Source organism: Rhizobium mesoamericanum STM3625 (genome assembly GCF_000312665.1).
GTDB classification, from domain to species: domain Bacteria; phylum Pseudomonadota; class Alphaproteobacteria; order Rhizobiales; family Rhizobiaceae; genus Rhizobium; species Rhizobium mesoamericanum.
The window spans coordinates 3,604,688-3,662,358 of record NZ_HF536772.1 but is presented as its reverse complement, the minus strand read 5'-3'; the positions used below and the strand labels follow the sequence as shown (position 1 = coordinate 3,662,358).

49 protein-coding genes (1 of these 49 cut by a window edge) are annotated in these 57,671 nt (G+C 61.7%); 27 read left to right on the top strand and 22 right to left on the bottom strand.

The annotated features are described in order from the left end of the window. Positions 1–401: the end of an acyl-CoA dehydrogenase family protein gene (locus BN77_RS17865; protein ID WP_007534448.1), read on the top strand. 817 nt of this gene lie to the left of the window's left edge; the window shows 401 of its 1,218 coding nt (coding positions 818–1,218); the start codon falls outside the window, past its left edge; its stop codon occupies positions 399–401. Positions 402–477: 76 nt separating this feature from the next. On the opposite strand, the gene BN77_RS17860 is transcribed toward BN77_RS17865, so the two are convergent. After that, the gene (locus BN77_RS17860) at positions 478–1,488 is read right to left on the bottom strand and encodes a LysR substrate-binding domain-containing protein (protein ID WP_007534446.1); all 1,011 of its coding nucleotides are present in this window, start codon (positions 1,486–1,488) and stop codon (positions 478–480) included. A gap of 300 nt (positions 1,489–1,788) precedes the next feature. On the opposite strand from BN77_RS17860, the gene BN77_RS17855 reads away from it, so the two are divergent. Next, entirely contained in the window at positions 1,789–3,405 is a 1,617-nt protein-coding gene (locus tag BN77_RS17855; protein ID WP_007534444.1) for an ABC transporter substrate-binding protein, read from the top strand. A gap of 69 nt (positions 3,406–3,474) precedes the next feature. Here the strand turns inward: BN77_RS17855 and BN77_RS17850 are convergent, their stop codons facing one another. The 8 genes from BN77_RS17850 to BN77_RS17815 form a co-directional block, all read right to left on the bottom strand. Further along, complete coding sequence (locus BN77_RS17850) at positions 3,475–4,890, bottom strand: FAD/NAD(P)-binding protein (RefSeq protein WP_007534442.1); 1,416 nt, start codon at positions 4,888–4,890, stop codon at positions 3,475–3,477. A 66-nt stretch (positions 4,891–4,956) separates the two neighbouring features. Then, positions 4,957–5,919 (bottom strand): amidohydrolase family protein, encoded by a 963-nt coding sequence (locus tag BN77_RS17845; protein ID WP_007534438.1) that lies wholly within the window; start codon positions 5,917–5,919, stop codon positions 4,957–4,959. A 35-nt stretch (positions 5,920–5,954) separates the two neighbouring features. Further along, positions 5,955–7,202: an acyl-CoA dehydrogenase family protein gene (locus tag BN77_RS17840; protein ID WP_007534435.1), complete on the bottom strand. Its 1,248-nt coding sequence runs from the start codon at positions 7,200–7,202 to the stop codon at positions 5,955–5,957. Positions 7,203–7,271: 69 nt separating this feature from the next. Next, a complete protein-coding gene (locus BN77_RS17835) occupies positions 7,272–8,330 on the bottom strand; it encodes an aldo/keto reductase (RefSeq protein WP_007534432.1) in 1,059 nt (352 codons plus the stop codon). A 14-nt stretch (positions 8,331–8,344) separates the two neighbouring features. Then, positions 8,345–9,280, bottom strand: coding sequence for an ABC transporter ATP-binding protein (locus BN77_RS17830; protein WP_007534430.1), 936 nt, complete (start codon positions 9,278–9,280; stop codon positions 8,345–8,347). Continuing rightward, positions 9,261–10,253 (bottom strand): ABC transporter ATP-binding protein, encoded by a 993-nt coding sequence (locus BN77_RS17825; RefSeq protein ID WP_007534428.1) that lies wholly within the window; start codon positions 10,251–10,253, stop codon positions 9,261–9,263. Before BN77_RS17825 ends, BN77_RS17830 begins: the two co-directional genes overlap by 20 nt. Next, positions 10,253–11,257: an ABC transporter permease gene (locus BN77_RS17820; RefSeq protein ID WP_007534426.1), complete on the bottom strand. Its 1,005-nt coding sequence runs from the start codon at positions 11,255–11,257 to the stop codon at positions 10,253–10,255. Before BN77_RS17820 ends, BN77_RS17825 begins: the two co-directional genes overlap by 1 nt. Then, entirely contained in the window at positions 11,254–12,243 is a 990-nt protein-coding gene (locus BN77_RS17815; RefSeq protein ID WP_007534423.1) for an ABC transporter permease, read from the bottom strand. Before BN77_RS17815 ends, BN77_RS17820 begins: the two co-directional genes overlap by 4 nt. 274 nt (positions 12,244–12,517) lie before the next feature. Between BN77_RS17815 and BN77_RS17810 the strand changes: the two genes are divergently transcribed. The 5 genes from BN77_RS17810 to BN77_RS17790 are packed head-to-tail and all read left to right on the top strand — an operon-like array spanning position 12,518 to position 18,664. Beyond that, on the top strand, positions 12,518–14,125 hold the full coding sequence (locus BN77_RS17810) for an ABC transporter substrate-binding protein (protein ID WP_007534419.1): 1,608 nt from the start codon (positions 12,518–12,520) through the stop codon (positions 14,123–14,125). 23 nt (positions 14,126–14,148) lie between these two features. Next, on the top strand, positions 14,149–15,327 hold the full coding sequence (locus tag BN77_RS17805) for an LLM class flavin-dependent oxidoreductase (RefSeq protein WP_007534417.1): 1,179 nt from the start codon (positions 14,149–14,151) through the stop codon (positions 15,325–15,327). Between the two features lie 10 nt (positions 15,328–15,337). Beyond that, positions 15,338–16,375, top strand: a complete 1,038-nt coding sequence (locus BN77_RS17800) for an ABC transporter substrate-binding protein (protein ID WP_007534415.1) — start codon at positions 15,338–15,340, stop codon at positions 16,373–16,375. A 14-nt stretch (positions 16,376–16,389) separates the two neighbouring features. Further along, complete coding sequence (locus BN77_RS17795) at positions 16,390–17,544, top strand: acyl-CoA dehydrogenase family protein (protein WP_040677362.1); 1,155 nt, start codon at positions 16,390–16,392, stop codon at positions 17,542–17,544. A 49-nt stretch (positions 17,545–17,593) separates the two neighbouring features. Then, positions 17,594–18,664: an LLM class flavin-dependent oxidoreductase gene (locus BN77_RS17790; RefSeq protein ID WP_007534411.1), complete on the top strand. Its 1,071-nt coding sequence runs from the start codon at positions 17,594–17,596 to the stop codon at positions 18,662–18,664. 134 nt (positions 18,665–18,798) lie between these two features. Here BN77_RS17790 and BN77_RS17785 read toward each other — a convergent pair whose 3' ends face one another. Then, positions 18,799–19,680 (bottom strand): aldo/keto reductase family oxidoreductase, encoded by an 882-nt coding sequence (locus tag BN77_RS17785; protein WP_007534409.1) that lies wholly within the window; start codon positions 19,678–19,680, stop codon positions 18,799–18,801. A 143-nt stretch (positions 19,681–19,823) separates the two neighbouring features. Here BN77_RS17785 and BN77_RS17780 point away from each other — a divergent pair, with 143 nt between their 5' ends. Beyond that, positions 19,824–20,180, top strand: coding sequence for a hypothetical protein (locus BN77_RS17780; protein WP_007534407.1), 357 nt, complete (start codon positions 19,824–19,826; stop codon positions 20,178–20,180). Between the two features lie 167 nt (positions 20,181–20,347). On the opposite strand, the gene BN77_RS17775 is transcribed toward BN77_RS17780, so the two are convergent. The 5 genes from BN77_RS17775 to BN77_RS34855 all read right to left on the bottom strand — a co-directional run bounded on the left by BN77_RS17775 (position 20,348) and on the right by BN77_RS34855 (position 27,393). Beyond that, a complete protein-coding gene (locus BN77_RS17775; RefSeq protein WP_007534403.1) occupies positions 20,348–21,607 on the bottom strand; it encodes an alpha/beta hydrolase in 1,260 nt (419 codons plus the stop codon). 1 nt (position 21,608) lies between these two features. Further along, on the bottom strand, positions 21,609–24,662 hold the full coding sequence (locus BN77_RS17770) for an efflux RND transporter permease subunit (RefSeq protein ID WP_007534401.1): 3,054 nt from the start codon (positions 24,660–24,662) through the stop codon (positions 21,609–21,611). Next, positions 24,659–25,753, bottom strand: coding sequence for an efflux RND transporter periplasmic adaptor subunit (locus BN77_RS17765; protein ID WP_040677361.1), 1,095 nt, complete (start codon positions 25,751–25,753; stop codon positions 24,659–24,661). The genes BN77_RS17770 and BN77_RS17765 overlap by 4 nt, the downstream gene beginning before the upstream one ends. Position 25,754: 1 nt before the next feature. Continuing rightward, positions 25,755–26,819 (bottom strand): efflux RND transporter periplasmic adaptor subunit, encoded by a 1,065-nt coding sequence (locus tag BN77_RS17760; RefSeq protein WP_040677897.1) that lies wholly within the window; start codon positions 26,817–26,819, stop codon positions 25,755–25,757. 373 nt (positions 26,820–27,192) lie between these two features. Beyond that, positions 27,193–27,393, bottom strand: a complete 201-nt coding sequence (locus BN77_RS34855; RefSeq protein ID WP_244426192.1) for a hypothetical protein — start codon at positions 27,391–27,393, stop codon at positions 27,193–27,195. Between the two features lie 13 nt (positions 27,394–27,406). Here BN77_RS34855 and BN77_RS17755 point away from each other — a divergent pair, with 13 nt between their 5' ends. From BN77_RS17755 to BN77_RS17745, 3 genes are all read left to right on the top strand, one after another. Beyond that, a complete protein-coding gene (locus BN77_RS17755; protein WP_244426191.1) occupies positions 27,407–28,054 on the top strand; it encodes a DUF2092 domain-containing protein in 648 nt (215 codons plus the stop codon). Further along, entirely contained in the window at positions 28,054–29,106 is a 1,053-nt protein-coding gene (locus tag BN77_RS17750; protein WP_040677359.1) for a hypothetical protein, read from the top strand. Before BN77_RS17755 ends, BN77_RS17750 begins: the two co-directional genes overlap by 1 nt. A 107-nt stretch (positions 29,107–29,213) precedes the next feature. Further along, positions 29,214–29,876 (top strand): TetR/AcrR family transcriptional regulator, encoded by a 663-nt coding sequence (locus tag BN77_RS17745; RefSeq protein ID WP_007534391.1) that lies wholly within the window; start codon positions 29,214–29,216, stop codon positions 29,874–29,876. A 1,497-nt stretch (positions 29,877–31,373) separates the two neighbouring features. Here the strand turns inward: BN77_RS17745 and BN77_RS17735 are convergent. From BN77_RS17735 to BN77_RS17715, 5 genes are all read right to left on the bottom strand, one after another. Beyond that, positions 31,374–31,811 carry a potassium channel family protein gene (locus tag BN77_RS17735; protein ID WP_007534389.1) on the bottom strand — a complete coding sequence of 146 codons (438 nt, stop codon included), beginning with the start codon at positions 31,809–31,811 and terminating at the stop codon, positions 31,374–31,376. 187 nt (positions 31,812–31,998) lie between these two features. After that, a complete protein-coding gene (locus tag BN77_RS17730; protein ID WP_007534387.1) occupies positions 31,999–32,445 on the bottom strand; it encodes a hypothetical protein in 447 nt (148 codons plus the stop codon). Between the two features lie 157 nt (positions 32,446–32,602). Next, positions 32,603–33,385, bottom strand: coding sequence for a 3-hydroxybutyrate dehydrogenase (locus BN77_RS17725; protein WP_007534384.1), 783 nt, complete (start codon positions 33,383–33,385; stop codon positions 32,603–32,605). Positions 33,386–33,413: 28 nt separating this feature from the next. After that, entirely contained in the window at positions 33,414–34,172 is a 759-nt protein-coding gene (locus BN77_RS17720) for an acetoacetate decarboxylase (RefSeq protein ID WP_007534381.1), read from the bottom strand. A 27-nt stretch (positions 34,173–34,199) separates the two neighbouring features. Next, positions 34,200–35,378, bottom strand: coding sequence for a DUF3734 domain-containing protein (locus BN77_RS17715; RefSeq protein ID WP_007534379.1), 1,179 nt, complete (start codon positions 35,376–35,378; stop codon positions 34,200–34,202). Positions 35,379–35,531: 153 nt separating this feature from the next. Between BN77_RS17715 and BN77_RS17710 the strand changes: the two genes are divergently transcribed. Beyond that, on the top strand, positions 35,532–36,206 hold the full coding sequence (locus tag BN77_RS17710; RefSeq protein WP_007534377.1) for a TetR/AcrR family transcriptional regulator: 675 nt from the start codon (positions 35,532–35,534) through the stop codon (positions 36,204–36,206). A gap of 242 nt (positions 36,207–36,448) precedes the next feature. Here the strand turns inward: BN77_RS17710 and BN77_RS17700 are convergent, their stop codons facing one another. Further along, on the bottom strand, positions 36,449–37,126 hold the full coding sequence (locus BN77_RS17700; RefSeq protein ID WP_007534375.1) for a TetR/AcrR family transcriptional regulator: 678 nt from the start codon (positions 37,124–37,126) through the stop codon (positions 36,449–36,451). 399 nt (positions 37,127–37,525) lie between these two features. Then, complete coding sequence (locus BN77_RS17695; protein WP_007534373.1) at positions 37,526–39,358, bottom strand: FAD-dependent monooxygenase; 1,833 nt, start codon at positions 39,356–39,358, stop codon at positions 37,526–37,528. A 336-nt stretch (positions 39,359–39,694) separates the two neighbouring features. Between BN77_RS17695 and BN77_RS17690 the strand changes: the two genes are divergently transcribed. From BN77_RS17690 to BN77_RS17620, 15 genes are all read left to right on the top strand, one after another. Then, the gene (locus BN77_RS17690) at positions 39,695–42,673 is read left to right on the top strand and encodes a molybdopterin-dependent oxidoreductase (RefSeq protein WP_007534371.1); all 2,979 of its coding nucleotides are present in this window, start codon (positions 39,695–39,697) and stop codon (positions 42,671–42,673) included. A gap of 11 nt (positions 42,674–42,684) precedes the next feature. Next, entirely contained in the window at positions 42,685–43,560 is an 876-nt protein-coding gene (locus tag BN77_RS17685) for a 4Fe-4S dicluster domain-containing protein (RefSeq protein ID WP_007534369.1), read from the top strand. Next, the gene (locus BN77_RS17680) at positions 43,553–44,200 is read left to right on the top strand and encodes a TetR/AcrR family transcriptional regulator (RefSeq protein WP_244426190.1); all 648 of its coding nucleotides are present in this window, start codon (positions 43,553–43,555) and stop codon (positions 44,198–44,200) included. Before BN77_RS17685 ends, BN77_RS17680 begins: the two co-directional genes overlap by 8 nt. Then, entirely contained in the window at positions 44,194–44,376 is a 183-nt protein-coding gene (locus BN77_RS17675; protein ID WP_007534366.1) for a hypothetical protein, read from the top strand. Before BN77_RS17680 ends, BN77_RS17675 begins: the two co-directional genes overlap by 7 nt. Before the next feature lie 14 nt (positions 44,377–44,390). After that, positions 44,391–46,319, top strand: coding sequence for an acyl-CoA synthetase (locus BN77_RS17670; RefSeq protein WP_007534365.1), 1,929 nt, complete (start codon positions 44,391–44,393; stop codon positions 46,317–46,319). 105 nt (positions 46,320–46,424) lie between these two features. After that, positions 46,425–46,859: a VOC family protein gene (locus BN77_RS17665; RefSeq protein WP_007534364.1), complete on the top strand. Its 435-nt coding sequence runs from the start codon at positions 46,425–46,427 to the stop codon at positions 46,857–46,859. Continuing rightward, positions 46,856–47,533 (top strand): VOC family protein, encoded by a 678-nt coding sequence (locus BN77_RS17660; RefSeq protein WP_007534363.1) that lies wholly within the window; start codon positions 46,856–46,858, stop codon positions 47,531–47,533. The genes BN77_RS17665 and BN77_RS17660 overlap by 4 nt, the downstream gene beginning before the upstream one ends. 77 nt (positions 47,534–47,610) lie before the next feature. Further along, positions 47,611–48,567, top strand: a complete 957-nt coding sequence (locus BN77_RS17655) for a fumarylacetoacetate hydrolase family protein (protein WP_007534360.1) — start codon at positions 47,611–47,613, stop codon at positions 48,565–48,567. Between the two features lie 197 nt (positions 48,568–48,764). Beyond that, positions 48,765–49,829 (top strand): OmpP1/FadL family transporter, encoded by a 1,065-nt coding sequence (locus BN77_RS17650; protein WP_007534357.1) that lies wholly within the window; start codon positions 48,765–48,767, stop codon positions 49,827–49,829. Between the two features lie 136 nt (positions 49,830–49,965). Beyond that, positions 49,966–50,865 (top strand): VOC family protein, encoded by a 900-nt coding sequence (locus BN77_RS17645; RefSeq protein ID WP_007534355.1) that lies wholly within the window; start codon positions 49,966–49,968, stop codon positions 50,863–50,865. 41 nt (positions 50,866–50,906) lie between these two features. Then, on the top strand, positions 50,907–51,524 hold the full coding sequence (locus tag BN77_RS17640) for a glutathione S-transferase family protein (RefSeq protein ID WP_007534353.1): 618 nt from the start codon (positions 50,907–50,909) through the stop codon (positions 51,522–51,524). A 209-nt stretch (positions 51,525–51,733) separates the two neighbouring features. Beyond that, positions 51,734–52,855, top strand: coding sequence for a thiolase family protein (locus BN77_RS17635; RefSeq protein ID WP_007534351.1), 1,122 nt, complete (start codon positions 51,734–51,736; stop codon positions 52,853–52,855). Between the two features lie 2 nt (positions 52,856–52,857). Continuing rightward, complete coding sequence (locus BN77_RS17630; protein ID WP_007534349.1) at positions 52,858–55,155, top strand: 3-hydroxyacyl-CoA dehydrogenase/enoyl-CoA hydratase family protein; 2,298 nt, start codon at positions 52,858–52,860, stop codon at positions 55,153–55,155. A 19-nt stretch (positions 55,156–55,174) separates the two neighbouring features. Next, positions 55,175–56,944, top strand: coding sequence for an acyl-CoA dehydrogenase C-terminal domain-containing protein (locus tag BN77_RS17625; protein WP_007534348.1), 1,770 nt, complete (start codon positions 55,175–55,177; stop codon positions 56,942–56,944). A 216-nt stretch (positions 56,945–57,160) separates the two neighbouring features. Further along, a partial coding sequence (locus BN77_RS17620) for an electron transfer flavoprotein subunit beta/FixA family protein (protein WP_040677353.1) occupies positions 57,161–57,671 on the top strand: 511 nt, incomplete at its 3' end.

Genomic DNA, 57,671 nt, shown 5'->3' with positions numbered 1-57,671 from the left:
TCTATTCAGGCGTCGAGCGCCATGCCGATGATCCGTGGATCAAGCGGCAATACGGCGAGCTCTGGACGAAGGTGCAAGCCGCCACGACCCTCGCAGACCGTGCCGCCAACGCCATAGACGGCGCCTTTGCCAAGGGCCAGGCGCTGACGGCAGACGAGCGCGGCGCCGCCGCAATCGCGGTTGCCTCAGCCAATGTGTTGGCCGGCAAGGTCGCGCTCGAGGTCACGAGCGAGATATTCGAGGTGATGGGAGCGCGCTCGGCGGTTCGCCCCTATGGCTTCGACCGCTTCTGGCGCAACGTCCGCATCCACACCCTCCACAATCCTGCCGAGTACAAGACTCGCAATGTCGGTTCATGGTTCCTGACCGGCAACTATCCGGAGCCGGGTGTCTTCCAATGAGCCGGGGACGGCTTCATCTCAACGTCAACGCCAGGCTTCCCGCTCAAATAGAGCGGCAACGATTTTAAGAAATGAGTTATTCGGCCGCCATCATGTCAGCGGCCGGCCGGATACGCCGCGCGACGATCTCCTCCATCGTCTGCAAGGCCCGCGCTTCGGCGAGCAGCCATTCACGAAACAGATCGACGCGCATCAGCTTCGCCGTGTGCGCCGTGGTGGCGAAGAAGTAGGACGAGCTGACCGGTTGCGGCACGCCGAAGGGGCTGACCAGCCGGCCGGAACGAATGTCGGCCTCCGCCAGCCTCATCTTGCCGAGCCCCAATCCCTGTCCTGCCAGCGCGGCATCGAGAACAAGAGACGACTGGTTGAGCCGGAACCCGCCGTGCGACGGAGGACAGGAAAGTCCGGCAGCACGCAGCCAGCCACTCCAGTCCGGGCAGGATTGATCATGCTCGGCTCCCTCCTCATGCAGGAGAGGCACACCTTCGATTGCCTCAGGCTTGCCCCACAGCCCATGAATGTCAGCAAACTCCGGACTGCAGACCGGCAACACGGCTTCGGAAAAAAGATGATCCACCACGAGCCCGGGATACTGCCCGCTTCCATAGCGGATCACGCAATCGGCGTCGCCGGCATCAAGGTTCGTCAACTGGGTCGATGCGTCGACCAGAACCTGAAGTCCCGGAGCAGCTCGCCGCAGCGCATCGAGACGCGGGATCAGCCATTTGCTGGCGAATGAGGGTGCGACCGAAACACGAATGGGCTGTTCATGATCGCTCTGAACGAACTGGGCCATGGCGGCCAGAACGGCATCGAAGGCGCCGGTCAATCCCGGCACTAGAGCCAGCCCGGCCGGGGTCAGATGCAACTGGCCGCGCACCCGGTTGAAGAGCGGCTGACCGAGGTAATCCTCCAGTAATCGAATCTGTTGGCCGACTGCCGCCGAGGTCACATGCAGCTCTTCTGCGGCGCGGACGAAATTTAAGTGTCGCGCCGTCGCGACGAAGGCCCGAAGCGATGTCAGTGGCGGCAACCGCGCAAGCGTCGGCCGAATTGCTTTTCTGCGGGAGTCGGCAAAAGTGCTCATGGGTTGATTGCACCACAAACCTGCCTATGAAGACGAGAATTGCCTTTCCTTCCTACCCTGGCCGTGGAACATTTTCTTGCGCCGCGAGCATTCGATCGGAGATACAAAAACTCATTTTTGAGAATTGTCTATATTTTTAGTAGATTAAAGTGTCAGCGCGCTTGCCACCGAGACCCGCAACGCGAAGTTTTCCTTTCCCAAACAGGGAGAAAAACATTCTTCCGGTTTTAGGTCAGGCTGCCCGATGATGCCGGCGACGACGCTTCGACCGAGGCGTCAATCGCGCTTCAGGGGGCATTCATGGATATCAGCAGACGCCAACTCAACAAACTTCTCGCCGCCACGGGCCTTACAGCATTCCTGCCGCTCAGAGCCTTCGCTGAGACTGCGGCACAGGCAAAGGGCGGCACCTTGAACTTCATCGTCGAGCCGGAACCGCCCACGATCCTGACGCTCGCCCACACGGCCGGCGGCACCCAGAAGGTGAGCCCGAAGATCACCGAGGGCCTCCTCACCTACGACTTCGACCTGACGCCGAAGCCACAGCTCGCGACCGAATGGTCGATCAGCGACGATGGGCTGAACTACACCTTCAAGCTCCGCCCGAACGTCAAGTGGCATGACGGCAAGCCTTTCACCTCGGATGACGTCGCCTACTCCATCGAGCTTCTGAAGCAGGTCCACCCGCGCGGTCGCGGTACCTTCGCCAATGTCACGAAGGTCGAAACTCCGGACCCGCTGACCGCCGTGATCCGGCTTTCCAAACCGGCGCCTTATCTTCTAAGCGCGCTGTATGCGGCCGAGTCGCCAATCGTGCCCAAGCACGTCTATGATGGCGTGAAGATTGCCGACGTGCCGACCAATCAAAATGGCGGCGCACCGATCGGCACCGGGCCCTTTGTCTTCAAGGAGTGGGTGCGCGGATCGCACATCATCCTGGAGCGCAACCCGGACTATTGGGACGCCGGAAAGCCCTATCTCGACCAGGTCATCGTGCGCTTCGTGCCCGATGGCGCAGCCCGAGCAGCCGGCTTCGAAACTGGCGAGTTCGATATCGGCGGCGACAATCCGATCCCGTTGAGCGATCTGGAGCGTGTGAAGGCCCTGCCGAACATCGGCGTCGACTCACGCGGCTACGAGACTAAGGGCGACCAGACGCAGCTGATCTTCAATCTCGACAACCAATATCTGAAGGACGTCCGCGTTCGCCGTGCCATTGCGCACGCGATCGATCTCAACGTCATCCTGAACACCGTCTGGTACGGCTACGGCCATGTGTCGCCAACCCCGATCAGCACCTTCCTGCCGCGCTATCTCGACACTTCGATCAAGCCCTATGCCTTCGACCTGAAGGCATCCGAGGAGTTGCTGGACGAAGCCGGCTACAAGCGGGGCGCGGACGGCGTGCGCTTCAACCTGCGGCTCACCCACAATTCCTACAATGAAGGCTTCAAGCGGGTCGCCGAATATCTGAAACAGAACCTGACGCGCATCGGCATCAACGCCACGATCGATTCCTACGATTTCTCGACCTACATCAAGAAGGTCTACAGCGAGCGCGCCTTCGACGTGACGGCGGAATATCTCGGCAATCAGTTCGACCCGACGCTCGGCGTGCAGCGCATCTACTGGTCGAAGAACTTCAAGATCGGCCTGCCCTTCTCAAACGCCAGCCACTATAACAACCCGGAAGTGGACAAGCTGCTTGAAACGGCGTCCGTCGAGATCGACGATGCGAAACGCAAGGAGCAATTCTTCGCCTTCCAGAAGATCATCGCCGACGAAGTGCCGGTGGTGAACCTGATTTCGCTTGAAAACGTCACGGTTTTCAACAAGCGGGTCAAGAACCACACGATCGGGGCCGAGGGCGTGCAGTCCAACTTCGCTGAAGTCTACATCAAGGACGGCGAAGGCTGAGGTGCGGCGGCCGTGCCTGCACGAGAAAGGGGCGCCGCAAAGCGCCCCTTTCTGTTTTTGAGGCTGAGATCAGGCGACGCGGATCGGCGTCAATTTCGCAAGGATGCGATCGGCAAGCGCAATCGCCTGGGCCCGTTGCTCGGTGATCGAGCTCGATTCCCATGCAACACCGCGCAGCGGATGCCCAATCGCGCTCAGATTACGGTGTACCAGACCGTCCTCGTTGATGAGGTCACCCGCAGGCGTCGCATCGATGCCGTAGCCGGTGCTGTGAGGACGAACCTCGCCACTTGCGAGCAGGCTCCTCACGAAAGGATCGGATACGCGGCGCCAGTCGTGCAGCTGATGCCCCCGGCAGTCGATCACGCCGTCGAACGATACTGTCTCGACGTCCGTCCCGGTCTTCAGTTCGGCGGTGATCTCACCATCCTCGGCGGCAAATCTAAGGATGCGAGCGCGGCCATGCTTCAGCCGACCTTTCGCAATGACACTCTCGACGATCTGGTGGCTCTCGGGCGCCGAGCGATGCGCGGTCACATCCCAGAAGGCCCTGAGATGCCTGGTGAACCTCAGCCGTTCGCGATCGCTGGCGCCCTGCCATAGCGAAAGAATATGCGGACGGATCGCCAGCGGCAGACCCTGCCAGTCCGCGCCATCAGCTGCGATCGCCCGCCGTTCCGCCTTGACCCGCGACAGCAGTTCGCGCGCGGTCGCCGGCAACGGCCCATCGGCCAGAAAGTCCCGCGCCGCCTCGACGGTTCTGCGCCCTTCCACGAACTGGCCACGGCGGGATATCACTCGGTAGCGCCCGTGATAGCCCCTCGCCTCCATGCTGGCGATGGCATCGACCATCGACAGGCTGGAACCGATCAGCAGGATTTTTTTGCAGTCGATCAGGCGATCGAGCGCGCGGGCGTCCCACGGATTGGCCGCAAAGCGCGGATGGCCGGCGAGATCGGCTTCGGTCGCCGGCAGCCGAGGCTGGAAGACACCGAGGGCGAGCACGGCCTCGTCAGCCTCAACTACGGTACCATCGGCGGTCGTGATTCGGATCCGGTTCGGTGCGGCCACAAGCGCTGCGGCCGACGACCTTATATGCCGCAGGGTCGAGCCGAGGCGCGCATTGGCGACCGCACGAGCGAGTTCGTCGCGGACATAGGTTCCGTAGAGATAGCGCGGCGGACTGCTCGAGCTCACCTCTGCCGGCGGCGTCCAGCCATTGGCCGGTCCGTTCCCGACAAGCCAGCGCGAGAGATGATCAGGGTCTTCAGGATAGAGGGAAAAGATCTCCGCCGGTCCATTGACGAGATGGACTGGCTCTGGCGTGCTGTAGGCAATACCACGGCCGAGCTCCTCGCGCCGTTCGATGATGGTGATCGCCAGAGGCACCTCGGTTCGGTCGAGCAGCTTGAGCGCGGTCACCGCGCCGGCAAAGCCGCCTCCAACGATGGCAACGGAGTGATGCGGAATACGATCGATGCGCAATGAGCCTCCTTCCCACCGGTTACGATGGGGCGTGATATGTCGGGCTATGAAAACGGTGCGGACGCCTTAGGCGATCAGGCGGTCGCGGTGGCCGCGGTGACCTTTCAGCAGTTCAAGGGCGTTTCGGCTGGCAATCAACTCCGCCTCATGGGCGCTTAGTCCGGCTGCATCGAAGGCTGCGGCCAGTCCGTCCTGGGTCGGGTTGTGTCCCAGGATCGGCCAATCACTGCCGGTCAGAACATGATCGGCGCCAACGAGGCTGGTCACGAAGCGAATGAACCGCGCCTCCGATGGCATGATGTCGATATAGAGATGGCGCCGCTTTCCGGTCGGCGCATCCATGAAAATGGAAGGCAGCTCGCCGAAGGGGCCGGTCAGCGCAAGAGCCGAGACCCCGAGCGCGGTAATGACGACCCGAAGGTCCGGCAGTTCCTCGAAAACGCCTGACGTGACCAGCGAGATCGCGGCGGCGGCGTTGATCGTACCGCGGCTGAGGCGAGTTCCAAGCCTTCCAAGACCGGACAATTGCGTCGAAAGCGGCTCGGGATTGATCGGGTGCAAGAAGACGGGAACGCCAAGCTCCGAGGCGACCCGCAACACAGGCCTCGCTTCCGGCGCATCGATCAGACTGTCTCCCTTTGCGCTGTCGAGAAACAGGCCAGACAGATTGAGTTCGACAATGGCGCGCCGTGCCTCGGCGGCGGCTGCCTCACCGCCGAATGCGTCAATGGTCGCCAAGGCGAAGAGGCGATCCGGATGGCGCGCCACCGTTCCCGCGAGATCGTCGTTCAGCCTGCGGCTGACCGCGCCGAAATCCGCATTAGGCCCGGCGACCATGGACAGGGCAACGCCAATAACCCGCTGCACGATACCGGCTGCATCGCTGTCGGCAAGCAGGGCATCGATATCGGAGATCTTCGTGCCGATCCGCGCCCATAGCGGATCGAGCGGGCGGCCGGGTGCACGGTAGACTTCCCAGCCCTGCGGGAGGAAGTGCGTATGGAAATCGACGATATCGAGCTTACTCATGGTGACTCCGTGATGATCGCTGCGCCGGGCAGGAATTAGAAAACCTTGCCTTCCTCCAGATGTGTCGTGGTTCCGTTGATGTAGAAGTCGCCGACCACGCGCGCCTTGTGCAGCAGCGGATTGTGGTTGAGCACCGTGCGGATGTTGCGCCAGTGCCGGTCGAGGTTGAGATGGCGCGACGTCGCGGAGCCGCCGCCGAGTTCGAAGACGTTCGTGGCGGCGGCGAGCGCGATCTGCGAGGCGACGATCTGAGTGCTCGCCGTCGTCAGCGCGCTCTCGATCAGCGCGGCTTCGAGCGCTTGCGGATCGTGTGCGCCGAAAAGTGCGGCTGTCTTGTCCAGGGCACGCGCGCTCTCGCGGATCAGTGTATCGACGGCAAAGGAGCCAGCGGCGATTTCGCCGAGAATCTTCTGCACGAAAGGATCGGCATTGGCGGTTTCGGCCGCGCTGTGGGCGGCCGAACGTGCCTGCCGGCGAACATAGTCTGTCCCCTCGGCCAGTGCACCGCGCACCGCACCCGCCATCGAGGCGGCGAGGTGAAGCTGCCGCAAGGTCGAGGTGTGGCGTCCGACCAATGTATTGAGGCCGCGCGTGGAAATTTCGTGCGGCAGCACCTCGACATTTTCGAGCAGGACCCCACCGCTTGCCGTCAACCGCTGGCCCATGCCGTCCCAGTCGTCGAGGATCGAGATGCCAGGTCGATCGACGGGAAGCAGGACACTCACGAACTCGCCGTCGTCGTTCTTCGCGCTGAAGGAAGCGAAGTCCGAAAAGGCTGTACCCGTCGCATACCATTTGCGGCCGTTGAGGCGATAGTGATCGCCTGACCTCGTCAGCCGCGTTGTCACTTCGCCCGGGCGCTTGGTGCCCTGCTCCGTGTGCGCGCCACCGAAGAGCTTGCCCGACAGAACCCGGCTAAGCTGCGTGCGATCAATCGCCGTATTGGGCGTGAGAATAAGCGTTTCGGTGAAGTTGAAATGGCTGCGCAGCGCATGCGCGACATTCGAATCCGCCGCTCCGATCGCCATGACCATCTCGATATAATGGGCAACCGATCCGCCCGGGCCGCCAAGCGCGACCGGAATGCGCAATGTGCCAAGCCCCGCTTCCTTGAACAGGCGAAAAGCCTCGAAGGGAAGTTCCCGTTCCAGGTCACGCTTGGCCGCCTCTTTCGCGATCTCAGCTGTCAGAACCGGGATGTTCGCGAGCAGTGTCGAGAGCTCGCCGCCTCCCTCCGCGGGCACAGGCGTGGCGGACAGTGTTGAGGGAGCGGTATTCGGCATGCAGGACCCTTCTCGGCCAGAAAAAGAGATGCAGGGACCCGCCGACACGGCGGATCCCTCATGTCGTGATCAGGCGACGGCGCGCGCCAGCGGCACGACGTTATCAGCACCACCGGCGGCGCTGCGCGGCACACGACCTTCGACCGGATGGCTCGGATCGTTGAAGCCAGGCGTCGAGGGGTGACCGGTCGTGACCAGGCGGTCGACCAGTGCCTCGTCCTCTGCATCGAGGGTGACGTCAAGCGCGCGGATATAGCGGTCCCAATGCTCCTCGGTGCGTGGGCCGGTGATCGCGGCCGAGATCAGCTTGTTGTTCAGCACCCAGGCAAGCGCGAACTCGGTCGGCGAAATCCTTTTGCGGGCAGCGTGCGCCGCAATCTCGCCAGCAATCGCGATCGATTCCGGACGCCATTCGGTCTCGAGGATGCGCTTGTCGCCGCGGCCGGCGCGTGTGTCGGCGGCGGGCTCCTTGCCCGCCTCATACTTGCCCGTCAGCACGCCACGGGCAAGCGGAGAGTAGGAGACGACGCCGAGACCATAGTGATGGGCAGCCGGCAACTGCTCGGCTTCGGCGGTGCGGTTGACGATGTTATAAAGCGGCTGGCTTGCGACCGGACGATCGATCCCGAGTTCATCGGCCAGATGCGCGATCTCGGCGATACGCCAGCCGCGGAAGTTGGAAACGCCGAAGTAGCGCAGCTTGCCGGCGCGGATCAGATCGGCGATCGCGCGCACCGGCTCTTCCAGCGGCGCATCAAACACGGCGCGGTGGAAATAGAGGATGTCGATATAGTCGGTGTTTAGGCGGCGGAGCGAGTTCTCCACGGTCTCGATCACCCACTTGCGCGAATGGCCGCCGAGGTTCGCGCCCTTCTTGTGGGAATTGACGAATTTGGTCGCCAGCACCCAGTGATCGCGATGCGCCTTGATGCCCTTGCCAACCACCTCTTCCGACTTGCCGTCGTGATAGACATCGGCCGTGTCGATGAAATTGATCCCCTGCTCGCGCGCCTTGTCGATGATGCGGAACGCGACGTCGTCGGGCGTCGGCCCACCGAACATCATCGTTCCCAGGCTGAGCGGTGACACCTTGAGCGCGCTGCGCCCGAGATAGCGATAATCGACCATTGCATTGTCCCTTCTTACTGAGCGTGATGGCAGGCGGCGGCATGGCCGCTGCCGAACTGGCGGAACGCCGGGTCTTCCGCCCGGCAGATATCGGTGGCGAGCGGACAGCGCGTATGGAAACGGCAGCCGGAGGGCGGATTGTGCGGGCTCGGCAAATCGCCGGTGATTGGCGCGGCCTTTTTGCGCCGCGACGGATCGGGCACGGCGGCAAGCAGCGCCCGCGTGTAGGGGTGCTTGGCGCCCGTCCAAAGCTCGCTCGTCGGGGCGCTCTCGACGATGCGGCCGAGATACATGACGAGCACACGATCAGCGAAATAGCGCACGACCGAGAGGTCATGCGAGATGAAGAGATAGGAGAGCGACCGCTCCGTCTTCATCTCGACCAGCAGGTTGAGAATCTGGGCCTGGATCGAGAGATCAAGCGCCGAGACAGGCTCGTCGCAGATGACCAGCTCCGGCTGCAGGATGAGCGCACGGGCGATGCCGATGCGCTGGCGCTGTCCACCGGAGAACTCATGCGGGTAGCGATCAAGCGAATCCGCCGGCAGGCCGACATGCGCCACCATCTTTGCCGCGATCGCATCGCGCTGCTTGCGCTCACCGATGCCGTGGACCGCAAGAGGTGCCGTCAGGATCGAGCGGATGGTGTGCCTCGGATTGAGCGAGGCGAAGGGATCCTGGAAGATCATCTGGATGCTGCGCCGGACCGATTGCAGTTCTCGCCCCGCCATGGCGGTGACGTCCCTGCCCTTGAAGGTGACGTTCCCCGACGACGGATCGACAAGCCTAACCAGCGATTTGCCGAGCGTGGACTTGCCGCAGCCCGATTCACCGACGAGCGCCACCGTCTCGCCTTCGGCGATCTCGAGCGAGACGCCATCGACGGCGCGCACGGTGCCGGCGGCTCCGACGTAATGGGTCGAGAGTCGATCAACCGACAGAAGCGACATGGGCCTTCTCCGCAATGGCTGGAACATAGGGGCACGCTACCTGCCGGCCGGCGGGTAGTGCGATGAGTTGCGGCACCGTGTAAGCGCAGGAAGGCCTCGCGACCGAACAGCGCGGGCGGAACGCGCAGCCCTTCTCACCGGCCGCCGAAACGATGGAGCCTGGGATCTCCGCGAGCGGCCCGTCGCGGTAGTGGTAATCGGCTTTCAGGCGCGGCGAGGCTGAAAGCAGCCCATTTGTGTAAGGATGGTACGGTTTATCGAACACCTCGCCCGGCAGCCCCTCCTCGATTTTGCGCCCGGCATACATGACGACGACGCGGTCGGCCCATTGCGCGACGATACCGAGATCATGGGTGATCAGGATGACGGCCATGTTCAGCTGCACCCGAAGATTATCAAGGAGCTGCAGCACCTGCGCCTGGATCGTCACGTCGAGCGCTGTCGTTGCTTCGTCGGCGATCAGCAGTTTCGGATTGCAGGCGACCGCAATCGCGATCATCACGCGCTGGCGCATGCCGCCGGACAGCTGGTGCGGATATTCGTCGATGCGGCGGCGCGCCTCCGGAATGCTGACGAGGTCCAAAAGCGCGATGGCGCGCTCGCGTGCCTCACGCCGGCTCAGGTCCTCGTGGATGCGGAGCACCTCGATGATCTGGGCGCCGATCGTCAGCACGGGATTGAGCGAGGTCATCGGCTCCTGAAAGATCATGGCGATGTCGCGGCCACGGATCCGGCGCAGCTCGCGTTCCGCAAGACCGACGAGATCGCGGCCATCGAAGCGGATCTGCCCACCGGCCCGCGCGTGCCGCGGCAACAGTCCCATCAAGCCGAGCGCCGTCAGCGACTTGCCGGAGCCGGATTCCCCGACGATGGCAAGCATCTCGCCCGGATTGGCCGAAAAGCTCACGCCCTTCACAGGTTCGGCGGACGCCAAGCGCACCGAGAAATCGGATACCTCGAGAAGCTTCGCCATCAGCGATCCTCCGAAAAGCGCGGGTTCAGCGCGTCGTTCAGGCCATCGCCGATCAGGTTGAGCGAAAGAACCGTCAAGACGATCGCCAGACCCGGTAGCGCCGTCAGATACCAGGCGGTGCGGATGACATCGCGGCCCGCGCCGATCATCGAGCCCCAGGAGACGCGATTGGGATCCCCAAGCCCCATGAAGGAGAGCGCCGATTCCATCAGGATCGCGCTTGCCACCATCACCGACGAGGTGACGATCAGCGGCGGCAGCGCATTTGGAAGGATCTCGCGGAAGATGATGCGGGCATGGCCGAAGCCGAGGCTGCGCGCGGCCTGGACATAATCCTTCTCGCGAATGGCGCGGAATTCGGCACGCGTCAGCCGCGCCACAGTGGGCCAGGAGACGATCGCGATGGCAATGGTCACGGTTGCCGTCGTCGGCTGGGCGATCGCCACCAGAACGACGAGCAGCACGAAGCTTGGAATGGTTTGGAATATCTCGATGAATTTGACGAGGATATCGTCGATCACGCCGCCGAAATATCCGGCAACTGCACCGATCGCGATCCCCGCCGTCAGCCCAAGCGCGGTGGCCGCAAGCCCGACCGTCAGCGATATGCGAGCGCCATGCACGATACCGGCCAGCACGTCGCGTCCCATCGAATCCGTGCCGAGCGGATAGGCCGGGTTCTGACCGGGCCAGAGGAAGGGCCGCGCCACCATCTCCAGCGGATCACCCGGGTAGAGAAGCGGCGCAGACAGCGCCGACAGGACAACCAGAAGCAGGATGCCTGTCCCGAAGAGTGCGTTGTAGTTGGCGAGAAAGACTTTCAGCTCCCGCCGCATGCCGCGCCAGGCTGTCCCGGAAACCGAGGCGCGCACATCAGGCGCATGGATATGCGTCCAGCGCGGCTGCTTCGGCGCTTCAGGGGTTGGAGGGACCGTCTCGGCCTTTGCCCGCGGCACAAAGTCGATTGATTCGCCGGCCAGTGTTGCGAGTTTCTGACTGTTCATCGGCTTTCTCCAATTCGGGGATCGATCCAAGCCTGCAGGAGGTCGACGGCCGCGTTGGCGACGATCACGAGGAAGGATGAAAGCAAAAGGATGCCGAGGAGCACGCTGAAATCGCGCGCCATGACGGCTTCGAAGGCAAGCCGCCCGAGCCCGGGCCAGCTGTAGACGGTCTCGACTACGACGGCGCCGCCGAGCATTCCGCCGAAGTGCATTCCCGCCATGGTCGTGATCGGGATGAGAGCGTTGCGAAGGACGTGCCGCGTGGTCAGCACGAAGGGCGAGACACCCTTGGCGCGCGCGGTTCGGACGAAATCCTGCGACTTGACCTCGAGCATCGAAGCGCGCGTCAGCCGGGCATAGATTGCGAGATAGAAAAGCGCGAGCGAGGTCGCCGGCAGCACCATATAGCGCGCCCTGTCGAGCAGCGCCGGAAGCCCGGTCAGCCGCGAACCGATCGTGCTATCGCCGCCGCTCGGCAGCCAGCCAAGTTTGACCGAGAAGAGAAGGATCAGCATCAGTCCGATCCAGAAGCCGGGGATCGAATAAAACAGCAGCGAAATCACCGAGATGATGCGATCCGGCAGACGTCCGGAGAAGGCCGCCATCAGCGAGCCGAGAAGCAATCCGAGCGCAATCGCAATCGTCAACGCCGCTAGCATGAGCAAAAGCGTACCTGGCAGGCGCTGGCCGATAAGATCGGCGACCGACATGCCGTAGCGCGGCGAGAAGCCGAGACTGAAATGCGCAAGGTTGTTCAGGTAGTTGATGAGCTGCACCAGGATCGGGCTATCGAGCCCGAACCGTTCACGCAGCGCCGCCATGGTTTCGACCGTTGCCGACCCGGATTCTGCTGCCATCACATCGGCCGCATCCCCGGGCGCCAGCTTCAGCAGGAAGAAATTCAAGATGACGATCCCGAGCATCGTAGGCACGGCCTGGATGATCGTCCTGCTGACCCTTCGACGGATCCGCCTGTAAGCCGGCATGTGCCCTACCCCGCGATCTGGAAAGATTTCACCTCGTCTTACCGCTTAGTAGTTGACTAATTCTGTGGGTTTTGTCAAATCCATATTGGTAAATAATTCCAACAACATCGCCACAACGCCGACCTATAGAAACAAATTACCAGAGATCCGGACATTTAGGAATTTCATGCCACTTCGCAGCGGTGATGAGGCAAGAATCTCTAAAGCAGGATCGATCTGCGGAATGGCACTGAAACGGGCCGCCACGGCCCCGAGATCATGAGGGTTGAACAAGATGTCACTTTATCCCGCACCCACACGGCGCAGGTTTCTCCTGGCCTCGGTCGCACTCGGCGTCACTGCAACAGCACGGCTTCCGGCCTTTTCGGCGGCCGCAACGCGCGGCGGCACGGCAACGCTCCTTCTGGCCGCGGAGCCACCTGTCCTGACAACGATTGCCCACACGGCCTTTAATGCGGTCTACGTATCGCCAAAGACGACGGAAGGGCTTCTCACCTACGACTTCGAGCTCAATCCGAGACCGCTGCTGGCAAAAGCGTGGACAGTCAGCCCCGATGGCCTGACCTATACCTTCAAACTGCGCGAGGGTGTGAAATGGCATGACGGACAGGCCTTCACCTCCGCCGACGTCGCCTTCTCGATCAAGACGCTGAAGGAAGTTCATCCGCGCGGGCGCAATACTTTCCTCAATCTCGTCGACATCGAAACGCCCGACGCGCAGACGGCCATCCTCAAACTGTCGAAGCCGGCGCCTTATCTGATCACGGCTCTTGCCGCCTCAGAAACGCCGATCGTCCCGCGCCATATCTACGAAGGCACCAAGGTCGCGGAAAACCCCGCCAATCTCGCTCCGATCGGAACTGGCCCCTTCAAGTTCAAGGAGTGGGTGCGCGGCAGCCATATCGTCTATGAGCGCAACCCGGATTATTGGGACCAGCCCCGCCCCTATCTCGACCAGCTGATCATCCGCTTCATTCCTGATGCCGCGGCTCGTTCAATCGCAATCGAGACCGGCGAAATCGACCTCGCGCCCTCGACGCCCGTGCCGCTCAGCGACCTCGAACGGCTGCGGGGCGCCGAAGGGCTCGCCTTCGAGACTAAGGGCTATCAATACCAGAACGGCGTCAGCCGCATCGAATTCAACCTCGAGCGTCCCTTCTTCAAGGATGTGCGGGTGCGTCGCGCCTTCGCCCATGTGATCGACCGCAACGTCATCCACAACACGATCAACTACGGCTATGGCGCCGCGATCCCAGGCCCCATCAATCCCAACCTTGCCAAATGGTACGTGCCGGATCTCAAGACCTATCCGATCGATCTCGCCGCGGCCGAGAAGCTTCTTGATGAGGCCGGCTACCCACGTGGTGGCGACGGCATCCGCGCCCGCATCAACCTCGACTACGTGCCGAGCGGCGAAACCTATCCGCGCGGCTCCGAGTATATTCGCCAGGCGCTGGCCAAGGTCGGCATCGACGCCACCGTTCGCAGCCAAGATTTCGCGACCTACACCAAGCGCATCTATACCGACCGCGATTTCGACTTCGCCTTCGAGGGCATGAGCAACCTTTTCGATCCAACGGTTGGCGTGCAGCGCCTCTATTGGAGCAAGAACTTCAAGCCTGGTGTCCCGTTCTCGAACGGCGCCGCCTACAGCAACCCAAAGGTCGATGAACTGCTCGAAGCAGCAGCCGTCGAGGTCGACGAGGCGAAGCGCGTCGAGCAGTGGAGTCAGATCCAGCGGATCCTCGTCGACGACGTTCCGGCGATCGACATCGTCAGCCAGCCGGAACTGACGATCTACAACAAACGGATTTCCGACCACACGATCGGCGGCGAAGGCATCGCCGGCAGCCTGGCCTATGCCTATGTCGCAGCGTCCTGAGCCAGATTAACGGGAGCACAATCATGTCCATTCAACATCGTCCCGGTTCGATCGTCGGCCTGCCAAAATTCGCAGCCCCGACCGATTTCCCAGAAAGTCCGCTCTCGCAGGCACTCAAGCAGCCCGTCCTTCTCGGCCTCTTCCTGCCAATCCAGGCCGGCGGCTGGACGCAATCCACGCTTGAGCGATCGACCGACTGGCGCTTCGACTACAACAAGGCCCTGACGCTCAAGGCCGAGGAACTCGGTTTCGATCTCGTCTTTGCGCTGTCGCAATGGCTGCCCAAGGGCGGCTACGGTGGCGTTTTCGACGGCCAGGCGCTGGACAGCTTCGTCTCAACGGCAGCGCTGGCAGGCCTTACCAAGAGGATTATGCTGATTTCGACCATGCATGTGCTCTACGGCCCATGGCATCCGCTGCATCTGGCGAAATTCGGGGCAACGCTTGACCATATCACCGGCGGGCGCTGGGGCATCAACGTGGTCACCGGCCACAGGGCGGTCGAGCACGAGATGTTCGGCTGGCCGCGTATCGAGCACGACAAGCGTTATGAGCTGGCAGCCGAATTCCTCGAGGTGGTCCAGCGCCTGTGGAGCGATAGCGAGAACTTCTCTTTCGAAGGCGAAAGCAGCTGGAAGCTCGGCGGCGGCTTCGTCACGCCGAAACCCAATTTTGGCCGCCCGATCCTCGTCAATGCCACCGGTTCGGATGCCGGCATCGCCTTTGCCGGCCGCTACTCGGACATTGTCTTTATCACCAGCCCGACAGGCGCCGACATCGACAGCGCGCTGGAATCGCTTCCCGCACACACCAAACGCGTCAAAGACTCTGCAATCGGCGTCGGTCGCACTGTGCGCACGCTACTCAACCCGATGGTGATCTGCCGGCCGACGGAGAAGGAGGCCTTTGAACTCGCCGACCGCATCGTCGCCCATGCCGACCAGCGCTCGCCGCAGGGCTTCCAGTCGCTGAACTCGGATGCCCACGCGTGGAAGGGCCGTGATCCACAGGATCCCTACCGAGCAATCGGCGGCAACATCCGCGTGATCGGCTCGCCCGAGCAGGTGGTCGATCAGTTCATGAAGCTGAAGGAAGCCGGCGTCGACGGCTTGCAGCTCAGCTTCTTCGACTTCCGCGACGACCTCGAATTCTTCGGTTCCGACGTCCTGCCCCTGATGAAGCAAGCCGGCCTGCGGCACTAGGAGAAACGCCATGACAAGCAATGCCATATCCGAAATCTGGTACACGCGTTGCCCCGTGCCGACACCCGTCGGCCTTGCCGCACAGCTTGGCTATCTCGAGGAGAACTTCCGCAAAGACGGCGTGACGCTGAAATCGATTATCGACTCCCCCGATCGCGACATCCGCCAGAGCCATTTCAACCACACGCTCGATTGGTCGTTCCGCCATGGCGGCAACGTACCGCCAATCCGGGCCCGCTCCGAAGGCCGCAAGACGCGGCTCATCGGCATCACCTGGACCGACGAATTCCAGGCGATCATCACCCTGCCTGAAACCGGCATCAAGACCACGAAGGATCTGAAAGGTCGCCGCTTCGGCATCGCCCGCCGGCCTGAGGGCATTGTCGATTTCATGCGCGCCACGGCTCTCAAGGGGCTCATTTCCGCCCTTTCGCTGGAAGGCCTGGCGCTCGACGATGTCGAGATCGTCGACATCGCGCTTTCGGACTCCGTGCTTTCCACCCAGGAGGGCCCCTCCCTCTTCGGGCTGAAGCGCCGACAGGCCTATGGCGAGGAGGTCGCGGCCCTCATTCGCGGTGACGTCGACGCCATCTATGTGAAGGGCACGGCGGGCATCAATGTCGCCAACCTGATCGGTGCCGTGCAGGTGGCGGAGTTCGGCTTTAACCCTGATCCAAAAATCCGCATCAATTCCGGCTCGCCGCGCGTGCTGACGGTGGACGAGTTGCTGGCTGACGAGCGGCCGGATCTCGTCGCGCGCCTGCTGGAATCGATTTTCAAGGCAAGCACCTGGGCCGAAGAGCATCCTGAAGAAACGAGGCGTTTCGTCGCGCGGGAGGCCGGTGCCACGGAAGAACAGGTTCTCGCCTCCAATGGCCCCGACATCCACAAGCACCTCGGCCTTGGCCTGCAGCCCGAGCTGGTGGAGGCGATCGGCCATTATAAGGATTTCCTGCGCGACTTCGGCTTCCTCGCGGCCGATTTCGACATCGCCGACTGGGTCGACCGCCGTCACATCGACGCCTTCGACCGACGCGCCGCGGCGTGAACCGGGAGAAGACCATGCTTCAGGAAAAGATCGATCCGGTCGACAAGGCCCGGCGGCTCGCCGTCGATTTCGCCGAGCGCGCCGCCCACTATGACGCGACGGGAGACTTCCCGTTCGAGAACTTCACGCGTCTTTTCGAAGCCGGCCTGCTTGGGCTGGTGACGGCGCCCGAGCATGGTGGCCACGGCGGCGGACTTGCGGAGGCGCAAGCCGTCATCAGTGAAATCGCGCGCGGCGAACCCTCGACCGCGCTCGTGCTCGCCATGCATTACAACAGTCACTACAGCCTGCGCCGATTTGCGAAATGGCCAGCTCACCTAGCCGAGCGCGTGCTGACGGCAAACCGACTGGGCCCTGCCCTGATCAACGCCGCCCAGGCCGAGCCTCGTATCGGCTCGCCCGCCCACGGCGCACTGCCCGAGACCGTCGCGCGCCGCGACGGCAACGTCTGGCGCATAACCGGCCACAAGAGCTATGTAACCGGCATTCCCGTGCTCAAATGGGTGTCGCTGCTCGCGCTGACCGATGAAGAGGAACCGCGGCTGGCTTCCTTCCTCGTTCCCACCGATAGCCCCGGCCTGCGCATCGAAAAGGCATGGAAAGCTGCCGGAATGCATGCGACGGCGAGCGACGACATCATCCTCGACAATGTCGTTATTCCATTAGAAGACATCATAGAATTCCAGTCGGCTTCCGAGCCGCTTCGTCGTGAGGAGCACGCAACCGCCTTCTTCTTCTCGCTGATCGCAGCGGTTTACCACGGCGTGGCGCTTTCCGCCCGCGATCGCGTGCTTGCCTTCTGCGCTCACCACACGCCGGCAAGCCTTGGTGCGCCACTGTCGACGGTTCCCCGCATTCAGGATGGCCTGGGAGAGATCGAGGTGCGGCTGGCAACTAATTCCCGATTGCTGCGCTCGCTCGGCGAAGACGTGGATGCCGGCAGGATCGTCGGCATGGATGGCATGACCGTCCGCCATGTCGTCATCGACAATGCGGTCGCGATCACGAGCCTCGCCCTCGAGCTTGCCGGAAACCCGGGCCTCAACCGCGACTTCCAGCTGGAACGCCATCATCGCGATGCCATCACGGCGCGCTCCCACGCGCCGCAAAGCCACATGATCCGGACAATCGCCGCCCGCAATGCGCTCAGTCGTCTCGCGCCGCGATAGCGGGACGACGGCTAGGCTTCACGTTTGACCTAAAAAGCGCAGGCTAACTATGAGCAAAGACAGTGAATTCCTTTGGTACATTCCCAATGATACAAGGCCGGGTCATCGCGGCGATATCGTCGTTGAAAATCACAACAGCCTTTCCACGCTGACGGAACATGCCCGCGCACTCGAGCAACACGGCTGGAAGGGCGCGCTCATCGGGACGGGATGGGGCAGACCGGATACCTTCACCGTTGCCGCCGCGCTTGCGGCGAGCACAACGACGTTCGAGCCGCTGATTGCGATCCGCCCCGGCTATTGGCGCCCGGCGAACTTCGCCTCAGCCGCCGCCACACTCGACCACCTCACCGGCGGCCGCGTCCGCGTCAACATCGTCTCCGGCCTCGATAATCTCTCCGCCTATGGCGACCAGGAGGGGGACCAGACAGAGCGCTACGCCCGCACCAAGGAATTCATGCGGCTGGTCCGCAGGCTTTGGACGGAAGAAAACGTCAGCTTTGACGGCGAGCACTTCAGTGTGGCCGAATCAACCGTCGTGCCGCGCATCGAGGGGTGCGGCGATCGTCGCCACCCAAAGCTCTATTTCGGCGGTGCCTCCGAGGCCGCCGAAAAGGTCGCGGCAACCGAGGCGGACGTCCAACTCTTCTGGGGCGAGCCGCTCGACGGCGTCCGTGAGCGCATCGCGCGCCTGAAGGCTCTGAGCCGCAAGCTTGACCGAGATCTACCTCCGCTAGAATTCGGGCTCAGGATCACCACGCTGGTGCGCGACTCGACCGAGCAGGCCTGGGCCGACGCCGAAGCGAAGGTGGCGGAGATGGCCAAGGGCAATGGCGCCGGCTGGAGCGATCACCGCCGGGCGGTCGCCGTCGGCCAGCAGCGACTGTTCGACCTGCATCAGGCGGGCGACGTCCTCGACGACAACCTCTTTACCGCACCCGGCAAATACGGCGGCGGTGGCGCCGGAACGACCTGGCTGGTCGGCTCGGCCGAAGACGTGGCCAGGTCGCTTCGCAAGTATCAGGATCTGGGCATCACCCATTTCGTGCTCTCCGATACGCCCTACCTTGCAGAGATCAAACGCCAGGGCAACGACTTGCTGCCGCTCTTGCGCGGCTAAGCCGTGAGTGACGACATCGTTGGCTTAAATAGCGTTGACAAGGAAGCCCGCATACCTGCGCGCGAGGGGCGCATCCGCCATGCCACCCACCAAAGCCGCTGTGAACCCTGGGATCGGTTTCAAGTTTCAGATTGTCAGGCGGAGCCAAAAGCTTCCGCCATATCGTCCAGGTCCTTGAGCGTATCATCCGGCAGATTGATTTTTTCCACGGCAATGTTTTCGCGCAGATGGGCGATGGACGAGGTGCCCGGGATCAGCAGGATATTGGGTGCGCGACGAAGCAGCCACGCGAGCGCAACTTGCATCGGTGTTGCGTCAAGGCGTTGGGCGATCGCGGATAAGGTGGACGACTGCAATGGCGTGAACCCACCGAGCGGAAAGAAGGGGACATATGCAATGCCGTCGCGAGCCAGATCGTCGATCAGGGCGTCATCAGCGCGATGTGCCAAATTGTAATGGTTCTGAACACAGACGATGTCGCAGATCCGACGTCCTTCGGTGACCTGCGCAGCAGTTACGTTGCTCAGGCCGATCTGGCGCACCAAGCCTTGTTGCTGAAGCTCGGCCAGAGCCGTGAGGGGCGCCTCGATCGACCCTTCAGCAGGGCCGTGTGCATCGAACATGATGCGCAGGTTCACCACCTCCAATACGTCGAGCCCGAGGTTGCGCAGGTTATCATGTACGGCCTGCGTCAGCTCTTCGGCCGAAAAGGCGGGGAGCCACGCGCCACCGCTGCCGCGTCGAGCGCCGATCTTCGTGACGATGACGAGATCATTGGGATAAGGTGCCAGCGCCTGGCGGATCAGCTTGTTGGTGACATGCGGACCGTAGAAATCGCTAGTATCGATGTGGTTCACGCCGGCCGCCACAGCCTGGCGCAGCACGGCGAGTGCCGCATCCTGATCCTTGGGCGGCCCGAACACGCCGGGTCCGGCGAGCTGCATGGCACCGTAGCCGAGACGTTTTACGGTGCGGTCGCCAAGCGCGAAAGTTCCTGACTGGTCGATGCTGGTCATGATCGTTTTTCCTTATCTGACGAAGCACAGATAGGCGTTGCCGCAAAGCACGACAATCCGGCACAATCCGTACAGGCTGTACGGTTCGGCGAACGATAGATTTTCGTTGATTTTGGAGCCCATGGCCGACGAATCTAAGGTGAATGTCCCTGTTGCTCGTCCAGGGCGGCGGCAATGGCAACTCCCAGTCCGTGAACCCTCTGATCGCCGGCCTTTTTGAGAACCTGCCGCCGGGCACGGCACAGACATCGGAAGATGCTGTCGGTTGGCTTCAGGCTGCGGCCGCCAATCTACGGATCGTCTATAAGATCCAGGGAAACATTCGATCGAAGCCGCGCCGTCGAGTTAGAGTTGCGTCGTCACCGGAAATTAGACTCAGCTCGGCGGGGAAGAGGCAAAACGCGGATACGCCGCACGACGTATCCGCCCTGTGCCACCATCGAAAAGTGTTTTTGTTTGAAACTCGTTCCGTCATCCATTTTGGTTTGTTCGGCGACTAACCGCATCCGCTGCGCCTATGTTCATGTTGTGCGCGTCAACATTTCCCAGCAGTTATGTTGACATTGCCTACTGTACGTAGGCGCTATCAGCATCCAGCAGCGACCTGACAGCAGCGGATTGAGGCCGACCAAACGTGGATTTACGGCCGCCGTCCTCCAGGTGCGGCTCAGTAAGTAATCTGCCCGTTTCTGATTTCCGCTCTATCCCCCGAGAGCTCCTCCTTCAGGACCTCTCGGGCCTGCGGGCTGATGACCGCGACTGGAGCCGCTACGGCGAGACGCACGGCCGAGCCGGCGAAATTCGCCGTAGCCATACCGAACTGATCCGCGACGCCGGCCTTTCCGCCTTCCAGGCTCTGCCCTGCGAGGCGCCGTCCGAGCAGGCGCACGACCTCGGGACTGTCTGCGAAGGCGTTGTGGCCAAGCGGATCGTTCGTCGCGATGGCGCTCGTGTCGATGACGGAAACGCCTAGTTCGTTGAAAAGAGGTGCGTACGGCTTGAGATCAGATCCACCGAGCCGTTTGACGCCGCCAGAGAGCCAGCCCGAAACCTCCAGCGCTTTGTCGCGTGTCGACGTCAGGATTGCGAAGTGCGGCCTCTTCGGTCCCATTTCGGTGAACTGGCGGCGAAACACGTCGATATCGATGTCCGGCGAGGCGAGCACCACGTTCTTCACCTTCGCCGGGATCGATTTCTCGCGCATGGCGACGCCGCGCAGGGCTTCGGCCGCGAGCCAGCCGCCCATGGAATGGGCAAGTATCGTCACATCGGAGACGTCGGGACTTTGCGTGGTCTGGAGAATTAGATCCTCGAGAGCGCGACGCGAATAGTTTGCGCTCTCCTTGTCATAGAGGTAGTCGAAGACACGGCCCCGTGATGGCCAGGTGAAGAGGATCGGCGCGGCATCGGTTCCCGAATCATGGACGATCTGGGCGAAGCGGAAGACCGCGTCGGCATAGGTGTTGTTGAATCCGTGGACGAAGATGATGACCTGATGCTTCGTGTTTCGGTTCTTCCGGTACCAGTCCAGGGCCTTACCTTCGGATTCCACCTTGTCGACCTGAGTGACCGCAAACTCTTTTTGCGGGTCGGGCGGCATGCGGGACGGCCACTGCACCTCTCCGATCTTGCGGTTCCGGTCGGGTGGGATGGACACGTCGACGCTGTTGAGGGAAATCGCCGTCCCACGGTCGCCAGAATAAAGCTTGCCGGGATCCTCCGAGGGCTTACGGGTCGTGGCGACAAGCATGGTGACCCTAGTGGTTCCGGTCGGGGCGACGGCGAGTGGCCGCAGGACGTCTTGCGCCCGGCTGGCGCACCCCGACGTGACAAGCGACAGGACCACGAGGACCGGGACGGCCTTGCACGCGCAACGAACGGTGCCGATCGTCGCAGCGCGCAAAGGGTGCAAGAGTGATCCTGCCATCTCAGTTCTGCTCCACTTCACGGGGGATACGGAACCAGGTGACGTAGAGGGCCGGCAGGAAGAGAAGCGTCAGCGCCGTGCCGACGACGATCCCGCCCATCATCGCGTAGGCCATCGGTCCCCAGAATATCTCGTGCGAGATCGGAATCAGGGCAAGGGTCGCGGCCGCGGCAGTGAGCATGATCGGTCGCATGCGATGCTCGGTGGCCTCCACCACGGCCCTCCACGCCGACATTCCTTCTGCGCGCAACTCCTCGATCTGCACGATCAGGATGACGGAGTTGCGGATGAGGATTCCGACGAGCGCAAGGACGCCCAGGAGTGCGACGAACCCGAGTGGCGAGTTGCTGGCGAGCAGCGCCACGACGACGCCGACGAGGGCCAGCGGCGCAACCGAGAATACAAGCAACAGCCTGTGGAAGCTCTGGAGTTGTATCATCAGCAGCGTCGCCATGATGACGAACATGGCAGGCGCGACCTTGGCGATCGGTCCTTGCGACTTGGCGCTTTCCTCGACTGCGCCGCCGACCTTGACGGAATATCCCGGTGGCAGCGTCTTTTCGAAGGCCGCGACCTTTTCGGAGAGTGCCTTTACGACGGTCGCCGGCTGCGTCGCGTCACCGATCCCGGCCTTGATCGTGATGGTCGGAACTCTGTCGCGCCGCCAGATCGTCGGCTGTTCGAGTTCGTAGTGGAATGTCGCCACCGAAGACAGCGGCACGGCCTGGCCGCTACTGCTCTGTAGTTGCAGATCAAGCAGTGTATCGATCGAGCCCCTCTCCTTTTCCGCGGCGCGGCCGATGACGTCGACTAGGTAGATGTCGTCGCGGACCTGCGTCAGCGCGCTTCCCTGGACGACTGTGTTGAGCGCCGTCGCGATATCCTGCGACGAGACGCCAAGCTGTCGAGCCTTGTCCTGCAACACGTCGATCTTCACGACGCGAGCCGGCTCGTTCCAATTGAAGGCAAGGTTCCTAAGCGAGGGATGGGTGCCGACGATCGTCCCCAACTTCTGCGCCAGGTCGCGCACCGTCTCAAGGTTCTCGCCGGATACGCGATACTGGATCGGCTTGCCGACCGGAGGTCCGATGTCGAGCAGCTTCACGTAGGCGTCCGTTCCCGGAAAGGTCTTCTGAAGATACGTTTCCATCTGCTGCTTCAGCTTGTCCCTAACCTCCAGCCCCTTTGTGACGATGATGGTCTGGCCGGTGGACACGTCTGCCGGCTGCACATCGAACGAAAGAAGGAAACGCGGCGCACCCCTTCCTACGTATGTCGACCAATGCTCGACATCAGGGTTGCCGGCCAACACCTCGTGCTCGAACTGGGCCATCTGGCGGCTCGTCTCGGCGATCGAACTGTTCTGCGGCAGGCTCCAGTCGACGATAAGTTCCGGACGGTCGGAGCTTGGGAAGAACTGCTGCTGCACCATCGACAGACCGACGATCGAACCAGCGAAGAGCAGGACGGTTGCGACGATGGTGATCCAGCGCCAGCGCAGGCAGAACTGCAGCAAGGTAGAGAACGCCTTCGCAAAGCGGCCCTTGTGCTCGGCGTGCTTCTTCATGGTCTTCGGTAGGATGGTCACGCCGATGAGAGGCGTGAACAACACCGCGACCAACCATGATACGACCAACGAAACTGCGATCACGACGAAAAGGGTAAAGGTGAACTCGCCCGCGCTGCTCTTGTTGAAAGCGACGGGGATGAAGCCCGCCACGGTAACCAGCGTGCCCGTCAGCATCGGGAAGGCCGTCGAGGTATAGACGTAGGTCGCAGCGCTCCTAAGGCTGTCGCCCGCTTCCAGCCGCGCGACCATCATCTCGACGGCGATCATGGCGTCGTCGACGAGAAGACCCAGCGCGATGATTAGGGCTCCCAGCGAGATGCGCTGCAGCGAGATACCTGTGTAGAGCATCACCAGGAAGGTAATGGCGAGCACCAGCGGGATTGCGACCGCCACCACCATCCCTGCTCTCATCCCGAGACTGATGAAGCTTATCGCCAGCACAATCGCGACGGCTTCGAACAGAGCCTTTGTGAAGCCGCCGACCGCCTCCTCGACCACCTTCGGCTGATCGGAGACCTTTTCGACGGAGACGCCGACCGGAAGCTCCTGGATGATGTTGCCCATCGTCTTTTCAAGGGTTTCCCCGAAGGCCAGCAGGTTGCCGCCCGTTTTCATGCCGATCGCGAGGCCGATGGCCGGCTTTCCGTTGAACCGGAAGAGCGACGTGGGCGGATCGACGTAGCCGCGGGTAATCGTGGCAACGTCGGACAGGGGGAAGAAGCGGTCGTTTACCCGAAGATTGATCCCGCGCAGCGTTTCCTCGGAGATGAACCGCCCCCCAACCCGCAAGGCGACGCGCTCGGGCCCGGTTTCGACGAAGCCCGACTGGGTGACGGCGTTCTGCGCCTGCAGCGTGGCGATGATGGCGGAGCGGTCGATGCCGAGAGCGGCGATCTTTCGGGTGGAGAATTCAAGGTAGATCACTTCGTCTTGCGCACCGACGATGTCGACCTTGCCGACGTCGGGGATCTTGAGGATCTGCGTTCGGGCGTTCTCGGCGTAGTCGCGCAGTTCCCTCTGAGTAAGTCCGCTGTCGCCCGTAAAGGCGAAGATATTGCCGTACACATCGCCGAACTGGTCGTCGAAGAAAGGTCCAATAACGCCCTGTGGAAACTCGTGCCTGATGTCGTCGACCAAGTTGCGGACGCGCGACCAGGTGGGTTTCACGTCCCGCGCGTTGGTATCCGGCAGCAAATCGACGAATACGATTGTCTGGCCGGCGGTGGTGATGCTGCGCGTATGTTCGAGGTTGTCGAGTTCCTGCAGCTTCTTTTCGATGCGGTCGGTGACCTGCTGCGTCACCTCAGCGGCCGAAGCGCCGGGCCACTGTGCCTGGATCACCATCGTTTTGATGGTGAACGATGGATCCTCTTCGCGACCGAGCGCGAGATAGGCAAAGGCGCCCGCCACCGCGAACATGATCATGAAGTACCAGACGAGAGAGCGATGCTCGAGCGCCCAGTCCGAAAGATTGAATTTTTTCACCGGCTTGGCTCCTGTGCAAGTTTCACTTTCTGTCCGTCGGCAAGTTCATCGATCCCGGCGACGACGATCTCTTCCCCTTCACGCAGGCCCGACAAAATCTTGACGGAACGGCCGTCAGGTGCCGGGCCATCCAGTTCGACCGCTCTCGCGGCGACCGTGGCCGTCGAGCGATCGACCACCCATACCTGGCTGCCCCCACCTTTGGCCTGGATGGCGGAGACGGGTAACGCGATCGCCGTGCTTTCATTGACAAGCGGCGTCGTGGTCACCACGGCGCCGAGCCGGAATATGTCGGGCGCCTGATCGATGCCGATCTTCAGCCGGTAGGTGCGGGTGTTCGGATCGGCCTGAGGCGCAATCTCGCGCACGAAGCCAGTGGCCCGAATCCTGTTATCAAGCTGGAGGGCCACGTTGAACCGATCGTTCCGGCGCACGTTGCTGAACTGCGCCTCCGGAACGTCGACGACCACGTCGCGCTGCTCCAGTCTCGCCAGCTTCAGGACAGGCTGGCCCGCTGATACAGTCTGGCCCATTTCTACGAACGTGGCGGTGACGACGCCATCGAACTCAGCTCTCAGCGCGGCGTAGCCAAGCTGCTCATGCGCCTTGGCAAGGCTGGCCGCTGCTTTCGCCGCATTGGCGGTCGCCGACTTCAGTTGCTGTTCGGCAAGATCGTGATCTGCAATGCTTGCCGCGTTGCTTTGCATTAGCTTTCGCTTGCGCATTTCCGTCGTAACGGCGTTCTCCAACTGCGCCTGCGCGCTGCGAAGATCGGCCTCGGCACTCTTGACTGCTAGCTGCAGGCTGAGAGGATCGATCTCCCCAAGGACGTCGCCCTTGTGCACGAGGTCGCCAACCTCAACTTTACGGGACACCACCCGTCCCAGGGTCCGGAACGCGAGATCGGTTTCGATGCGAGCTCGCACGATCCCCGGCATGCTTCGCGCCTGGTTCCGTTCGGCCGAAGCCATGACGACTTTGACGGGACGAGGTTTCGCCTGCTCTTCTGCGGCTGAGTTTTGATTGCAGCCGACTAGCAGGGGGATTGAAAGGAGAATTGAAAGAGAGCTGCATATGCGGAGGACTGTCATCTCACTTGCCTTCCCAGGCAACTGCCTGGCCTTCCTTCAGGAACTTGCCGCCTTCAGTGACGATCACATCTGGCGCCGCCACGCCGCCGGTGACGACGAAATCGTTCTGGCGGTACCGGCCCACGGATATCTTGCGGAGCGAAACCGAATGGTTCTTGGGGTTGACGAGCCACACGGCTGGTTCGCCTGCGGCGGAGGCGATTGCGGTATAGGGCAACACGATTCCTTCGCGCTGGGAGGTCCGCAACTTCCCCACCACCGGCGTTCCGAGCGGCCATTGCTCGGCCTCCTGAAGGCCGACCTTGATCCGGATCGTGCCGCCCTTCCCGTCGATCACGGGAGAGACCTCGCGAATGCCGGCATGCACGTCGTGCGCGGGATCCGAGACCAGCGCCACATCGACGTCGTTCAGCGGCCGGCCGTCGAGGAAGAACGCCTCGAAGACATCGAACACCGCATCCCTGGGACCGTCATGGGCGAGGGTGAAGGCGGACTGCGCCGCTGACACCACCTGCCCCGTCTCGATACTGCGCGCGGTGATGATGCCGTCCGCGGCCGCCCTCAACTCGGTGTAGGACAGAGCGTCCTGGGCGGTCGCAAACGCGGCCTCTGCCGCCTCCAGAGAAGCCTGCGCGCTCAGCAGTTCCTTCTGGGCGTCGTCGAAGACCGCCCGTGGCACGGCCTGCGATTGCAAAAGCGACTTCGACCGCTCGAACGCCAGCGTCTTCTGCGCGAGGACGGCTTGCGCGGACTCCTGCGCGGCGCGGGCGACATTGACGTCGGCCTGCTGTTCCGTGTCGTTGAGCCGCGCCAGGACGTCGCCAGCGTGGACGTGTGACCCGACGTCGACCATTCTCTCAACAACCCGGCCGCTGACGCGGAACGAGAGCTCAGTCTGGACCCGCGCTCTCACCTCGCCGGTTATCTCAGCTCCCGGTTGGTAGCGGGTCTCCGCCGCTGCAACGACGCGGACCTGCTGCGGCGGCGGGGCCACTGCGGCTTTCTCATCGCAGGCAGCCAGAACTGCACAGGCGAGACCAACTCCCAGCAATCGGGAAGACTGCATTGCTTTTGCTCCGGTGTGGTTTTCGAATGGATTGGGCGCCGGCGTTTCGCCGCGGTTCCAATTGAATTGCTTCTGCGGGCCATCGCCCATGTTGACAACGTCCACTTAGAGCTTGGAGTGGGCAATGTCAACATCGATAAAAGAAAAAGTTGACAAGCGCAACATAAATGCCGCTCGCCATTATTTTGTCCTTGTATTGCACTGCACTGTGCAATATAGAGCGAATGCACTCTGCAGTGCAATACTGAATTCAAAGGATATATGAAATGAAAGTTTGGAACGGTGCAGGGGCCGTCGTCCGGAAAGCACGGCAACATAAGGTGACTGTGAATCCATCGGTCAACGGCGGAGACCTCAACCCAAGCGGCCGGGATCACAGCCTCATGAACGCGCATGCGACAGCCGCGTCGCTACCGCGGTCGAATTCCGGTGCACTGCCGAGGAGGCCCGCATTCTTGAACGTCGTCTGCACCGTTGGGGTCGGGGCCGCTTTGGCGTGCGCCGCTTGGTCCGGGGCACGGGCCGATGAACCGGCTGCGCCCTTGAAACCGGCAATCAGTGAAGAAGCCGCCATCGCAGTTTCGCAGATGGGCAAGACCCTCATGGCAAGAGACCTGTCAACTACGGCGCGAACCATCAGGGTCTATCTGGACGAATCCGGGCGACCTCTTCACATCTTCCATACGATGAAAATCGCCGCGCACCGTCCCGATCGGATCGCTGTCGAGTTTTCTGGCGATGACGGCCAGCACAGTCTGTTCTACGACGGCAAGACCGCCTCGGTCTTCTTTCCCGGCAGCAAGAAGTACGTGGTGATCCCCGCATCGGGTGACATACCGTCCGCGCTTGATGAAGTAGCAAGCAACCTGGCCGTGGATTTTCCGCTCGGCGCGCTTTTTGCAGCCTCTCCGGACAAAGTCCTTCTCGACGACGCCATGTTCGCCCGGCAGGTCGGGACGGATAACGTCGACGACATCGAGTGCAGACATCTGTTTTTCGCGCAGAAGTCGGGGATCGACCTGGAATTGTGGGTCGAGAACAACAGCGCGGCCACGCCGCATCGCCTGGTCGTCACCTATCGGACGCTTCCGGGCGAACCCAGTTTCATTGCGGAGTTCACGAACTGGAACACGGACGAGCGCCCGTCCGACTCCGACTTCTCCTTTCATCCGCCCGCCGGTGCGGAGAAGATCGATCTCAATTCGGCCGCCACGACATCGGAAGGGGCAAAGTGATGTGCCATATGAAGCGGACCTATGCCGCTCTTCTCGCGATAACCTTCGCGACGTCGGGCACTGCCTTTGGCCAGTTTGCGCCGCCGCCAGGCGGGCCGCCTCACTTGCCGGCCGGCGGGCCGCCCCGTCCGCCCGCAGGCGCAATGCCGCGCCCGCAGATGGGCGGCACGCCGCGTGCACCGATGATCAACCACTCCCGTCCGCCGCTTAGCGCCCACAATCGTCCCCCGGCCAACCACGCATTCCCGTCCGGCGCGCCAAATGTTGGTGGCGCAAAGGGGCAGTTGGCTGAAGGGCCCGGCCGCGGGGGCAACAACTTGTCCCAGAATCTTCGCGGTACTTTGAATTCGGGCGGTAACATCAATGGGAACCAAGCCTTCCTGAACTCCGGAGGCAATATCGCCGCAAAGGACGCAGGCAATATCACCGTAAGCAACTCCGGAGATGTCAAAGTCTCCGGGAATGGCAACGGATACTTCGGGCGTGGATATTATGGCGGCGGAGACTACGTGGTCGGAGGCGATGGTGGTGGCTATTATGACCGTGGAGACTATCGTCGCGCAGCCTACCTGGCCGGCGGGTATGCGACCGGGGTCGCTACCGGGGCTGCGATTGCGTCCAATGGATACCAGTCTGGATCTTATACGGATTCCTCTCGCGCAGCTTATTCGGCTTCGTCCTCGGGGACGTCTACGGCTTCGTCTCCCGGGACGTCTTCGGCGTCGTCACATCGGACGTCCTCAACTTCTGGGGGCACGTCTGCGATTGAAGGTGCCTCTGAGGGCGGCGGGACCTATGTCGCCAATCGGCCTCAGGGCGATTCCGGCTCATCTGTTGGCGGTGCGAGTGGCGGTCCGGTGCAGACCAACAGCGGCGGCAGCACGCCCATCAACCCCTTGATCTTGGGGCTGTTTCAGAGTCTGCCGCCGGATGGCACGGCATGGACTGCCGAAGGTGCGGTTGACTGGCTTCAAGCCGCCGCGGCCAATTTGCGGGTCGTCTATGGTGTCCAGGAAAACATTGTGGTCTCGGCCGCACCTCGTGGCAACTAGAGCCGACTTCAGAAGGCGACGTGGGCGGGATCGGCGACGCATCCGCCTTGCGATGCACTTCAGAGTGCAGTATAGGTGAATGCACTCATTGGTGCAGAGGGGGTGCTATGCGCGCTGGCAATAGTCCAACCGAGGTCGGGCCGAAATCCCGGCATGGAGGGTCGCGGGAGGCCATTATCGAGGCCGCCGGGCGTTTGTTCCTGCAGCGCGGCTTCGGCTTCGTCAGCATGGACGACCTGGCAAAGGCTGCTGGCGTTGCACGACGGACGCTCTACAACCAGTTCGCAACCAAGGAAGACATCTTTCGGGAAATGCTCCGCAGAGTGTCAGGGCAGCTTGAGGACACGTTTCCCTCCGGGATGGAATCAAACGGCGAGGTGGAGGATGTGCTCCGCCTCGTGGCGCGGCTGATTCTGGACGTTCACAAGCAGCCGGAATACTCCGGCTTTCTCCGCATGGTTGTCGCCGACTCCCGCCAGTTGCCCTGGATCGCAGAGGAGTTTGCCGCGGTGATGGAGCCCCGCACCGAGAGGCTGGTGCAGTATCTCACCAGCCAGACGGCTCGGGGTATCCTGGACTGCCGCAGTCCGGCGCTTGCTGCGCACCAGTTCATGGGGATGCTGAACGAGCTGTCTCTATGGCCCTGGATGATCGGTCGTGAAAGTCTACCCTTTCCAAATGACGAGGTCGTTGAAGAAACAGTCCAGATGTTTCTGCAACGATACCGGCGTCCGCGGTCGAAGGCACGCAGCAGCCGTGGGGCCAGTTAGCGAGTTCGTCCGCCGCGGCGCACACCTCTTCGTTTCACGAGACGGGTTGAGACGTGTTGGTTCGCGGCCGCGTTGAATATGTGGGTATCAGGTGTCAACGTCTTCCACGGGCTCCGAAGGATTCGCGGCCTTTGCCTTGCGGTCGGGCGTCCAGCATCATAATCAAAGCATTCAGGGTAGTTGTCGTCTCTTGACCGTCCGACGAGGGTTCCCACGGTGAACGACGACCACTGTAATAGTCGCCTCGTCGTGGCCTAAAACCCACCGATCATCATTGGTGCTGAGGCAAATTCTCTCAGATTTTCCAAGTCTTCAGCCTCTGCCTGATCCCATGAAGTCGGGTTGTTTGTCGCCTGGCTACTGGTGGCTCGATAACCTTTGGCAGGAGCTTGTTGGAGCAGCCTTGTTTGTGTTGGTCATCGCGCAGACCTGTCTTCAGTCGAGGCTCGTTTGGCAACGTCGCGAAGCGCAAGATGGATGCTATCTACAATATCACCTTGTGACCATCGTCTGCCTCCGATCGCGATTGGGTGCTGCTGATCTTAGCCCTCCATCTCGGGACACGCTGGCAGGGTTTGATGAACGTCTGCCGTGAACTGGTCGGGGTATCAAGCCAGATACACAGGTTCCACCGCCAAACCCGGGAAGATCCACCAGAGCAGACTTGCTGTTTGAAGCGCTTCGCAGCGGAAACTCGGCGTCTCCAAAACCGATTGCCCCACCGTCGATCGCCCAGGTGCCTTGGGAGTGATCAGGCAGGTGGCTTCGTTGCTGGTAGCGGGCGAATTTCAGCGGTCGAATTGTCCTCTCTATGCGAAATCGCCGAACTAATCCGGCTTGCCTTACACTGCACAGTGCAGTATATACTGCACTGTGCAGTGTAAGTGAGAGAGATTCGGATGAGAGCTTGCAATGGCTCAGATATGACCGTCTTTGACGAGCGTCGCCGAGCGTTCGGCTTGGGCACTGGATTTTGTGGCGAATTCCTGCCGCGTTGGCCGACATTTACGACCATGGTCCTCGGGAACAGCGTTCAAACCGGTTCGCTCGGTGTGTTTGTGGGATTTGCCGGGCTACCGGCAATGCGAGCAGAGGAGGCTGTTCCGCCGTCCAATACGAAACTGAAGCGGCTGCTGGCGGAGACCATGCTCGACAATGCTGCTTTGAACGAACCCTCAACCGCTTCCCTCCTCCAGGACCGGGATGGGTTATCACGAAGGCTAGAGCAGTGATTGCGCTTGGTTTGGCCTCTACGTTCATCGCAATCGTCACGATTACCGGATTTGCACTGCTCGAACGCATCGAAGCGAACCGCTGCGTCACAAGTCGCCGCGTGTTTTGAATGGAAGTGGCGCCTGCGGCTCGCGCAGTTCTTGCCTTTAGCCGATCAGGTTCGCGGCCTCATTTGCGCTGAGCCCACCCGCAAGAGCTGCCCATCCGGACACTTGCTGTGCCAATCCGTCCCCGCGCCATTGCCGGCCAGCCCCTGCGTGCAGGCTACTTGTCGTTTGCTTCCGATCGCTGTTGCATGGCGCGCGTCAGAACCTCGAATATAGCCGCAGTTGACCATCCAAAAAGCAGCACTCCGTTCATTGCAGTTATCGGTCCAAAGAGGCGCCAACCCTCGACGGGCAGCACGTCACCGTAGCCGAGTGTCGTGTAGTTGACGAACGCGAAGTAGAGGTCGTCGGCTCCTGGCGGTGCGACGTCAAACAATGCATAGGTCGCCGCCCAGAGCGTCACCTCCACGGCATGCGCCATCATGAGAACAGAGACGGTGGCAATCATGACGCCGGCGAGCCACACCTGGGGAAGCTGATGCCGCCATCTGAGCGCGCGATCCACGGTAGCCACCAAGGGCACCATGATGACTGCATGAACGGCGATGTTGCCAAGGCTGACAATGCCGGCAAAAAGGAACTGCGTTAGTACCATCCGATTACCTCAACGAGTCCCGGACATTTTTTGGTGGAGGAGCTTCACTCGCTCGTCTCAATCTGGCGTGGAGGGCGCCCTGCCGTTACCGTACAGCGCCAGGATGCAGATCCGGGAGAGATTCGAGAACATACCTAGCCGCCGTCCCTACAATGTGGTGTGCCAGGTGACCTCCCCCGTCGTCCGATCATTGAACAGGTGGCCACTTCGTCGCCAATTCCATTCGGCAAACCTCGCTGAAATCGGCAAGAAAGTTCATCGCGCCGGAACGCGCGAGGTCAGCGATCTCGTGAAGCGATAGATTGGGCGCAAGGTAGGCTTCGATGATATGGTCCATCGTGAGTTCGGCTGCATCCACAATCGGACGGGCGCAGATCAGGCGCATCCGGGCGACCAACGCATAAAGGAACACGAGGTCGGACACGTCGTCCTTCTGGTGGCTCAGCGCATCCCCATAGAGCCTGGTTGCCTCGCCGATGAAATCTGAAAACAGCTTCTCCCGCTTGGCGATTTCGACCTCGCGATACCTTTCCTTCACCTGCGACCGCTGCGTGATCCAGGTGGTGGCGAACGAGGCCAGACCGCCCATCGCCACGCCGACGAGCCCCATCAGAGCTGAGATGTACGCGTTCAAAAGCCTCTCCTTAAAAAAAACCGGTTATCGCGCCGGACGCGGCCACGTGGCGTGGACGCGCCGAAATCGCCCCCGGCACGCCGCCAGGTCGGGTCACCGAGGGCCCGCCGTCGTCCGGCCAGCCACCGGTGCGCGGACGGTATGTCCCTGCTCGACCCTACTCCATGAACCAGCCGTGGCTCACGACCAACGACTGGCCCGTCATGCCATTTGATCTGGCGGCCGCGAAATAGAGAACGGCGTCCGCCACGTCGTCGGCGCTGGTGAACTCGCCGTCGACCGTGTCCTTGAGCATCACTGTCTTGACCACCTGCTCCTCGCTTAGGCCGAGCTCCCGAGCCTGCTCTGGGATCTGCTTGTCGACGAGCGGCGTACGCACAAAGCCCGGGCAGACCACGTTGGCTGTGACGTTGTGCTCGGCCCCTTCCTTCGCCACCACCTTGGCCAGACCGATCAGTCCGTGCTTTGCGGTGACATAGGGCGCCTTAAGCTTCGAGGCTTCCTTGGAGTGCACGGAGCCCATGTAGATCACCCGCCCGTAGTTGGCGGCGTACATGTGCCTGAGACAGGCGCGAGTGGTCAGGAAAGCGCCGTCGAGATGGATCGACAGCAGCTTTCGCCAGTCGGCGAACGGAAAGTCGACCAGTGGCTTGACGATCTGAATGCCGGCGTTGCTGACCAGCACATCGATCTTGCCGAACTTTGCGATGACCTCGCCAACCACCTTTTCCACCATTTCCTCGTCAGCGACGTTCATCGCCACGGCGAACGCGTCGCCGCCCTTGCTCTTGATCTCTGAAGCCGTTGCTGTCGCAGCGTCTAGATTAAGGTCGGCGATCACGGGAATGCCACCTTCGGCTGCGAAGCGGAGCGCGATCTCCTTGCCGATGCCGCTCGCGGCACCGGTGACAATCGCCACTCTTCCATCAAATCGAGACATGGGTAGTTCCTTTCAGTTCCAAGAAAATTCAATCGTGTTGGAGATAGTCAAACACGACCTCGCCAAGCCCAAGCGTCAGGTCGGCGATGTAGTGGCTGGCCGAGGTGACCTCCCGTACCGGTAGCCGCGCGACGTCGCACATCGCATGCTCGAACAGCTGCAGGGCGGCGGGACCGGCCCATGCGCCCTTCAGCGTCACGTCCTCGAGGTGGTAGCGCACGAGTTCGCAAATCCGGGGCGAACCGTCGACATGTGGGATGATCTTCAGCATGAAGGCGGGCTTCGCCATCGCCTTGGCCAGCGGCTCGTGGGGGAGCTCGCGGTGCTTGTATCCCATGGTCGCCGTCACGCATAAAACCGAGCCGTAGTGGAGCGTCCCGACCAGCGTCTCCTGCTCGTGCGTGAGCTTCGGCGTTGCCAACTTCTTCGGAAAGCCCCAGATCTCGCGGCCCCCGGCGATCGGCGAGTTGTCATCCAAATACATGGCATGCACGTAGCTGCCTTCCTGCACAATGCCCGACGGCGTGGTGAAGCGCACCGGAATCACCTGGCCGGTCTCGGTATAGTCGCCGAACCCGGTTGAATCCGGCATGCGGATGAATTCATAGGCCACGGTATCGCCGATCACTTCCAGCGGCTCCGGCACGACGGCGCGGAGAGCCTCCGGATCGGTGCGGTAGTTGATGACGACGAACTCCCGGTTGTAGAACTTGTAGGGCGGCCTGGGATAGGCCGGATTGTTGAGCGGCATCGCGAAGGCGTTCTCGCGGACTGCGGCGATCTTCATGGTCGTGCTCTTCTTTCTGGTGAGTTGTCAGTCGAAGTCGAAAATGGCCACGCCGTCAGGCGTGGCAGGCCGCTGCAGCACCTCGGGGTGGCGCAGTGTACGGCGGGCGTCGTTGTAGCCGGAGGCCCAATGCTCCTCCATGGTCAGGCGCGAAAACTCGTAGTCCTTGGAGCTGGCTTCGTAGTTCTTCGCGCGGTACACGAGTTGGACGATGTTGTAGACCTTCTCGTCCGCCTGCTCGAGAAGAAGCTTGATCTCGGGATCGGCTTGCATCAGAGCGTCTTGGGGGACGAGTTCCACGAGATGGCCGAGTGCGCGGCGCAGCCGCTGCTGCGACTTGAACTGGTCGGTCGCACTGCGTGTGCGGCTTGAGAAGCGGATATCCTTCTGACGTAGCTCGATACCGAGGAGGTCACGCGGGAACTCGCCCCGCGCGCTCCATAGGTCGACCTGAAAGGCCAACGTGTCCTCGCGCGGCGTGCTGTCGAGGACCCATTGCAGTGGCGTGTTCGATATGAGGCCGCCGTCCCAGTAACATTCGCCATCGATCCTCGTCGCCGGGAAGCCTGGCGGCAGGGAGCCGCTCGCCATGACGTGTTCGGGGCGGATGGTGTGGGTCGTGGTGTCGAAATATTCGAAGTTGCCGGTTCGCACGTTAACCGCGCCGACGCTAAACCGCATGGCGCCCGAGTTGATTCGGTCGAAATCCACCAGCCGCTCGAGCGTCGCCTTGAGCGGTGCGACGTCATAGAAGCTCTCTGCTTCGATGCTCCCCGAGGATGAAAAGAAAGGCGGCACCGGACGGGGCGTGAAGAAGCCCGCCGCGCCGTCCATCAAGGTTGCAAAGGCGTGTGCCTGATTGAGCAGGCCGCGCTCGACGTCACCCTTGAATCCCATCATGCCAAGCATTGCTGAAAACAGAGTGGCAAGCCCTTGAGCCGGGGCTGTTACCGTCTCCCAGAAGTTTCGGAGCGCCTCCACTCGCTTTTCGGGCGGATTGCCGGCGATCAGGGCGCTGTTGATGCCACCGATCGAGATGCCGGCGACCCAGTCCGGATGCAGTCCGGCTTCGGCCAAGGCTTGATAGACGCCGGCCTGGTAGGAACCCAGCGCCCCCCCGCCTTGCAATAACAGCGCGATACGCTCGAACGGAGGACGCTCCTTTGTACGATGCGTCTCATGTCCGACGGAGGGGTGGAAGTCCATGAAGTTTAACCTCTGTTACGGGGTTTGCCGCTGAGGGCGAGCAGGGCTACAAGCCAATGTTGACGCCGCCCACTTAAAGACAAGAGTGGGCAATGTCAACATCTCCGGGCGCAAAATGTTGACATAAGCAACTTTGAGGGCTAAGTGACGGACATGACCGAATTAATCGACACCAAAGACAACCGGCCTTACCACCACGGCGACCTTTACAGGGCGATCGTGGAGGCGGCACTCGAAGTCCTTAGCGAGTCTCAAAGCACGGAGTTTTCGCTGCGTGAGCTTGCCCGCCGGGCGGGCGTCAGCCACAACGCCCCCTACAAACACTTCGCCGACAAGCGCGACCTGCTCGCGGCCGTCTCGGCGGTGGGGTTCGAACTTCTGGCGATGCGCATGGCTGAAGCGACGAAGGAGCTTGACGGCCCGCGCGCGAGGCTGGCGGCCATGGCCCGTGCATACGTCGGCGGCGGGATCAACAATCCGGCCCTCTATAGATTGATGTTTGGCGGATACTTGGGCGGTGAGGACGACGGACGTCCCATAATCGAAAGGACTGCGGCCCACAACATGAAAGCCTTGATCGTCGATGCGATTACCTGCGGCGCCCTTGGACGCCCGATCTCCAACACCCGCATGATCGATGGGGCGATTCTCGTTTTTTGGTCTCAGATGCACGGTCTCACATTGCTGCTGGTGGACCGCCTCGTTGGCCCCAGCGACAAGCTGGAGGATATGACTGAGAACGTCCTGCAGGGAATGCTTGACGGGCTGGTGAGCAGCATCCCTGCGGTGCCGGAAGGCGTTTGGGTTGGTCCTCCGCTGGCGGGGTAGTACTACTTGGCCGCGATCACCCGGCGCCTTAAGCCCCACACCATGAGAGCCGCTCTCTGAGCTTCTACGTCAGCGACGCCCTTGCAATTGCCGCCTTCGCCGTCAGTGCAGCGGTTTCTTCAGCAGGCAGATTCACGGCGGAATTGTTGGACCACGGCCCCGCCACCTCCCTGAACTCGCCAATCAGCAACGTGCCGAATTCGCGGGTGGCGCGTTGGATGAGGACAGTATCGGCATGGCCCTCACGTAATTGCGCCTGTGGCTGCGGACGTTCGTTGGGCAAAGGCGTCGGCGTTGCGTGCAGCCTCGTCTGTCCGCTTCGCCGCGTCGCCCGGCGGGCATCCCATCGCACGCAGGACAGCGCGTACAATGTCTGGGATCGCCGTCACGTCAATCCTGCTCGTGCTGAAAAGAGAAGAAGCCTGCTCGACAAGCGCGACAACGATACGGACCGCGAGATCGACGGACCCGACGGCCAGCAGGCCGGCGGCCTGGGCTTCTGCGAGATCGCCCCGCAGCCGAGCCTGCACCGCCTTGGCGACGTCCGGCAGCATGACGGCCGCGCGGGCGGCGAGACGCGCCTGCGCTGGCGCGGCAGCCAGGTCGCGAAGCAGTATGGTGACGGCGGTGGCCATGCGGGTCAGCGGATTGTCGACCGCCAGGCGGGCCGGCTCCAAACGCTCGCTCAATTCCGCGATAAGGGCATCGCCCAGTTCCGCCTCCAGAGCCTGAAGGTCCCGGAAGTGCAGATAAAAAGTCCCCTTCGCCAGCCCTGCAGCCTGGGTGACAGCCTCAACTGTCGCAGCGGCTGTGTCCGGGTTGGCATAGCAGGCGCGCGCGGCTTCAAGGATCGCCGCCCGCGTGCGGGCACGCTTCGCCTCACCGATTGCTGCCCGACGCTCAAGGCTCACTCGTGCCATCACCATTCCTCTGCAGTGCGTCGACCTCGCCCGCCCTCCAGGCTGGTCTGGTCGGCGGAAGGCGGCCTCGGCAGCATTTCTCTCCTAGTCTCCGGTCGAATCGGGAGGCTTTGAAGATCCTAAGGGCGCAGGTTGTGCCGTCAATGCTTCGTCCGCGGACGCAACCCGGTCTTTCCGGCCACGTTGACCAGACACCAGTGAGTGAACTCAGGGATCGGGTGTTTGGACCTGACGCCCCCTGAGATAGCGACCACGCCAGTGATATCGGCCGGCAAGAGGATCGCGCGGCGCGTGGACGCGCGATCTGGCTTACCGTCCGACGGGTGTACCCGACAAGGCGGAGGGAGGTGATCGCGTGATTTAGTCCGACCATGTCGAGTGGCATCGCCGCCTCCTTCCTCACTTGGCTGGGGCAAATTCCGGCGTCTTCGTCGTTCGATAAAAGCTACGACCCAGCACTGACCCGAGGGCGTCGCGTAGCGCGGCAATCGGATCCGGGGAGGCTTCGGCATGACGCCAGCAGACCACCCGGTCGGGCCTCACCAACACCGCACCCTTTTTCGAGATACCGCGGAACTGCGCCCAGGCCAGACGCGGATCAAACACATCGCCATCGATATGGCCGATCCGAACTGCATCGATCAACAGGTCGTTCTCCGCGATAAGCTTCGATACCGCGGCGCACCAACTCTGCCCTTCTTCGCCGGCGATCAGAAGGAAACGGCCCGGCTTGACGAGGTCCTTCATGGCCATCCGCTGCCCCGCCTCATCGTCGAGCCAGGCATGAGGCAAGGGGCTGCCCGGATAAGTGCTTGGCTGGTAGACGCGGATGTCGTCGGTCGGCTCGGTTAGCGACGAGCCATCCGAGATAACTGCCGCCGAATGGTAGCGGTAGCCGTACTCCACGTTCAATTCATTCGCTTCCATGCTCAATTGTCTGATGGCGCGGAGCGCTGCGCTTCGGTGCGCGGCATCTTCCGGCTTGTCGCTCAGGATACGACGGAACTGTTTCCAGTTTTCCTCAGCCGAGGCGCCGGGATTGAGGCCGAAGGCTGCACCCGCTTCCATATGCGCCATCGAGTTTTCCATCGAACGCTGTATATTGCGCGCATCAACGGGGCGCCTTTCGGCGTCGTAGGTGTCAAGCAGGCTCTCCCCTGCCTCGCCCCTTAAAACCAGGGAGAGCTTCCAGCACAGATTGTGCGCATCCTGGATGGCGCTTGTCAGACCTAGGCCACCAGTGGGCGGATGGCGATGGGCCGCATCACCGACCAGGAACACGCGCCCGGCCCGGAACTTCGATGCCAGCACCCCTTCCAGAGCCCAGCGCGTGACCTTGTGAACGGTCATTGGCAAGTCAGGAATGCCAAGCGCAATGCGCATGTTCTTTTCGATCTGCTCGTCCGTCAGATCCTTCGGGCCTTCGCCCCGGTAAGTCACATGAAAAACCCACTCTTCACTGTCGGGACCCCAATGGTCCGGCCCCATTGGCACCAGCACGGCCATCTCACCGATCGCGGGACACCAGATCCAACGGATCAACACGTCCGGATCTTGCGCCAGCTTCGACAAGTCCGCCGAAACGTGCGCCGTTGCCGTCTGGGCGATCACACCAAGCCCTTCATGCGAGATGCCAACCAGCCGGGGAATGGTGCGGCCGCCGTCACAACCAAGAACGTAGCAGGCGCGCACCGAGTATTCGTCGCCCGTGTCGTGGTTCGTGATCCAAGCAGTGACACCGTCACTGTCCTGCTCCAGCCTGGTCAGTTGGTGGTGGAAGCGAACCTTGCCCGGATTGAGCTGATCAGCACGCGCCTTCATGATCGGCTCGAGGCGAATTTGAGGAAGATTGGCGCTGCGGCAGGGGCTCGCCTGCAGCCAGTTAAGATTGGTATAGCCACAGCCCCAGGTCTCAAGCTTCGCGATCAAACGACCGAGATCCGGATCTGGTCCCGCAAAACCCGCGTACCAGCCCATCGCCTTCATGTTTTCGGCTGGCGTGCTCTTGGCGTAGATCGCCTCGGCGACGCCTACGTCATCGAGAATTTCCATGGTGCGCTGATTGAGCACGTGCGCTTTTGGCAGGGACGACGTCGCGGGCAACGCGCTGACAAGGAGCGTCTCGATGCCGAGCTGCGAAAGCAGCATCGAACAGGTTAGGCCTGCCCCGCCACCGCCCACGATGAGGACCGGCACGTGAATATCAGTTTTTGCAGTGATCAACGAGTTCATTTCTAGGCTCCTCCTCCGACGCCATGGCCGAACGAACCGAATCCGGAACCTCTGACGTTGATCTCAGGCTGCAGGGACACGGTCGCCTTTCTGGCCTGCTGACGCCCTCATCCCCCGGATATCCGATCCTTTCAGCTTTTCTCCCAATTTCGAATTGACTATATGGTCATTATGAAACTATAGTCAATATTGAGAGATGGCTTGGAGGAGAACCATCAAATGAAGCTTGAAGCTGCCAGCCTTGCGCGACGTCGCGATCAGGTCGCTTTTTCTCGACCTCCAAGTCGAACATTCAGACTTGCGGACCGCCATGACATGTTAGCCATGAGACCTAGAATGAACCGGCAGGTTCTCAGAACCATCCTCTTTGCCCTGCCGAAAGTGATGAACCTTACCGCCTCCCGCGTCCCGGCGTTCGCTGAACGGCTGAAACAGCGCAACCTCGTCGCTTGGATCGGCCTCCAGGACGGTAGCATCGGGCGCATCGTGGAAATCCGGGGCGGTAGATTCCGCTCCCGTGCGGGTTCGCCGGCCGAGGCTGAAGTGGTCATGTCCTTCAAGGACCCTGCGACAGCCTTGAAGCTCCTGATGCCAAATCGCGATCAGTTGGAAATCATTCACGCAGCCAAGAACTTCAAAGTGGTAACCAGCGGACCGGATGAATCGGTGGTGTGGTTCACGCAGACCCTTAACTTCAGCGAGACCGCCGGCCTCTCCATGGGTACGCCCATGGCTGACGGCAGCATCCGCTACACCACCTGCACCAACGGCGGCCCCTTGTTCGTTTACGTCAAGGACGGCCGCATTCTCAGGGTTACGCCCCTCGAGTTCGATGCCTCCGATCCGGCCACCTGGGTGATCGAAGCCCGCGGCCGCAAGTTTAGTCCGCCGCGCAAGGCTCTGGTGGCTCCGCACGCCCTCACGATGAAATCCCTGGTCTATTCGGACAAGCGAATCCTTCATCCCATGAAGCGAGTGGATTTCGATCCTAATGGCGAACGCAATCCTCAAAACCGCGGTAAATCCGGTTATGTGCGGATCAGCTGGGATGAGGCGCTGGACATCGTCGCCACGGAGATCAACCGGCAGAAGCGCGTCCACGGACCAGGTGCCATCGCCTTCCCGATGTCGTCGCATCACCAGTGGGGCAACGTCGGCTACTACCTCAGCTCGCTGATGCGGTTCGCCAACCTGATCGGCTTTACCCGGGTTGCCGCCAATCCAGACAGTTGGGAGGGTTGGTACTGGGGGGCCATGCACCATTTCGGCAATTCGATGCGTGTCGGCGTGCCGGCGGGATATGGCGGCGTCGAGGATTGCCTCAAGGAAGCCGAGATGGTCGTCTTCTGGTCCAGCGATCCCGAAAGCACCAACGGAGCCTACGCAGGGTTCGAGGGCACGGCCCGTCGCATGTGGGCGAAAGAACTCGGTATCGAGTTCGTTCACATCGATCCGCATTGCAATCCGACTGCCCAGTTGTTTGGCGGACGCTGGTTTCCCGTCCGGCCCCAGACCGACGCAGCGCTTGCCCAGGCGATCATGTATGTCTGGGCGACGGAAGGCCTTTATGACGAGGACTACGTCGCCACCCGCACCACCGGCTTCGACGAATGGGAGGCGTACCTGCTTGGTGAAACCGATGGCGTCCCCAAAACCCCGGAATGGCAAGAATCCGAAACCGGAATTCCTGCCAAGGATGTGCGCGCCCTGGCCCGCAAATGGGGCGGCAGGAAGGTCTATCTTGCCGTCGGCATGACCGGCACCGGCTTTGGCGGCGCAGGCCGCGGCGCGACCGGTGCGCAATGGGCGCGGTGCATGATCATGATGATGGCGATGCAGGGGTGGGGCAAGCCCGGCATCAATTTCGGCAACCTCGAGATCGGCATTCCGCACGACCTGCATTTCTATTTCCCGGGCTATGCGGATGGGGGGATATCCGGCGACCTCGCCTTCACCGGCAATGCCGTGAACAACTATCAGCGCATGCCGCACATCCTGACGATGAACCCCGTCAAGCAAATGGTTCCGCGCCAGCAAATGCCCGACGCAATCATCGACGGCGAGGCCACCGGCTACCTGTGGGACGGCATGGCACAGGAGGCGCAGTTCGCGCCGTTCACCTATCCGATGCCAGGCTACTCGCCAATCCACATGATCTATCGATACGGGGGATCGTCGCTCAGCACCGTGACACGGTCCGGACGCTGGGTGGATGCCTACCGTCACGAGAGCATCGAGTTCGTGGTGAACCAGTCCATCTGGATGGAGGGCGAGGCACAGTTCGCCGACGTCATCCTGCCGGCCTGCACTTCGCTGGAGCGCTGGGACATCGGAGAATGGGCGAACTCCGGAGGCTACGCCCATCACGGCGTCAACGTCGTCAACCATCGCGTCGTCACCCTCCAGCACAAGTGCATAGAGCCTTTAGGCGAGTCGAAGTCCGACTATGAGATATTTACCGCCATCCTGACTCGGCTGGGCCTCGGCGCTGTCTTCACCGAGGGCTGTAGCGAACTCGACTGGGTCAAGCGCGTCTTCAATTCGTCGGATCTGCCCGATCACGTCGCCTGGAAGAAATTCTGTCGCAAGGGCTACTACGTCGTGCCGCCGGAAAAGCCGGAACTGCGCCAGCCTGTCGACATGCGCTGGTTCGCCGAGGGCCGGCGCAAGGACCTGCCCGAACCTGCGCCAATGCCCTCCCAGTATGCAGAGCAGTTCGGCATGGGCCTGCAGACGCCAAGCGGCAAGCTCGAATTCGTGCCCGAGATATTCAAACGGCACACAGCGGGCAATCCGGACCGGCCGGCGGTCAATCGTTACATCCCCTCCTGGGAAGGACGCAACGCCGAACTGGCGCAACGCTATCCGCTGCAGATGATCGCGACGCACAGCCGCTACAGCTTTCACACCGGCATGGACGGCAAGAACAGCGCGGTCAATCAGGTGGAGGACCATCGCGCCCTGATCGCTGGACATCGCTTCTGGCTGCTGCGCGTCAACACGGCCGACGCTGCGGCCCGGGGCATCCGCCATCGCGACCTGGTGAAAGTCTTCAACGACCGGGGCGCCGTCATCTGCGCCGCCGACATTTCGCCCCTGGTCACCCCAGGCGTCGTCAAGTCCTACGAAGCGAGCGCGGAATTTCAGCTCATCGACGTCGAAGGTGAGACCGTCGAGATCGGCGGCTGCCTGAACACGCTGACGCCAGACCGATCGCAGATGCGCGGGACCAGCAGCATGGCCCCCAACTCGTGCCTCGTGCAGATCGAGAAGTGGCAGAACGCCGAAGCCTTCAAGATGGCGCGGACGGCTTAGGAGGAAGACTTGTGAGCAAGTGGAATCTTATCATCAACGTCGGCCGTTGCGAGAACTGCCACAACTGCGTCATCGCCAATCGAGATGAACACGTTGGCAACGACTTCCCGGGCTACGCGGCGCCGGCCGCCGCCGTCGGCGAGAGCCCCATCCGCATCCTGCGCCGTACGCAGGGAAGCGCGCCCATGGTGGAGACCACATACCTGCCGGTGATGTGCAATCACTGCGACGATGCTCCCTGCATTCGCCGCGCCGGCGACGCCATCCGCAAACGCGATGACGGTATCGTCATCATCGACCCGGTGAAGGCTCGTGGCCGCAAGGATATCGTCCGTTCCTGCCCCTATGGGGCGATCGTCTGGAATGAGGAGCAACAGGTCCCGCAGACATGGTTCTTTGACGCCCACCTTCTGGACCAGGGGTGGGACCGGCCCCGCTGCCAACAGTCTTGCCCAACGGACGTCTTCGAGGTGTTGAAGCTTGATGACGCCGAGATGAAGAAAACAGCGCAAAGGGAAGGACTGAAGGTGCTCAAGGCCAACCTCGGAACCAATCCCCGCGTCTGGTACCGAGGACTGGAAAGGTGGGAGACATGCTTCGTCGGCGGTAGCGTCAGCGCCGACCTCGGCGGCAGGGTGGAATGCGTCGAGGCAGCGGAGGTCACCCTGTCCCAGGGAAGTACGGTACTGGCGAGGACGGTCACCGACGGCTTCGGCGATTTTCGCTTCAACAAACTAGCCGGGGATGGCAGCACGTATCGCATCGCCGTCAGCCACGCCCTTGGCGGCGTCTGGCGCGACTGCGTTCTGTCGGAGAGCGTCTATCTTGGAGAACTGAGGCTGGTTCCTCATTCCACAACGGATTTGCGTGGAGGAGCCGATGCTTGAGAGTGATCATTGCCCCTCTGGTATGACATCCCGCCCACGAAGACGACCGGAGAGCCGGGAAACAACCGCAGCGCGCATACTCGGTGCAGCGGAGACTTTGTGCGCGATCCACGGATCCGCGAAGACGAATGTATGCGACATTGCAAGCTACCTCAGCATGTCGCCGGCAAACGTCTACAGGTTCTTTCCGTCCAAACTGGCATTGCACGATGCGCTGGTTGTGCGCGTGCTCGACCAGATATTTCCGGCCGCGCGATCGGGCTCAGACAAGAAGCCGTACGCGGAAACACTTCGCGAATTCATCTGCGGCCTTCATCGAGGTGTTCTCGCCCTCATGCGGGATGAGGAAAAGCTTTTCGAGTTGCTCACGACCGCCGATGACGAGCACTGGCCTGCCTTCGAATCACACGTGAACCGCGTGAGAAGCATCGTCGCCGAACTGGTCGAGGCGGGTATCCGGGAACGGGAATTTCGTCAGCAGGATGGTCTTCACGCCGCCGAATACCTATGCGCGTCGACTGCAGCACTCTGGGAACCGACAGCCATCAAGACCTTCTATCTCAGGCGCTCACTCATTACGCCCGAAGAGTTGATTTCCTTCAGCGTTGAGGCGCTCCGCGACGGAGCTCCTCCATGCTGACGATGATGGCCTGCATCCGTTTCTCTGCGGCCCGTACGGTGGTGATGCCTGCCGACCGTGCCACGCGAGACGCAGAGATGTTCACGCCTAAAGGGCTCGGGACCGGTCGGCAGAAAGCAGCCGGCCGCATCGCTGAACCGGGCGTGCCGCCAGGCACGCCGGCGCTGACCTTATAGGGAGGAAGACCACCATGCTTGCAACCACACCCGGCGGCTTCGGCCGTCCCATTGTCTCCTTGCCCAACGTCGAGGCGTTCGAGCAGGTCCCGCTGCCCGAGCGGGCCCTCCCGGCTAACACCTACGAGATGCTGGCACGCGGCGCCGACATAGCGCCAGATCAGCCAGCCCTCTCATTTTTTCTACGCTCCGACGACTTCCGTGATGCCTTCGTCTGGACGCACGCGGAACTGCTGGCCGATATAACGAAGACCGCCAATGCCCTCCGCCGGCTCGGTATCGGCCGCGACGACGTCGTTGCCTTCGTGCTGCCCAATCTGCCCGAAGCCCATTTCGTGATCTGGGGTGGCGAGGCGGCCGGCATCGCATTCGCAATTAATCCTCTCCTTGAATCGGGACAGATCTCTGAGCTCCTCATTGCCGGGAGGGCAAAGTGGCTCGTCACTCTGGAGCCCTGTCCGGGAATCGACATCTGGCAGAAGGTAATAAGGGCCGCCGCGACGGTACCGGACCTGCAAGGAATTCTCACCGTCGGTCTCGCACCGTATCTGCGCTGCAACTCCGACGAACCCTCGGAGGATCGGCTGCAGAGCGCGGATATCGATGGATTTTCCATCCCCGTTCTCAGCCTTCGCGAGCAAATGAAAGGGGAAAGCGGCGACGGGTTGACCTTCGACGCGCCCAGCGCCGGGGACATTTCTTCGTACTTCTGTACAGGCGGCACGACCGGACTGCCCAAGATTGCCGCACGCACCCATCTGTCCGAGGTGTTTGACGCCTGGTCAACACGAGCCTTTACGGGCAATGCTTTCGCACCGGGCAATACGATATTCTGTGGCCTGCCGCTCTTCCACGTCAATGGCCAATTGGTGACGGGCTTGATCCCGTGGTCGCAAGGTGGACATGTCGTTTTGGGGACGCCTCACGGCTACCGCGGAGATGGAGTGATCCCTTCCTTTTGGGAGATCGTCGAACATTACCGGATCGTCGCCTTCTCGGGTGTTCCCACAGTATTTTCGGCATTGCTGCAAGTCCCCGTCGGCAGCCGCGACATTTCAAGCCTCGGCTACGGCTTTTGCGGCGCGGCTCCGATGCCCGTTGAACTGTTTCGCACCTTCGAAAAGACGATAGGCGTCCGTATTCTGGAGGCGTACGGCCTGACGGAAGGCGCCTGCGTTTCCAGCGTCAATCCGCCGGAGGGCGAGCGGCGCATCGGCTCGATCGGCCTGCGCCTCCCCTACCAGAAAATGGCATCGGTCAGACTTGATGATTTCGGCGCCTTCCTCGGATTCGCTGAGACGGAAGAGGTCGGCGTGCTTGCGATCTGTGGGCCGAACGTCTTTGCCGGATACATCAACCCCGAACACAATAAAGGTCTCTGGATCGAGATTGACGGGGAGCGATGGCTGAACACCGGCGATCTCGCTCGTCAGGACGTCGACGGTTACTTCTGGCTGACGGGTCGCAAGAAGGAGCTGATCATCCGCGGCGGCCACAACATCGATCCCAAGCTGATCGAAGACGCGGTGCAGGATCACCCGGCGGTGCAACTCGCCGCTGCAGTGGGACGGCCCGATGCGCGTGCCGGTGAACTGCCGATTCTCTATGTCCAGTTGAGGCCGGCGGCGGAGGCATCGGAAGCGGACCTGCTTGCCCATGCAATCGACCGTATTCCCGAGCGCGCTGCGCATCCAAAATCGGTTCGGATTTTGGCTTCGCTGCCCGTCACACCCGTCGGGAAGATCTTCAAACCGGCATTGTCGATGCTGGAGATCGAGGATGTGGTGCGACAGGAGGCGGCAGCCTCCGGCATCAAGCTTCTGTCGCTATCCGTCGTTCAAGACCCCCGGCTCGGACTGCTTGCAAGAATTGCAACCGAGGGCGGTCCAGGCCCGCTCCCCGAAAAGCTCGGTCGGTATGCCTTCAAGACGCAGTTCCTCTGAAATTCACGAGAAGAAAAGGACGTCATTCATGGCGATCAATCTTGCCCGTTCCGAGATAGGGGCACCAACGCTCTCGTGGACTAACACGCGGTCAGGGAACCAATCATGAACGCTCCAGCCAGGATCCCCGTTACCAACCTTCAACACCACGTCTTCTACGTCACCGACCTGGAGCGCTCGAAGGCGTTCTACACCGGGGTCTTCGACCTGCAGTTCTCCGCTCTCAACCATCCGGACAGCAGCGCCGCAATGCGCTTGTCGCAGCAGGAAATGCATTTCTTCTCATTCGGCTTCCACCATCACGACCTCTGCCTGGTGAAGCATCACAAGCTGAAGATGGACAACAATTCCATGCTGCACTTCACGTTGACGGTGAAGGAAGCAGAGGCATTCGACGACGTCAGGCGCCGCGCAGGAGAGATGGGCCTTTCGATCCGCGAAGGCCGCATGCTTGCCTCTGCGCGCCCTGTATCGCGTGCTTTTTGCGTCCGGGACCCAGACAACCACTGGATTGAGATCATTCAGGAGTCCAGCAGATGAGCAACACCGCTACAGTTCCCCCGAACGTCTTGTCCCCATTCAAACTACGCTTCGCCGGCCTCCTTAAGCGGAAATGGTTTCGCGAAATGGTGCTGTTGTGGCCGACCCTGACGAAGCGGCGGTTCTCCAATAAGACGGAAGACTACGGCGTCTTCAGGCCTTCGCTCGTTTCTCACATTGGGCAGCTCTCGATCTATGTGCGCGACATCGCACGAAGCCGGGCTTGGTACGAGAAAGTTGCCGGCATGATCCATAGCCGCACCTGCGAGCCAGAACCCCACCCGTTCAAGGAAGGGTGGCGGATTCGCTGCTGCTACATGAGCGCAACCGACCATGATGATTGCCTCGTGCTCATCGAGGAATACGACCCCGCCGGCAGGATCACTGTGCCTTCGGGCATGAGCTTCTTCCATTTCGCGCTCGAAGTGAAAGGAAACCGTCTGGAGGATGTCCTGGGCTTTGCCAAGCAACAGCAGGCCGGCGGTTTCCAGTTGAACTACGGTCCAGTCCGCCACAACAGCGAGCCGCCTTTGGGTGACGGCGAAACCGGCGGCAACGTCGCGTGCTATCTCTACGACCCCGACTGGCACAATGTCGAATTCTGCGGGGCGATGGACACAATCGAGAACTATCGCGAGCGATACGGGGACCTCAAGGGCAAGGACCGCGCCTAACCCCGCCCCGACCTTCAAAGTGCTGTGAGCGGAGATTCGAACCGCATTCTCAGCGGTCCCTCAAGAAAGGAAAAGAAATGGTAGTTAAAGTGGCCCGATTTACGATCGGTGGAGAACCCTTGTGGGGAATTTTGGACGGAGAAGAGATCGCGCCGCTCGAAGGCACCTTCGTCTCGACTGCCGACATCCTGAGCCTTCCTCCCGGTGAGCTCAAAGCGCGGGCAGGCGCTGAACGTTTCCTGATAAGCTCTGCAACCATTCTGAGCCCCGTCACAGCGCCGGCGCAGATCCTGTGCCAAGGTCTGAACTATACAGATCACGCGGACCAATCGGGGCATGCATCCCGCCAGAAGAACCTGCTCTTCATGAAGGCCGCCTCCTCACTGTCCGGAGCGTTTGATCCCGTCATCCGGCCATCAGGATGTCAGATGCTCGACTACGAAGTGGAACTTGGGCTTGTCCTGAAGCGACCACTAACTGCAGGCGACCACGTCACCCGAGACAACCTCGGTCATTTCATCGGCGGACTCGTCTTGTGCAACGACATATCAGCACGCGACGTCATGTTCGGTGAAGCCTTCTTGCAGTGGTTCCGCGGCAAAAGCGCCCGTACCTTCTGCCCTTGTGGTCCGTGGCTGGTCGTGCCCGAAGCAGACGAGGTGGCGGATCTGCTCGACAGGATTGAGATTCGTCTCTGGCTGAATGACGAATTGCGGCAGTCGGCTCATTCCCGGGACTTCATCTTCCGCCCGGAAACCTGCCTCAACGATATTGCGTCCCTGATGGATCTGTCGGCAGGCGACCTCGTCCTGACTGGAACGCCAGGCGGTGTGATCCTGCAAGCGACCGCCCCTCTCGGCCAAATTCTAACGGCCAAGCTGTTCAAGGATTCGGAGCGGAAGGATGCGATCGTCCAGGAAGCGACTGCGCACGCACGCTACCTCACGCCAGGCGACATTGTGCGTGCCGAAATGCTCACCGATGACCGCACAGTCGATTTCGGCAGGCAACTGCTCGAAATCGTAGACGCGTGATCTTGGCGGACTAGAACGCGCGCCCCTGCCTCCCGTACCGATCACCGCGGCCTGAAGGGCCAAAGTGTGACCTAGTCCAAGCCCTGGCCTAGAGCAGCCACAAGGCTGGAGGCGAGGCAGGTGCCTCAACCAAAGTAAGAAATGCCGATTGTCTTGGGCTTCGCGCAAAAGTGACGTCTCTGAGGAGGGAGACCTGCATGAAAGCTATCAATTTGCTGCCGGGATTTTTTAGCTGTCTGTTGGCGGCACCTGCGCTCGCAGGAGGATTCGATATTCTGGGGCAGCCGAATGACGTCCTCTTCGAGCCAGGACGCTACATCGAGCTCGGGTTAGGTCTTGCCAGTCCGAACGTGGAGGGGCAGATCACTGCCGTCGGCCCCCCGTTTGCTTCGGGTGATACGGCGCCCACGCTTCCATTTTACAATGGCGCCTTCAAGGCTGATATCAACGAGCAATTCTCGGGCGCGGTCATCGTAGACAATCCATACGGGCGCAAGCTCGAGTACAATAACGGGCCGCTATCCGGGCTATCGGGAGAAGTCGAGTCGGTCGCGGTCACAGGCCTGTTGCGCTACAAGCTCACGGATCGTTTCAGCGTCTTCGGGGGCCCGAGACTTCAGCGTCTCGGCGGCAACACCGATATCTCGGTCTTTGCGGGCGGCGTGCCAGCCGGCTTCGCTAACGTCGAATTTGAAGACACATGGGCGGCGGGCTACGTGGTCGGTGGTGCGTTTGAAATCCCGGAAGCCCACGTTCGGATCGCGGTCACCTATAACTCGGCGATCGACTACGATCTCGACACTTCCGGCGCTTACGCAGGCACGACGAAAGTCGAGACCCCCCAATCGGTTAACATCGATCTTCAGGCCCCGATCAGTTTTTCGACGCTGCTCTGCGCGACTGTTCGCTGGGCCGAGTGGAGCAAAACCACAATAAGTCCGCCGGGTTATCCTTTGGGCTCCCTGACCCACTTCAACGACACGACAACCTACAGGCTCGGCATCGTGCAAATGTTCAACGAGAATTGGGCGGGATTGGCGGGTCTGACCTACGAGCCAAAAACCGACGTATCGGCTGACGCGCCAATCGACGCAACAGACGGTTTGTGGGGGGCAACACTTGGCGCGATCTACACCAAGGACAAGATGAGAGTGACGACCGCTGTCTCGTACTATCAGTTCGGTGATGCTTCGGGTTCGTTCGGAAACTTCACAAACAATGATGTGGTCAGCGCCGCCTTCAAGGTGGGGTACTCGTTTTGACCGGACGTCCGCAAACGCCTCGAGTGCCTAACTTTACGGTTGCTTGTGAGTGAATCTCGGCAGTTTCCATGCCGCATATCGCCTGGGCGACCATAATCCGGCGCCCAGGCGGCACCAGACATGAATGGAGAAAACAATGCAGAAACAATTCGCCCCCAAAGTATTTCAACTGGGATACGTGGCATTGGAAACGCCCGATATCGAGCGCGCCAGGGATCACTATGCAGAAGCGATCGGCATGACCGAGACCGCGATCGGTCATGAGGGAGAAAGCTATCTGTCTATCGGCTATGAGCACCACAACATCGTCCTGCGTCAGGCCAATCGCGTGGCGATGGGCCATCTCGGCTTCCAGCTCAATCCCGGCACTGATCTAAAGGCACTTGTACGAGAACTCCGCACTTTCGGCCTTAGCGCTCAGGTCAAGTCCGACAGCCAGCCGGGGATCCGCGAGCTCATCGAGGTCGAGCCGGTGTCAGGCACCACGCTTCAGCTCTATACCGACATCGATGCTCCTGCACCCGGCTTCAAGCGCACTGGCGTGTCGCCGCTCCGGCTCGGACATGTGGCTGTGATCTCGCCCGAAGGCCCGAAGCTGAAGGCGTTCTTCATGGACTTCCTGGGCTTCTGGTTCACCGACACGATCGCTGGAATTTCCAACTTCATCACTTGCAACCGCGAGCACCATGTCGTCAACGTGGTGAGCATGCCGGACAACCGGGTCCATCACATTGCCTTCCAGCTAAAGGGAAACGCCAGCCACGCGATGGCGTGCGATTTGCTGGCGGAGCGCGGTCTTCCGGTGAAATGGGGCCCGTCGCGCCACACCGCCGGTCACAACATTGCCGGCTATCACTACGACCCCGATCAGGTGCTGATCGAACTCTATACCGACATGGACATATTCATCCCGGAGCTGAACATGTGCGAGGCGCGTCCCTGGCACGGGCACTATCCCATGGCTCCGCGCGAGTGGAAGCTCACCGAACTCGCTGCCTGGGAAACCGAGTTCGCCTTCAACCTCGCTAAGGCCTGAGAACGCCGGTCAAGTCGACTTCAGAAGTAAAGGTCAGATTTATGCAACTCTTCCATGCTCCCCGATCCTGTTCGTTGGGGATCCGGATCCTTCTCGAGGAAATCGGCGTTCCGCACCAGGTCGCCACCATCGATTTGTCCTCTGGTCAGCAGCGCGATGCCGCTTTCCTGGCCGTCAATCCTAAGGGCAAGGTGCCGGCCCTCCTCCGTGATGATGGGACGGTGCTGACCGAGTTCCAGGCAATCGCCCTTTGGCTTGCGCGGCGCTTTCCAGAGGCTGGGCTCCTTCCCGAGGACGCCGACGCCGCCGCGCGTGTGATAGAGGCAATGGAGTTCATTGTGGGCACGGTTCATATGCGCGGCTTTGCACTGGCCCTCATGCCAAGCAAGTTCGTTTCGCCGCAAACCGCGCAAGGGGAATTGCGCGTCCATGGAATGCGCGTGGCGACAGAGGGTCTGCACCACATCTCCGCTCTGTTGGGGGAGACCACCCCTTGGCTCTTTGGGCCCCGGCCCGGTGTGGCCGACGCTGCACTGTTTTACGTCACATACTGGGCCAAAGCTCTGAACATCGACCTGCCCTCCACGCTCGACGCTTTCTACGACCAAATGCTGAAACGCCCGAGCGTCGTGCGAGCAATCGACGCGTCCCCCACCTAACTTCGTCGTCCCGAGGAATGGGCCGGCGAAATGAAAAGTGGTCGCTGCCCCTTATCGATGCTTCCCGCTTTGGCCTCGCCGACCGAGATGCGTGCAATGCAAGACCTGCGGCATCAACGATCCGCCGCAAACTCCATCTGGGTTCCTGTCTTAGGCGGTGCCCCCCAAGTATCCCGCATGTGACGTGTTCGTCACGGAGGAAAAAAACTATGACCGCGATCTATATCGTCGACTACCTACGCAGCCCCTTTGCACCCGCCTATCGCGGCGCGCTTGCCGGCGTCCGACCGGACGATCTGGCGGCAAGCGTCATCAAGGCGCTGGTCGGCCGCTCCAGCATCGATCCGGCCGAGATCGAGGACATCAATCTCGGATGCGCCTTCCCGGAAGGCGAACAGGGCTTCAACATCGCCCGTTGCGCGGCTCTCATCGCAGGCCTGCCGCAGTCGGTCGGCGGCTCGACCGTCAACCGTTGGTGCGGATCGTCCATGCAAGCGGTCCAGATGGCGGCCGGTGCGATTGCCATGCGCGCCGGCGAGGCCTTTTTCGCCGGCGGGGTCGAGAGCATGAGCCGCGTGCCCATGATGGGCTTCAACCCCCTGCCGAACCCGGCCTGGAGCGACGCCGAGCGCATTGCCTTCCTGAACATGGGCCTGACCGCCGAGAACCTTGCTGACCGCTATGGCATTTCGCGCGAGGAGCAGGACGCCTATTCGCTGGAAAGCCAGACCAAGACGATCGCAGCCCGCGCCGACGGCCGGCTTGCCGCCGAGATCACGCCGGTGGGGGATGTGACCGCTGACGGTTGCCCGCGCGCGACGGACGCGGAAAAGCTCGCGGGACTGAAGACCGCCTTCAAGGCTGGTGGTTCGGTTACAGCGGGTAATTCCTCTCCCCTAACCGACGGCGCCTCCGCCACCCTCGTCTGCTCAGAAGCTTTCGTAAAGCGCCATAACCTCGCGCCGCTCGCCCGGATCTCCGGTTACGCGATTTCTGGCTGCGCGCCAGAAATCATGGGCATCGGACCGGTCGAGGCGAGCCGCAAGGCGCTGAAGCGCGCGGGCATTTCGGCGGCCGACCTCGACGTGATCGAAATGAACGAGGCCTTCGCCGTTCAGGTGCTCGCCTGTTGCCGCGATCTCGACATCGACCCGGCTTGCCTCAACCGCGATGGCGGGGCAATCGCTCTCGGTCATCCGCTCGGCGCAACAGGCGCGCGCCTCGTCGGCAAGGCGTCCCTCCTTCTGAAACGGGACGGCGGCCGCCAGGCGCTCGCCACCCAGTGCATCGGCGGCGGTCAAGGCATCGCCATGGTACTGGAGGCGGCGTAGTCATGGCCACGATCGAGAAGGCTGCCGTCATCGGCGCGGGCGTCATGGGCTCGGGCATTGCCGCCCATCTCGCCAACACGGGGCTCGACGTCGTGCTGCTCGACATCGAGAAGAGATTGGCCGACGGCGGCGTCGCCCGCCAGCTTAAAGCTGGCGGCTTCATGGATCCCGCCTTTGCCGAGCGTATCCGTACAGGCTCGACCACAGACGATCTCGGGCTTGTCGCGGATGCGGACTGGATCATCGAGGCTGTCGCCGAGAAAATCGACATTAAGCAGCCTCTCTACCGCGCCATCGACGAGTTGAGGAAGGCCGGTTCGATCGTCTCCTCCAACACCTCGACCATTCCCCTTCAAGCGCTGATCGCGGGTCTGCCGGAGAGCTTTGCCGCAGACTTCCTGATCACCCACTTCTTCAATCCCCCACGCATTATGCGCCTGCTGGAACTGGTGTCCGGCCATGCGACGAAGCCCGAGGTAACGGCGACGATCCGCGATTTCGCGGACCGCGAACTCGGCAAGAGCGTCGTCACCTGCAAGGATACGCCCGGCTTCATCGGCAACCGCATCGGCAACTACTGGATGCTGGTTGCGCAGAACGAAGCCCTCGACCTCGGCCTTGACGTCGAGGAAGCGGATGCAGTCATCAGCAAGCCCTTCGGCATCCCCTCCACCGGCATCTTCGGACTTCTGGACCTCGTTGGTATCGACCTGATGCCGACGATTATTCGCAGCCTGCAGAACGCCACACCGCCCGGCGATGCAGTGAAGGACTATGACGCAGAGCCAGCGCTTATTGCAAGGATGATTGCCGAAAACCGCCTCGGGCGCAAAAGCGGCGCCGGTTTCGTGCGCCTGTCGCCCGATCGCAAGTCGCGCGATGTGACGGACCTGAAGACCGGCGATTACCGTCCTCAGCAGCCGATTTCCTCCAAAAGCCTCGATGCCTCGGGCGGCGATCCGCGCGCCCTGATGGAGCATCCCGGCCTCGGCGGGCGCTATGCGGCGGTTGTCATGGAAAAGTCGCTCGCCTATGCCGCGTCTCTCGTGCCGGCAATCGCCGACACGCCAGAGGCCGTGGACGAAGCGATGCGCACCGGCTATGGCTGGAAGCTCGGTCCGTTTGAACTGATCGACCGTCTCGGCGCCGGCTGGCTGAAAGCGCGGCTGGAAGCCCGCGGCATCGACGTCCCGTCCTATCTGGCGCTCGCCGCTAAAAAGGGCGGCTTCTATTCGGTGGTCGATGGCCGTCGCTGCAACCTCTTGCCGAACGACGTGGTCAAGCCCGTGGCGCAGAGCGAGAGCGTGCTTCTTCTCTCCGATCTCAGGCTCGGCCGGAAGCCCGTGGAGTCATGGGAGGCGGCGAACCTCTGGGACATCGGCGACGGCGTTGCCTGCCTGGAATTCCGCACCAAAATGAACACCTGCAGCCCGGCCCTGCTCGATGCGATCGGCAAGTCCCTGGAACGCTGCAAGGCCGATTTCCGGGCGCTGGTCATCGGCAGCGACTCGCCCGTGTTCAGCGCGGGCGCGGATCTGCGCATCTTCCTCGAAACGCTTGAAAAGGGCGGAAGCGAAGCGCTCTCGGCCTTCGTCGACCTCGGCCATCGCACCTTCAAGGAAATTAAATATGCCCCCTTCCCCGTCGTCGGCGCGGCGGCGGGCCTGGCGCTCGGCGGTGGCTGCGAGATTCTATTGCATTGCGACGCCATCCAGGCCCATGCCGAGCTTTCGATCGGTCTGGTGGAGACCCGGATCGGCCTCATTCCCGGCTGGGGCGGATGCAAGGAGATGATGCTGCGCCTGTCGGCTTCGACTGCAGGCAAGCGCGGCACCGTCGCCCCGGCGATCGCCACCTTCAATCTGATCTCCGCGGCCAAGACCTCGGCGAGCGCCTTGGAGGCCCGAAAGCTTGGGTTCCTGAAGTCGTCCGACGGCATCACGATGAACCGCAATCGTCTGCTCGCCGATGCCAAGGCGAAGGCGCTGGCACTGGCGCAAAACTATGTCGCGCCGGAAGCACCGTCGATCGTCACATCGGGACCCTCCGGGACCTTCGCGATCCACAACATCGTCGAGGGTGAGGCGCTTGCGGGACGCATCACCGCCCATGACCGCGTGGTGGGCCGAGCGCTCGCCAATGTGCTGACCGGCGGCCCCTCCGCCGATCCCTTAAAACCGCTCACGGAAGACGAGGTCATCGCACTGGAGCGCGATGCCTTCATCGAACTATTCGCAACGCCCGCAACCCAGGTTCGCGTCAGGCACATGCTTGCGACTGGCAAGCCGCTGCGCAACTGAAAAAGAGGCAAGGAAACCCATGGCTGGCTACATTCCCCCCATCGAAGACGTATCATTCCTGCTCGGCGAGGTCTTCGACTTCAACGCGCAGATGGCAGCCCTCCCCGGCTTTGAGGAAGTCGACGCCGACCTTGCGACGAGCGTGCTCGAGGAGGCCGGCAAGTTCTGCGCCGAAGTGCTCGAACCGCTCAACCGCCCCGGCGACGAGGAAGGCTGCCGTCTGGAAAACGGACTGGTGACCACGCCGAAGGGCTTTGCCGATGCATACCGGGCCTTTGTCGAGGCCGGCTGGGGCGGGCTTTCCGGCGATCCGGAATTCGGCGGCCAGGGCCTGCCGCGTGCACTGCAGATCCTGTTTGACGAGATGTTGTCCTCGGCAAACCTCTCCTTCGGTCTGTTCCCCGGCCTTACACGCGGCGGGGTCGAGGCGATCGCCCACCACGGCAGCGAGGAACTGAAGCAGAAGTATCTGCCTAAGATGATTTCCGGAGAATGGACCGGCGCCATGGCTCTGACAGAATCCTCGGCAGGAACCGACCTCGGCCTGCTTACCAGCCGTGCCGAGCCGCTCGGCGACGGCTCTTATGCCATCAGGGGTACGAAGATCTTTATCTCCTCGGGCGACCAGGATTTCGGTGGCAACATCGTCCATCTCGTCCTCGCCCGCCTGCCCGATGCGCCGAAGGGCGTGAAGGGCATCAGCCTCTTCCTCGCGCCCAAGTTCCTTGTCAACGACGACGGCTCGCTTGGCGAACGCAACCGCATGTCGGTCGGGTCGCTGGAGCACAAGATGGGCATCCATGCCCAGCCCACTTGCGTCATGAACTATGACGGCGCTATCGGCTGGCTGATCGGCGAACCGGGACGCGGCCTCAACGCCATGTTCACAATGATGAATGCCGAGCGCCTCTTCGTCGGCATTCAGGGCCTCGGCATCGGTGAAGCCGCCAATCAGAAGGCCGTCGCCTATGCCCGCGAGCGGCTCCAGGGCCGTTCCGCTGACGGCGGATGCGGTCCCGTACCGATCATCGATCATGCCGACGTGCGAAAGATGCTGCTCACCGGCCGCGCACTGACGGACGCGGGCCGCGCTCTCGGGGTCTGGACCGCCATGCAGATGGACATCGCCGCGCGACATCGCGATGAGACGGTCCGCCAAAACGCAAACGGATTCGTGGCGCTGCTGACACCCGTGGTCAAGGCTGCATTCACCGACTTCGGTTTTGAGACGGCCGTCCTGTCGCAACAGGTGTTTGGCGGTCATGGCTATATCCGCGAATCGGGCATGGAGCAGTATGTGCGCGACGCGCGCATCACCCAAATCTACGAAGGCACCAACGGCGTGCAGGCCATGGACCTTGTCGGACGCAAGCTGCCGATGGAAGATGGCGACCTGCCCCGCCGCTTCTTCAAATTGATTCGTAGGGATCTGGCGGCAACCGCTGTACCGGCCGAACTCGAGATGGTGAGCGCCGCCGTCGGTGAGGCTCTTGCCCGGTTGGAAAAGCTGACCGAATACCTGTTGGCCAAAGATGCCGATCTGGACGAGGCCGGAGCGGCCGCGACCGACTACCTCCGCTTTTTCGCGCTCGTATCATTCGGCTGGCTTTGGGTGCTCATGGCCTCGAAAGCCACAGCCTCCGCAGGTGCGAGCAGTTTGCTAAAGCAACGCAAGCTTTCGCTTGCCCGCTTCTTCGCGTCCCGCCTGCTGCCCCAGACGGCGGCGCTCGATACGGCGATCCGCAGCGGCGCGGCCACTCTGATGGCACTCGACTCCGAGCTGTTCTGATTGAACCGTTCCTGGAAGGAGAAGACATGCTTGGTATCATGATGAACGCACCACTGCTTGTTTCATCGATCCTGCGTCACGAGCTGACTATCACGCAGGCAAGGCCCGATCCATCACCACACTTACGCCAGAGATCGTCGCCTGATTTAGCGCGGGAATCACGTTTTGCGGCAGCGTTCTGAAGCCGTTTCGACATCTACCAAAGGAAGGACCCCCATGAAAATTCTCGTCCCCGTGAAGCGGGTGGTTGATTACAACGTGAAGATCCGCGTGAAGCCGGATGGCACAGGCGTCGAGCTCGCGAATGTGAAGATGTCGATGAACCCGTTCGACGAGATTTCCGTCGAGGAAGCGCTGCGGCTGAAGGAAGCTGGCAAGGCTGAGGAGGTGGTGGTCGTCTCGATCGGTCCGGCCAAGGCCGAAGAGACGCTGCGCACGGCGCTTGCCATGGGTGCTGATCGTGCCGTTCTCGTCGAGACCGATGACCAGGTTGAACCGCTCGCCGTCGCCAAGATCTTGAAGGGCGTCGCCGATGCCGAAAAGCCCGGCCTCGTTATCGTCGGCAAGCAGGCGATCGATGACGACTCGAACCAGACCGGCCAGATGCTGGCGGCCCTGCTCGGATCCGCCCAGGCAACCTTCGCCTCGAAGATCGAGATCGAAGTCCCTGGTCCTGGGGGCAAGGCGCAGGTGACCCGTGAGGTTGATGGCGGCCTGCAGACGATCG

Coding starts and splice junctions, on each gene's coding strand:
- BN77_RS17805 (WP_007534417.1), top strand. CDS start 14,149: ATGTCCATTCAACATCGTCCCGGTTCGATCGTCGGCCTGCCAAAATTC.
- BN77_RS17720 (WP_007534381.1), bottom strand. CDS start 34,172: ATGAAGATCGCCGCAGTCCGCGAGAACGCCTTCGCGATGCCGCTCAAC.
- BN77_RS17680 (WP_244426190.1), top strand. CDS start 43,553: ATGCTTGAGAGTGATCATTGCCCCTCTGGTATGACATCCCGCCCACGA.
- BN77_RS17815 (WP_007534423.1), bottom strand. CDS start 12,243: ATGCCGGCTTACAGGCGGATCCGTCGAAGGGTCAGCAGGACGATCATC.
- BN77_RS17745 (WP_007534391.1), top strand. CDS start 29,214: ATGCGCGCTGGCAATAGTCCAACCGAGGTCGGGCCGAAATCCCGGCAT.
- BN77_RS17800 (WP_007534415.1), top strand. CDS start 15,338: ATGACAAGCAATGCCATATCCGAAATCTGGTACACGCGTTGCCCCGTG.
- BN77_RS17755 (WP_244426191.1), top strand. CDS start 27,407: ATGGGCAAGACCCTCATGGCAAGAGACCTGTCAACTACGGCGCGAACC.
- BN77_RS17820 (WP_007534426.1), bottom strand. CDS start 11,257: ATGAACAGTCAGAAACTCGCAACACTGGCCGGCGAATCAATCGACTTT.
- BN77_RS17860 (WP_007534446.1), bottom strand. CDS start 1,488: ATGAGCACTTTTGCCGACTCCCGCAGAAAAGCAATTCGGCCGACGCTT.
- BN77_RS17695 (WP_007534373.1), bottom strand. CDS start 39,358: ATGAACTCGTTGATCACTGCAAAAACTGATATTCACGTGCCGGTCCTC.
- BN77_RS17650 (WP_007534357.1), top strand. CDS start 48,765: ATGAAAGCTATCAATTTGCTGCCGGGATTTTTTAGCTGTCTGTTGGCG.
- BN77_RS34855 (WP_244426192.1), bottom strand. CDS start 27,393: ATGGCGGCTTCTTCACTGATTGCCGGTTTCAAGGGCGCAGCCGGTTCA.
- BN77_RS17645 (WP_007534355.1), top strand. CDS start 49,966: ATGCAGAAACAATTCGCCCCCAAAGTATTTCAACTGGGATACGTGGCA.
- BN77_RS17780 (WP_007534407.1), top strand. CDS start 19,824: ATGTCCCTGTTGCTCGTCCAGGGCGGCGGCAATGGCAACTCCCAGTCC.
- BN77_RS17855 (WP_007534444.1), top strand. CDS start 1,789: ATGGATATCAGCAGACGCCAACTCAACAAACTTCTCGCCGCCACGGGC.
- BN77_RS17840 (WP_007534435.1), bottom strand. CDS start 7,202: ATGCCGAATACCGCTCCCTCAACACTGTCCGCCACGCCTGTGCCCGCG.
- BN77_RS17715 (WP_007534379.1), bottom strand. CDS start 35,378: ATGGACTTCCACCCCTCCGTCGGACATGAGACGCATCGTACAAAGGAG.
- BN77_RS17790 (WP_007534411.1), top strand. CDS start 17,594: ATGAGCAAAGACAGTGAATTCCTTTGGTACATTCCCAATGATACAAGG.
- BN77_RS17760 (WP_040677897.1), bottom strand. CDS start 26,819: ATGCAGTCTTCCCGATTGCTGGGAGTTGGTCTCGCCTGTGCAGTTCTG.
- BN77_RS17660 (WP_007534363.1), top strand. CDS start 46,856: ATGAGCAACACCGCTACAGTTCCCCCGAACGTCTTGTCCCCATTCAAA.
- BN77_RS17750 (WP_040677359.1), top strand. CDS start 28,054: ATGTGCCATATGAAGCGGACCTATGCCGCTCTTCTCGCGATAACCTTC.
- BN77_RS17785 (WP_007534409.1), bottom strand. CDS start 19,680: ATGACCAGCATCGACCAGTCAGGAACTTTCGCGCTTGGCGACCGCACC.
- BN77_RS17690 (WP_007534371.1), top strand. CDS start 39,695: ATGAACCGGCAGGTTCTCAGAACCATCCTCTTTGCCCTGCCGAAAGTG.
- BN77_RS17665 (WP_007534364.1), top strand. CDS start 46,425: ATGAACGCTCCAGCCAGGATCCCCGTTACCAACCTTCAACACCACGTC.
- BN77_RS17640 (WP_007534353.1), top strand. CDS start 50,907: ATGCAACTCTTCCATGCTCCCCGATCCTGTTCGTTGGGGATCCGGATC.
- BN77_RS17725 (WP_007534384.1), bottom strand. CDS start 33,385: ATGTCTCGATTTGATGGAAGAGTGGCGATTGTCACCGGTGCCGCGAGC.
- BN77_RS17735 (WP_007534389.1), bottom strand. CDS start 31,811: ATGGTACTAACGCAGTTCCTTTTTGCCGGCATTGTCAGCCTTGGCAAC.
- BN77_RS17700 (WP_007534375.1), bottom strand. CDS start 37,126: ATGGCACGAGTGAGCCTTGAGCGTCGGGCAGCAATCGGTGAGGCGAAG.
- BN77_RS17845 (WP_007534438.1), bottom strand. CDS start 5,919: ATGAGTAAGCTCGATATCGTCGATTTCCATACGCACTTCCTCCCGCAG.
- BN77_RS17635 (WP_007534351.1), top strand. CDS start 51,734: ATGACCGCGATCTATATCGTCGACTACCTACGCAGCCCCTTTGCACCC.
- BN77_RS17655 (WP_007534360.1), top strand. CDS start 47,611: ATGGTAGTTAAAGTGGCCCGATTTACGATCGGTGGAGAACCCTTGTGG.
- BN77_RS17825 (WP_007534428.1), bottom strand. CDS start 10,253: ATGGCGAAGCTTCTCGAGGTATCCGATTTCTCGGTGCGCTTGGCGTCC.
- BN77_RS17625 (WP_007534348.1), top strand. CDS start 55,175: ATGGCTGGCTACATTCCCCCCATCGAAGACGTATCATTCCTGCTCGGC.
- BN77_RS17630 (WP_007534349.1), top strand. CDS start 52,858: ATGGCCACGATCGAGAAGGCTGCCGTCATCGGCGCGGGCGTCATGGGC.
- BN77_RS17835 (WP_007534432.1), bottom strand. CDS start 8,330: ATGGTCGATTATCGCTATCTCGGGCGCAGCGCGCTCAAGGTGTCACCG.
- BN77_RS17675 (WP_007534366.1), top strand. CDS start 44,194: ATGCTGACGATGATGGCCTGCATCCGTTTCTCTGCGGCCCGTACGGTG.
- BN77_RS17765 (WP_040677361.1), bottom strand. CDS start 25,753: ATGACAGTCCTCCGCATATGCAGCTCTCTTTCAATTCTCCTTTCAATC.
- BN77_RS17830 (WP_007534430.1), bottom strand. CDS start 9,280: ATGTCGCTTCTGTCGGTTGATCGACTCTCGACCCATTACGTCGGAGCC.
- BN77_RS17670 (WP_007534365.1), top strand. CDS start 44,391: ATGCTTGCAACCACACCCGGCGGCTTCGGCCGTCCCATTGTCTCCTTG.
- BN77_RS17775 (WP_007534403.1), bottom strand. CDS start 21,607: ATGGCAGGATCACTCTTGCACCCTTTGCGCGCTGCGACGATCGGCACC.
- BN77_RS17795 (WP_040677362.1), top strand. CDS start 16,390: ATGCTTCAGGAAAAGATCGATCCGGTCGACAAGGCCCGGCGGCTCGCC.
- BN77_RS17810 (WP_007534419.1), top strand. CDS start 12,518: ATGTCACTTTATCCCGCACCCACACGGCGCAGGTTTCTCCTGGCCTCG.
- BN77_RS17710 (WP_007534377.1), top strand. CDS start 35,532: ATGACCGAATTAATCGACACCAAAGACAACCGGCCTTACCACCACGGC.